Annotated in this window: 43 protein-coding genes and 4 pseudogenes; 11 read left to right on the top strand and 36 right to left on the bottom strand. The window is 38.7% G+C overall.

Annotated elements, in window-relative coordinates; translation table 11 throughout:
- Positions 1–253, top strand: a 253-nt coding sequence (locus tag ACPC58_RS06970) for an IS3 family transposase (RefSeq protein ID WP_434065613.1), incomplete at its 5' end; no start/stop codon positions are given.
- 50 nt (positions 254–303) lie between these two features.
- Here ACPC58_RS06970 and ACPC58_RS06965 read toward each other — a convergent pair.
- The gene (locus ACPC58_RS06965) at positions 304–645 is read right to left on the bottom strand and encodes a metal-sulfur cluster assembly factor (protein ID WP_434065612.1); all 342 of its coding nucleotides are present in this window, start codon (positions 643–645) and stop codon (positions 304–306) included.
- Between the two features lie 90 nt (positions 646–735).
- Complete coding sequence (locus ACPC58_RS06960) at positions 736–1,185, bottom strand: pyridoxamine 5'-phosphate oxidase family protein (RefSeq protein ID WP_434065611.1); 450 nt, start codon at positions 1,183–1,185, stop codon at positions 736–738.
- Positions 1,186–1,582: 397 nt separating this feature from the next.
- Between ACPC58_RS06960 and ACPC58_RS06955 the strand changes: the two genes are divergently transcribed.
- Positions 1,583–1,744, top strand: coding sequence for a hypothetical protein (locus ACPC58_RS06955; RefSeq protein WP_434065610.1), 162 nt, complete (start codon positions 1,583–1,585; stop codon positions 1,742–1,744).
- A gap of 157 nt (positions 1,745–1,901) precedes the next feature.
- Here the strand turns inward: ACPC58_RS06955 and ACPC58_RS06950 are convergent.
- Positions 1,902–2,333 (bottom strand): annotated as a pseudogene (locus tag ACPC58_RS06950) (ATP-binding protein); the annotation flags it as partial.
- A gap of 58 nt (positions 2,334–2,391) precedes the next feature.
- Here ACPC58_RS06950 and ACPC58_RS06945 point away from each other — a divergent pair.
- Positions 2,392–2,523 (top strand): annotated as a pseudogene (locus ACPC58_RS06945) (site-specific integrase); the annotation flags it as partial.
- A 106-nt stretch (positions 2,524–2,629) separates the two neighbouring features.
- Here ACPC58_RS06945 and rpsI read toward each other — a convergent pair.
- The 7 genes from rpsI to ACPC58_RS06910 all read right to left on the bottom strand — a co-directional run bounded on the left by rpsI (position 2,630) and on the right by ACPC58_RS06910 (position 7,509).
- Positions 2,630–3,022: a 30S ribosomal protein S9 gene (gene rpsI, locus ACPC58_RS06940; protein ID WP_172036793.1), complete on the bottom strand. Its 393-nt coding sequence runs from the start codon at positions 3,020–3,022 to the stop codon at positions 2,630–2,632.
- A 19-nt stretch (positions 3,023–3,041) separates the two neighbouring features.
- Positions 3,042–3,488: a 50S ribosomal protein L13 gene (gene rplM / locus ACPC58_RS06935; RefSeq protein ID WP_024391353.1), complete on the bottom strand. Its 447-nt coding sequence runs from the start codon at positions 3,486–3,488 to the stop codon at positions 3,042–3,044.
- 230 nt (positions 3,489–3,718) lie between these two features.
- Complete coding sequence (locus ACPC58_RS06930) at positions 3,719–4,216, bottom strand: GNAT family N-acetyltransferase (RefSeq protein ID WP_434065614.1); 498 nt, start codon at positions 4,214–4,216, stop codon at positions 3,719–3,721.
- A gap of 199 nt (positions 4,217–4,415) precedes the next feature.
- The gene (locus ACPC58_RS06925; RefSeq protein ID WP_434065609.1) at positions 4,416–5,279 is read right to left on the bottom strand and encodes a DegV family protein; all 864 of its coding nucleotides are present in this window, start codon (positions 5,277–5,279) and stop codon (positions 4,416–4,418) included.
- Positions 5,276–5,797: an NYN domain-containing protein gene (locus ACPC58_RS06920; RefSeq protein WP_277837458.1), complete on the bottom strand. Its 522-nt coding sequence runs from the start codon at positions 5,795–5,797 to the stop codon at positions 5,276–5,278. Before ACPC58_RS06920 ends, ACPC58_RS06925 begins: the two co-directional genes overlap by 4 nt.
- Positions 5,798–6,526 carry a 23S rRNA (guanosine(2251)-2'-O)-methyltransferase RlmB gene (gene rlmB / locus ACPC58_RS06915; RefSeq protein WP_217374236.1) on the bottom strand — a complete coding sequence of 243 codons (729 nt, stop codon included), beginning with the start codon at positions 6,524–6,526 and terminating at the stop codon, positions 5,798–5,800.
- A 132-nt stretch (positions 6,527–6,658) separates the two neighbouring features.
- Positions 6,659–7,509 (bottom strand): IS630 family transposase gene (locus ACPC58_RS06910; RefSeq protein WP_434065608.1). Its coding sequence is split into 2 segments (ribosomal slippage): positions 6,659–7,206 and positions 7,206–7,509, totalling 852 coding nucleotides; the frame shifts between segments, so codons are not numbered across the junction.
- Between the two features lie 49 nt (positions 7,510–7,558).
- Between ACPC58_RS06910 and ACPC58_RS06905 the strand changes: the two genes are divergently transcribed.
- A complete protein-coding gene (locus tag ACPC58_RS06905) occupies positions 7,559–7,948 on the top strand; it encodes a DUF1761 domain-containing protein (RefSeq protein ID WP_434065607.1) in 390 nt (129 codons plus the stop codon).
- 22 nt (positions 7,949–7,970) lie between these two features.
- Here the strand turns inward: ACPC58_RS06905 and ACPC58_RS06900 are convergent, their stop codons facing one another.
- On the bottom strand, positions 7,971–9,962 hold the full coding sequence (locus tag ACPC58_RS06900) for a KUP/HAK/KT family potassium transporter (protein WP_434065606.1): 1,992 nt from the start codon (positions 9,960–9,962) through the stop codon (positions 7,971–7,973).
- A 154-nt stretch (positions 9,963–10,116) separates the two neighbouring features.
- On the opposite strand from ACPC58_RS06900, the gene ACPC58_RS06895 reads away from it, so the two are divergent.
- A complete protein-coding gene (locus ACPC58_RS06895; RefSeq protein WP_434065605.1) occupies positions 10,117–11,076 on the top strand; it encodes an aromatic acid exporter family protein in 960 nt (319 codons plus the stop codon).
- A gap of 257 nt (positions 11,077–11,333) precedes the next feature.
- On the top strand, positions 11,334–11,921 hold the full coding sequence (locus tag ACPC58_RS06890) for a cadmium resistance transporter (protein WP_172036802.1): 588 nt from the start codon (positions 11,334–11,336) through the stop codon (positions 11,919–11,921).
- Between the two features lie 60 nt (positions 11,922–11,981).
- Here ACPC58_RS06890 and ACPC58_RS06885 read toward each other — a convergent pair whose 3' ends face one another.
- The 7 genes from ACPC58_RS06885 to ACPC58_RS06855 all read right to left on the bottom strand — a co-directional run bounded on the left by ACPC58_RS06885 (position 11,982) and on the right by ACPC58_RS06855 (position 18,020).
- Entirely contained in the window at positions 11,982–13,112 is a 1,131-nt protein-coding gene (locus tag ACPC58_RS06885; protein ID WP_434065604.1) for an ABC transporter ATP-binding protein, read from the bottom strand.
- Positions 13,113–13,221: 109 nt separating this feature from the next.
- Entirely contained in the window at positions 13,222–14,076 is an 855-nt protein-coding gene (locus ACPC58_RS06880) for a helix-turn-helix domain-containing protein (protein WP_434065603.1), read from the bottom strand.
- A gap of 302 nt (positions 14,077–14,378) precedes the next feature.
- Positions 14,379–14,567 carry a 50S ribosomal protein L28 gene (gene rpmB, locus ACPC58_RS06875; protein WP_001140948.1) on the bottom strand — a complete coding sequence of 63 codons (189 nt, stop codon included), beginning with the start codon at positions 14,565–14,567 and terminating at the stop codon, positions 14,379–14,381.
- Positions 14,568–14,769: 202 nt separating this feature from the next.
- Positions 14,770–15,408 (bottom strand): tRNA (guanosine(46)-N7)-methyltransferase TrmB, encoded by a 639-nt coding sequence (gene trmB, locus ACPC58_RS06870; protein WP_434065602.1) that lies wholly within the window; start codon positions 15,406–15,408, stop codon positions 14,770–14,772.
- On the bottom strand, positions 15,405–16,199 hold the full coding sequence (gene ccrZ / locus ACPC58_RS06865; RefSeq protein WP_434065601.1) for a cell cycle regulator CcrZ: 795 nt from the start codon (positions 16,197–16,199) through the stop codon (positions 15,405–15,407). Before ccrZ ends, trmB begins: the two co-directional genes overlap by 4 nt.
- A 49-nt stretch (positions 16,200–16,248) precedes the next feature.
- Complete coding sequence (locus ACPC58_RS06860) at positions 16,249–17,289, bottom strand: ABC transporter permease (protein WP_434065600.1); 1,041 nt, start codon at positions 17,287–17,289, stop codon at positions 16,249–16,251.
- A complete protein-coding gene (locus ACPC58_RS06855) occupies positions 17,286–18,020 on the bottom strand; it encodes an ABC transporter ATP-binding protein (protein WP_434065599.1) in 735 nt (244 codons plus the stop codon). The genes ACPC58_RS06860 and ACPC58_RS06855 overlap by 4 nt, the downstream gene beginning before the upstream one ends.
- A 62-nt stretch (positions 18,021–18,082) precedes the next feature.
- Here ACPC58_RS06855 and ACPC58_RS06850 point away from each other — a divergent pair, with 62 nt between their 5' ends.
- Positions 18,083–18,496, top strand: coding sequence for an HIT family protein (locus ACPC58_RS06850; RefSeq protein ID WP_434065598.1), 414 nt, complete (start codon positions 18,083–18,085; stop codon positions 18,494–18,496).
- A 1-nt stretch (position 18,497) separates the two neighbouring features.
- A complete protein-coding gene (locus tag ACPC58_RS06845; RefSeq protein ID WP_434065597.1) occupies positions 18,498–18,800 on the top strand; it encodes a chemotaxis protein in 303 nt (100 codons plus the stop codon).
- A 141-nt stretch (positions 18,801–18,941) separates the two neighbouring features.
- On the opposite strand, the gene brpA is transcribed toward ACPC58_RS06845, so the two are convergent.
- The 8 genes from brpA to ACPC58_RS06805 all read right to left on the bottom strand — a co-directional run bounded on the left by brpA (position 18,942) and on the right by ACPC58_RS06805 (position 28,510).
- Positions 18,942–20,117, bottom strand: a complete 1,176-nt coding sequence (gene brpA, locus ACPC58_RS06840; RefSeq protein WP_434065596.1) for a biofilm formation/cell division transcriptional regulator BrpA — start codon at positions 20,115–20,117, stop codon at positions 18,942–18,944.
- Complete coding sequence (locus ACPC58_RS06835) at positions 20,114–20,641, bottom strand: N-acetyltransferase family protein (protein WP_434065595.1); 528 nt, start codon at positions 20,639–20,641, stop codon at positions 20,114–20,116. The genes brpA and ACPC58_RS06835 overlap by 4 nt, the downstream gene beginning before the upstream one ends.
- Complete coding sequence (tsaE, locus tag ACPC58_RS06830) at positions 20,634–21,074, bottom strand: tRNA (adenosine(37)-N6)-threonylcarbamoyltransferase complex ATPase subunit type 1 TsaE (RefSeq protein ID WP_217375192.1); 441 nt, start codon at positions 21,072–21,074, stop codon at positions 20,634–20,636. Before tsaE ends, ACPC58_RS06835 begins: the two co-directional genes overlap by 8 nt.
- Before the next feature lie 105 nt (positions 21,075–21,179).
- Entirely contained in the window at positions 21,180–22,844 is a 1,665-nt protein-coding gene (locus tag ACPC58_RS06825) for a DAK2 domain-containing protein (RefSeq protein WP_277837474.1), read from the bottom strand.
- Positions 22,845–22,846: 2 nt separating this feature from the next.
- Positions 22,847–23,212, bottom strand: a complete 366-nt coding sequence (locus tag ACPC58_RS06820; protein ID WP_024392607.1) for an Asp23/Gls24 family envelope stress response protein — start codon at positions 23,210–23,212, stop codon at positions 22,847–22,849.
- Positions 23,213–23,557: 345 nt separating this feature from the next.
- Positions 23,558–26,209 (bottom strand): bifunctional acetaldehyde-CoA/alcohol dehydrogenase, encoded by a 2,652-nt coding sequence (gene adhE, locus ACPC58_RS06815; protein WP_434065594.1) that lies wholly within the window; start codon positions 26,207–26,209, stop codon positions 23,558–23,560.
- 203 nt (positions 26,210–26,412) lie between these two features.
- Positions 26,413–27,696 (bottom strand): histidine--tRNA ligase, encoded by a 1,284-nt coding sequence (gene hisS / locus ACPC58_RS06810; RefSeq protein WP_130555351.1) that lies wholly within the window; start codon positions 27,694–27,696, stop codon positions 26,413–26,415.
- Positions 27,697–27,808: 112 nt separating this feature from the next.
- Positions 27,809–28,510, bottom strand: a complete 702-nt coding sequence (locus tag ACPC58_RS06805) for a hypothetical protein (protein ID WP_434065593.1) — start codon at positions 28,508–28,510, stop codon at positions 27,809–27,811.
- 365 nt (positions 28,511–28,875) lie between these two features.
- Between ACPC58_RS06805 and ACPC58_RS06800 the strand changes: the two are divergent.
- The 3 genes and pseudogenes from ACPC58_RS06800 to rpmG all read left to right on the top strand — a co-directional run bounded on the left by ACPC58_RS06800 (position 28,876) and on the right by rpmG (position 30,352).
- A pseudogene (locus ACPC58_RS06800) lies at positions 28,876–29,815 on the top strand (IS30 family transposase).
- A gap of 189 nt (positions 29,816–30,004) precedes the next feature.
- Complete coding sequence (gene rpmF / locus ACPC58_RS06795; protein WP_002937589.1) at positions 30,005–30,187, top strand: 50S ribosomal protein L32; 183 nt, start codon at positions 30,005–30,007, stop codon at positions 30,185–30,187.
- Positions 30,188–30,202: 15 nt separating this feature from the next.
- Positions 30,203–30,352 carry a 50S ribosomal protein L33 gene (gene rpmG / locus ACPC58_RS06790; protein ID WP_002262412.1) on the top strand — a complete coding sequence of 50 codons (150 nt, stop codon included), beginning with the start codon at positions 30,203–30,205 and terminating at the stop codon, positions 30,350–30,352.
- Positions 30,353–30,575: 223 nt separating this feature from the next.
- On the opposite strand, the pseudogene ACPC58_RS06785 reads toward rpmG, so the two are convergent.
- The 10 genes and pseudogenes from ACPC58_RS06785 to ACPC58_RS06740 form a co-directional block, all read right to left on the bottom strand.
- Positions 30,576–31,172 (bottom strand): annotated as a pseudogene (locus ACPC58_RS06785) (protein kinase domain-containing protein); the annotation flags it as partial.
- Positions 31,173–31,855: 683 nt separating this feature from the next.
- Positions 31,856–32,269 (bottom strand): arsenate reductase ArsC, encoded by a 414-nt coding sequence (locus ACPC58_RS06780; RefSeq protein WP_172036821.1) that lies wholly within the window; start codon positions 32,267–32,269, stop codon positions 31,856–31,858.
- On the bottom strand, positions 32,262–32,534 hold the full coding sequence (locus tag ACPC58_RS06775) for a thioredoxin family protein (RefSeq protein WP_172036822.1): 273 nt from the start codon (positions 32,532–32,534) through the stop codon (positions 32,262–32,264). Before ACPC58_RS06775 ends, ACPC58_RS06780 begins: the two co-directional genes overlap by 8 nt.
- A gap of 12 nt (positions 32,535–32,546) precedes the next feature.
- On the bottom strand, positions 32,547–33,542 hold the full coding sequence (locus ACPC58_RS06770; RefSeq protein ID WP_274504949.1) for a permease: 996 nt from the start codon (positions 33,540–33,542) through the stop codon (positions 32,547–32,549).
- A gap of 59 nt (positions 33,543–33,601) precedes the next feature.
- On the bottom strand, positions 33,602–33,922 hold the full coding sequence (locus tag ACPC58_RS06765) for an ArsR/SmtB family transcription factor (RefSeq protein WP_024392595.1): 321 nt from the start codon (positions 33,920–33,922) through the stop codon (positions 33,602–33,604).
- Positions 33,923–34,218: 296 nt separating this feature from the next.
- Positions 34,219–35,931 (bottom strand): ABC transporter permease/substrate binding protein, encoded by a 1,713-nt coding sequence (locus ACPC58_RS06760; protein ID WP_434065592.1) that lies wholly within the window; start codon positions 35,929–35,931, stop codon positions 34,219–34,221.
- A gap of 9 nt (positions 35,932–35,940) precedes the next feature.
- Positions 35,941–37,134, bottom strand: a complete 1,194-nt coding sequence (locus ACPC58_RS06755; protein WP_434065591.1) for a quaternary amine ABC transporter ATP-binding protein — start codon at positions 37,132–37,134, stop codon at positions 35,941–35,943.
- Positions 37,135–37,408: 274 nt separating this feature from the next.
- Positions 37,409–39,874: an FAD-dependent oxidoreductase gene (locus ACPC58_RS06750; RefSeq protein ID WP_434065590.1), complete on the bottom strand. Its 2,466-nt coding sequence runs from the start codon at positions 39,872–39,874 to the stop codon at positions 37,409–37,411.
- A 147-nt stretch (positions 39,875–40,021) separates the two neighbouring features.
- Positions 40,022–40,633, bottom strand: coding sequence for an NUDIX hydrolase (locus tag ACPC58_RS06745; RefSeq protein ID WP_171989565.1), 612 nt, complete (start codon positions 40,631–40,633; stop codon positions 40,022–40,024).
- Between the two features lie 112 nt (positions 40,634–40,745).
- Positions 40,746–42,165: helicase HerA-like domain-containing protein (locus tag ACPC58_RS06740; RefSeq protein WP_434065589.1), on the bottom strand; the 1,420-nt coding region annotated here is incomplete at its 5' end.

Here is a 42,165-nt window from a genome sequence, read left to right as displayed (position 1 = left end):
TCGTTTTCTTGCCAGTAAAGGCATACGTCCGTCCATGTCTCGCAAGGGAACTAGCACGGATAATGGCATGATGGAGTCCTTCTTTGGCATTTTGAAAACAGAAATGTTTTACGGATTTGAGAAGAATTTCAAGTCACTGGACCAACTAGAGCAAGCTATCACTGATTATATTTTTTACTACAACAATAAACGCATTAAAGCAAAACTAAAAGGACTTAGTCCTGTTCAGTACAGAACTAAATCCTTTCACTAATATTTTTTGTCTAACTTTTTGGGGTCAGTACAAATAAAACTGCAACTCTTTTATTTTGGGCTTATCCCCAGAGTAATTCGACCTAAGCGACTAATTCTTGTCATTTTCCAAGCGGGAGACCAAACAATCTCGACTTGAGCATCTTCTATTCCGTCAATAGTCTTTAAAGCTGCTACTAGCTCACCAGGCATCGTATCTGCACATGAGCAACCTGCATCAGTAAAGGTCATCACTACTTTACAAAACCCGGTTTCATCTAGATGAATTTCATAGACAAGTCCTAAATTGTATATATCCAACTCAATCTCGGGATCGTAAATGGTTTCCAACACCTCCACCAATTGATCTGACAAAACAAGGGCTCGCTCATTGACTTGAATATCTTCTCTCATTTATCCAAACACTCCTAAAACATTTATAAAAAGTATTGTATCATAATTATTTGAAATATACTTGTCTTATCAAATGTTTTCATCTAGTTTTCAAAGTGCACGAACCTCTGAATGCTCGCCTTGACCAATAGAAAAGATATACTTATGACCTTGAGTCAAGCTATGATAGAAGCCATGACCAGCATTAATCTGAAATACTTGCATTGTATCACTAGACTCATCTTTATAGATATGTTGATAATAAGGATTATCCGCAAAAACTGTCTTTAGATAGTCGTTCTCCACAGGTCTGGCAGTCCCTTCTACACGCACTACCTGGATAAGGTACCCTTCCTCAGAAATAGCCGTCATCGCAACTCTTTGATCCCCCATCAATTGATCATAGAAATGCGTTTCTGGGCTTGTCATAAAGAAAATCCCTTCTTCGTTTGCTGCAGTGATATGAGCATGACGAGCATGTGGATTTCCATACTCATCCAGAGTAGCAAAAACCCCAACCTTCATATCTTCCAAAATATGCATAATATCTTTTAGTTCCATGGTATCACCCCTTGAAAACACCTATTTTCTAAAGTATATCAAAAACAAGCGAAAATGTTAAGTGGAATATTGATAGAAATGGTGAAAGTGTTTCATGAACAACTCCCTACTGACAGAACCATTTAAGAAGGTAGCTTCCTATGAGTATAAAGATAAAAAGGGAGGGCTAAATGAACCTTTGTGTCAATAAGGTATAAACTTGCTTATACCTAGCACTTCGAATAATACATTGAGTAACTAGATAAAAAACTTCTGTAATTAATATTTGTAAAATAGCCAGATTTCACAAACTGAGATGGATAGATAACTTTCTAAAAAGTTAGTCAAAAAAGTTAGTCACTTGTATTATTTGTACTTATCAGAAAAACTATATTTAACAAAATGGGAGACGTATCCAATGAATTCTCCACTAAATATCAGTATTACAGAAGTTAGTAAAGAAGGATTGAGTATAGAAACTAGCATTCTCAAAGATGGGGCAACAATTAACTTTGACAAAGAATTGGAAAAAGCCAAGAATAAATACGAAGAATTATTGAAAGAATTGATAGATATTTGAAATCCCTATCTAAACAAATTTGACATATTAACAACTAATTTTTGAAATGAAGTCTATAATAAAAAAAGTGGTTATCGACCTGATTGTTAATAGACACTTTTCTATATTCTACTGTATTCTACTGTATTCTTATTACTAATAAGTATCCTGACTGCAATCATTTATCAACTAAAAGATAATATTGATTGCGGTCGTTTTTACTTGAACCAAACCAAGTAATGATTTCTAAATCACGAAGTTTATGTAACATTTTAACAACAAATGATCGACTCCGGCCTGTAAGCTCAATGGCTTTTGCCGTTGTCATTCTCTCGCCTGAATTATACATATAGTGGACAATCAGTTGCTCATCTGCTGTTAATTCACCAAAATCAGAGAACTGTTTTTCCAAGCTGTCTCTTGTACGGAGATGTCGGCTGACAATGTTGTTCTCAAGCGTCAGGACAACCTTATTCCCAGGTTCTGAGAATTTAGGTTCATGAAGAAAGGCAGATTCCATCTCCGAGTAGATACGTTTAACACCTTCATTCATCTCACGTACCCAACCCAACTCTGTCAAGATTCGGGCAATGCGAGGGTTTCGTGAAAAGCAGTCAAAGCATTTTCATTGACCATTTGCCAAAAATTTAAAATCAATCTCTTTGATGATGAGCTTAGAAGCCATTTCAGAAGCTCTGACACATAGTGACCAATCCATCACTAAGGTCTATATCAATACCAAAAACACACTTAAACAAACTGCTGGAGAAACAGCATTTCGAATTATCAAAAAACGTTGAGGGAAATTTCAGGGAAATTTTCAGGGAAACTTTTGATTTTTGAACAAAAAAAGACACCCAAGAGAGAACTCTTGAATGTCTTGAAACGTTGATATATCGCGGATAATTAACGTTTTGAGAATTGTGAAGCTTTACGAGCTTTCTTAAGACCTGGTTTCTTACGTTCAACCATACGAGCGTCACGTGTAAGAAGGCCTGCGCGTTTCAATGAATCGCGGAAGTCTGGGTCTACTTGAAGCAATGCACGCGCGATACCGTGACGGATCGCACCTGATTGACCACCGTAACCACCACCGTTCACGTTAACGAAAACGTCGTATGAACCTTGTGTTGAAGTTACTGCGAATGGTTGGTTAATAACCAAACGAAGGTCAGCGAATGGGATGTACTCTTCTACATCTTTTTTGTTTACTGTGATTTTACCAGTACCTGGGACCAAACGTACGCGTGCAACCGCGTTTTTACGACGACCAGTACCTGTGTATTGTGCTTGTGCCATTTAGATTACGTCCTTTCCCTTAGATAAGACCTGAAATATCAAGTACTTCTGGTTGTTGTGCAGCGTGAGTGTGCTCGCTACCCACAAACACTTTCAATTTCATGCCTTGGGCACGACCAAGTGTGTTATGTGGAAGCATACCTTTAACTGATTTTTCAATCAAACGAACAGCGTTTTTAGAACGCAATTCACCAGCTGTGATTGATTTCAAACCACCTGGGTGCAATGAGTGAGTGTAGTACACTTTATCAGTTGCTTTTTTACCAGTCAATTTCACTTTCTCAGCGTTGATGACGATAACAAAGTCACCAGTATCAGTGTGAGGTGTGAAAGTTGGTTTGTTTTTACCACGAAGAACGCTAGCAACTACTGCTGAAAGGCGTCCAAGAGGTACATCAGTAGCGTCTACTACATACCATTTACGTTCAACTTGGCCTGGTTTAGCCATAAATGTTGTTTTGTTCATGATTTCTCCTATACGAATCGTTTTTGTTTACTAAGCGGATGTTCCGTTCCGCGGGTATTTGGAAGGTTCCGGGGCCTTTCAAATGGGGTAAACAATACCGTCTACCATTCTATCAAATATGGTGGTTCTCGTCAAGTTATTTTACTTTACTTTTTTTATTTTTTTACAAATAGCAGAGCTTTGAATCATGTGAGCGATTGCAAATGAATTTTCCAAAGCAAACAGTCGTTCTACTCCCCTAATTGACCTGGAAGTACCAATTTTTCCTTAGCTGAAAAAATTTGATCAAATACTTGCAATTCAGCTTCGTTCACCTCATAACCTGCAGGGTCTGTAAACCACCAGTCTCGATCGTCCAAAGCTTCTGGCCGAAATAACTTAACCAAGAAATGATCGGCTTCTGGGTCCGCCTGATAGCGAACACCAACCTCCTTACCTTTGACAAAACCAAATCGACTGTAGTAATCAGGAAAGCCTGTAATGGCCACCAAGACTGCTCCGCTATTTTCCGCCAAAGCCAGCGAATGTTCTAACAGACACTGACCGCAACCGCGGCCCCGATGCTCTGGCGAGATGCTTAAGGGACCAAAGGTCAGACTAGGCAGGCGAATGCCGTCTGCCGTGATCTCCGACGCCACATAGAGGATATGCCCCACCAATTGACCGTCGGCTTCCGCGACAAGATTGAGGTCTTTTATGACGTGTTTTTTGTTCCATAATTGATGCACAATCAGGTGCTCAGTAGCGCGCCTGGGTGATAAACGTTCCAAAAGGCCTCACGCGTCAGTTCTTCAACCGCCCGATGCTCCTTTTCTTCTTCTCTTCTGATGATTAGTGACATCTTAATTCCTTTTGATTATCCTATTCTGCAATAGGTCACTGCCACACAAAAAGGAATACATCTTTGCAAGAAATTTCCCTTAGAATCTATGCTCTCGTTTTTGTCCCAATTGATAAAATCGCTAAGACTCCTGTCCCTGTATGAGTGGCAATAACTGGTCCTAATTCTGTCAATAGAACATCAGAAACACGGTCGTCTTCCAATAAACTAGATTTGACGCCCTCTGCCGCCTCAATGTCACCCGTATAAGCAACCATAATTGTAGAATGATCCAAGTTATCCAAGGTCAGGTTCAACATTTCCTTGATTCCTTTTTTACGACCACGGATTTTAGCTATTGATTCTAGTTTTCCATCAGCATTGAGCGAAATAAGGGGCTTGATATTCACTAAACCACCGATTAAACCTGCAGCTTTGGACAGACGGCCACCGCGCACTAAGTGTTGTAAATCATCAACTAAGAGATAGGTCTGCAAGCGTGGCACCAAATCTTCTACGATTGCCATGGTCTCCACCAATGTTTTACCCGCAGCATGCGCCTCAACGGCCTTCATAACCAGATAGCCTTCACCAATGGTCGCCGCCTTCGTATCAATAATGGAAATCACTGCTTCCGGGTATTGATCCAAGACCATGTCGCGTGCAATGACTGCACTCTGATAGGTCCCTGAAAGAGCTGTTGAGAAAGCGAGATAAAACACCTCTTGACCTTCCTTGGCTGCCACTTCAAAAACTTCTTCAAACTGACCGACATTTACTTGACTGGTCATCGGCTGGCTACCACTTTCCATCTTCTCTAGCAATGTAGCACTAGTAAGGCGATTGTCCCCTACAGTCTCATAAGTTTGACCATCTAAATTGATGGTTAAACCTAGTACATCAACCCCATGTTCTTCCACCCATCCTTTTGGCAAATCCGAGGTAGAATCGGTTACTATTTTAAAACTCACTCAGTCATATCCTCCAGCATTTCTTTTAAGGCTTTAAACTGCTGATCTGACCAGGGATTCAGACGTGGGGTGTACAATTCAACTTGATCCACAAATTTATCCAAATCCTTTTTGATTACATTTGTCCGTTCTTCTAGCTCACGCGCAGATACTCGTAAGGCTCCCTGTGAAAAAACAACCCATTGCTCATTCAAATCACTCGTTGCTACCGAAACCTGTTTGCGAGGATTACTATTTAACTCTGCACTCAAGCGTTCAATATAGCTATCTGCCGTTTCTTCCTCTTCAGTAAACACAACTTGAACATTAAATTCATCATAATGCTGACGACTTCCGGGAACATGATGAGCATCAAAAACGCAAATGATGTCTATATTCTCAAATGAAGCATAGTGGGAAAGAATGCGAAGCAAGGTAGTCCTTGCGGCATCTAAATGACCTTTTTTGAAATCTTGTTTAGTTGATCTCCAAAAAGCAATCATATTATAACCATCAACAAGCAGAATCTTTTCTTTCATCTATAGTTTCTTCCGAAATACTTCGTACATCAGCACAGCAGCTGCTACGCTGGCGTTGAGGGATTGGACATGGCCCTTCATAGGAATCGTAACCATCTCATCCACCTGCTTTTTGATATTACTGGAAATCCCTTTACCTTCGTTGCCAATAATAAGTACTAGCTTGCCAGCTGTATTCCACTTGTGACTTGGGGTTCCGTTCATATCAGTACCAAATACCCAGAAACCAGCCTCCTTAAGCTTATCAAGGGTTTGGCTAAGATTAGTCACTCGGGCGATTGGGACATGAGCCACCGCACCTGTTGAGGTCTTTGCCACAACGGGCGTCACGCCAACTGCTCGGTGCTTGGGAATGATGATGCCCGCTACCTGAGTCGCATCTGCGGTCCGCAAAATCGAGCCCAAGTTGTGAGGATCTGTCAGACCATCCAAGATGAGAATGAGAGGATTATCTTCTGCTTCCGCTTTTTCCAAAATCACCGATAGGTCCGCATAGGCAAACTCAGAGACTCGTAGGACAAAGCCTTGGTGAACGGCACCTTCCGTCATGTCAGACAGGCTCTTCTTCGGCGTCCAAGAAATCGACACCTTCTTCTCTGCTGCCAGTGCCTTGATTTTTTCTACATTTTTTCCGCGCAAATCATCCTGAATGTAGAGCTTGTTACCAGTGTTGGCCTCCAAACTCTCCACTACAGCATGTACGCCATATACGATATCATTTTGTTCCATAAGAGTATTATAGCATAGGTTTTCTAAAAAAGGAGTTTCTCTTTGTAATAGCCGATAACCCTTGACTCATTCTTAAAACCATGTTATTCTTCATCATGTTATTCGTCCGTACAATCGGAAGAAAAGGAGATATTATCTATTGAAACAAGAGCAGGACAGAAGTGCCTCAAGAAAAGTATCACAATTTGGCAATACTTTTCTGAGGTGTTTTTTAATTTGAGCCCATGTTTTCTCAATGGGATTATACTCAGGTGAGTAAGGAGGAAGTGGTAAAAGTCTATCACCCTGCTCCTTGCATAACTCTTTTAGCTTATTCATCCTATGAAACCTTGCATTATCCATAATGATAACAGATGGTTTATCTAAAGTGGGTAGTAAGAATGTTTTAAACCAAGCTTCGAAAAAGTCACTAGTCATGGTTTCTTTGTAGGTCATTGGGGCTATAATCTCACCGTTTATTAGACCTGCAACTAAAGATATCCGCTGGAATCTTCTTCCAGAGATTTGACCTGTGATTAACTGACCTTTCAAAGATCGACCATATTCTCGATGAAAATATGTCTCAAACCCTGTTTCGTCAATATAAACATGTGTCAGGTGACTTAAGTTATTAAATTCTTTAAGAAACTGATTTACTTTCTCAGGGTCTTGTTCATAGTAGGTACAGCTCTTTTTTTTCGAGTATATCCCATAGCTTTGAGAGCGTAATGAATAGCTGTTGGATGACAGCCAAATTCAGAAGCTATTTCAGTCAAAAAAGCATCTGGATGAGCTTCAAGATAGTTCTTTAATTTTTCTCTATCAACTTTTCTCGGTTTGGTTCCCTTAACTTGGTGATGAAGCTCGCCTGTACTCTCCATTAATTTTAGCCATTGATAGATGGTGTTGCGGGAAATATCGAAAACAACAGATGCTTCAGTAATACTGCCGGTTTTCTCACAGTATGCGAGAACTTTTTTACGAAAATCAAATGAATATGCCATAAGTATATTATACCACAAATGTACTGTTTTTGTTTCATTTTATTATATTATGACACTACTATTTGGAATTCTGGCAGGCCTGATTACTTTTGCCATTGGCGGCTTATGGTACGACTTGATTTTCCGCGATGCCTGGATTGAAGCCTCTGGCATTGATATGGCAAAGGTTGAAGCTGACCGTCAAGCTGGTAAAAACGGTCAAAAAGAAATGATGATTTCTTTAGCAATTGAAGTTGTTACAGCCGTTGTTGCAATTTTCTTTATCAAAACTCTTGATGTTTCACCACTACATGCGGCTGGTGGCATGGGGGTAATTGCTGTACTTGCTTCATTAAAAAACTATGTTTTTGAGCAACGTCCAATCAAGCTTATCCTTATCAATGAAAGCTACAAATTGGTCTGCTACTTGGTAGTAGGAATTATTGCTTTATTTGCATAAATTAAAAAGTTCTCTGAAAATTTCAGAGAACTTTTTGCTTTCTTTCTTCAATCGGCAACGGTCGAACATCTGACAAAATAATGGGAATCCGCTCTACAGTTACTTCTGAGAATTGTAAACCAAACCAGCGGGCAGGAGAAGCTGTATAACGTTTAATGAATGCTCTCATCCCCAGAATAAATCGATCAAATGTATTCAATTCAGATGAATTGGCCATGGTCTCTTCTATGATAACAAAACGAAAATCTCCAATTTCTTTCTCATCTTGTAAACTATATACCTGTTTCTGTTTGAGTATTCTTCCCTGTTTCATTAAGTCACCCACAATGGTTCTTAAGTATCGAGAGACGTCCTGTCTCATTCTAAACCCTAAATAAAGATCTACCTTAATCAAGAAGTTTGTATCCAGGGTGTCAACTGAGTACTCTTTTGTGTAGGGTTGGTCTGTTACATGAACACGCACAAACCAGTATTGATTAGCCCGCTTTGGTTTTTTCTCCAAAATTGAGTAGAGAATCGAGTGATCGATGAAATGTCCCTGTAGATGCCTACTGAGATAAACCAAATTACTTGCATAAAGGGGGATACTTTTGTCTTGAGATAAGGCTTGTAATTGCCCCATATACTTAGACAATGGGAGCAATTTTGTATAATGAGATAATATTTGATTGCTTTTATGCCAAACAAACATGACAAATAAAATGAATAGAGAGATAATAACAACCACATAACCACCATGGACAAATTTAATGACCGATGATAAGAAGAACATTCCCTCTATCAATAAAAAGAATGCCAGACCCAGATAGGCTTGCCAGGGTTTGATGCCCGATTGTATCACAAACTCAGTCAATAGAATAGAAGTCATTAACATGGTCACAGTAATCGCCAAACCATAAGCTGCTTCCATTTTTTCTGCACTCTTAAAATAGAGAACAATTGTGGAGGTCGTCATCCAAAGAAGCCAATTTAACCTTGGAATATATAACTGACCTAAACTAGCACCAGGATAAGTAATACGTAATCTAGGGAACAATTTTAAGCGCATTGCTTCTGAAACGAGTGTAAAAGAGCCTGAAATGAGCGCTTGTGATGCAATGATTGCAGCAAGAGTTGCTAAAATCACAGCAATCATGCTTAATCCTTGGGGAACACTCGCGAAAAATGGGTTTAAAGTAATTGCCTCTGTTTGATGTGACAAAATCCATGCACCTTGTCCGAAGTAAGATAGCAAAATGGATACTTTTACAAATGGCCAACTAACATAAATATTTCCCCTACCAACATGCCCCAAATCTGAATAAAGCGCCTCCGCACCGGTAGTAGCAAGAAATACCGAACCCAGTATGAAAATACCTTCCTTATTTTCAGGACTCATCAATAAGGAAATCGCATAAAGAGGATTGAATGCCTTAAAAACTTCTGGATAAGTGATAGTATTTGTTAAACCGACAAGTCCTAAAAATAAGAACCAGATAAACATGACTGGACCAAATACATTACCAACAAAGCCTGTTCCAAATCGTTGAATACTAAACAATACTGTCAAAATCGCTAAACTCGTTGCAATAACGATTGATTCATCTTGATAAAAGGTTTCCAACAACGGAACACTTCGTAAACCTTCTATAGCAGAAGTGACTGTTACAGCTGGCGTCAACGCCCCATCTGCTAGCAAAGTTGAGCCACCAATCATAGCAGGAATGATGAGCCATTTGGCTCTTTTTCTAACAAGGGTATATAAGGAAAAAATCCCCCCCTCATGATCATTATCCGCCTTCAACGCAATCAATACATACTTAATTGTCGTAATTATAGTTAAAGTCCAAATAATTAAGGAGATAGAACCCAGAATAAATTCCTTATTAACAGCCCCAATTCCTCCTTGGCCTCTAACAAGAGCTTGCATGGTATAAAGTGGACTTGTACCAATATCTCCATAAACCACCCCGAGAGCAATAAGAAAACCAGCCTTACTACCACGTTCAAAGCTTAAACTATCTTTCTCAGTCATTTTTCACTTCTCCTTACATCACCACAGTATAGCACCGATAGAACAAAATAGCAACATCTCATTTTAAAAATGAAAACTTTTTAATAACTCGAATTTTTTCACTAACGTTTTACTTTATGTTACAATATTTTTATCAATTAGAAAGAAGTCGAATATGCCTCTCTTACACAGAACAATAAAACTTATTCTAGCAACTGTTCTGTCAATTTATCTGGCAGATTGGCTGGGATTATCATACGCAACTTCTGCCGGAATTATTGCAATTTTAAGTATTTTGGATACTCGAAAATCCAGTTATAAAATGGCTCTTAATCGCTTCTATTCCACTCTACTTGCCTTATCTATCGCAACGATAACTTTTTACTTGCTAGGTTTCGGGATTTGGACTTTAGGTGTCTACTTAGTCTTCTATGTTCCTCTTGCTTACCATTTTCGGTGGGAGGCAGGAATCGCACCCGCTACAGTCCTGGTCACTCACTTAATGCTTGAGGAAAACCTATCCATTTCCCTCTTGAGCAATGAGATGGGCTTGTTTCTGATTGGAGCCTTGACAGCCTTAATTTCAAATCTCTATATGCCTTCTCAAGAACGCATGATTGAGGAATATCACGAAAGAGTTGAAGACAAGTTGAAACAGATTCTCCTACGCTTTGAACAGTTTTTAATCGAAGGGGACGGTAGGAATGATGCAACCCTCATCAACGAACTCGATCACATGCTGGACGATGCACTAAAGATTGTCTATTTAGAACGCCACAACCAAGTCTTTCAACAAACAAATTATCAAGTCCATTATTTTGAAATGCGGGCTGCACAAAACAAAATATTACGGACCATGGCAACCAATATCAATAAGTGTTTACTGGAAACCCGAGAGAACATCATCCTAGCCAGCCTCTTTGAGCGAACAGCCCAACAACTCAGCGAAGAGAATTCAGCAAAAGAATTGTTATTGGATATTGAATTATTCCATGCAACCTTCAGAGAGCGACCTCTACCTCAAACTCGAGAAGAGTTTGAAACCAGAGCTACCCTTTTCCAACTCCTGCACGATATGGAGCATTTTATCCAACTCAAAGTCGATTTTTACCAAGCTTATTCAGAAAATAAATGACCTAATCATTGAAAGATCTACTATGTTTTACTTTTACTTATCAAAATTAATGTGCCTCTGTGTTTAGAACCTAGATTGACCATTTAACACCTCAATCTAAGACTTGTTTTCACCTACTCATATTTTTACAAAATACAGTCAGTAATTTCTCAATAAGTTGCCTTTATTGCGATTAAATAGCTATTGCATAAAAGCACTTTACGTGTGAATACAGATTTTAAAGTAAATTCAGCCAACAATTTTAAATCGGAGGAACCATGATATTATTTATATCTGCAATTATTCTTAGTATTTCAACAAGTATTGACTACTTGCTTCTTTTAATACTCCTCTTTTCAAAAGTTAAAAATAGAGGTGATAAACAACACATCTATCTGGGGCAATTACTTGCATCTTTTATCTTGATAGTGTCTAGCTTTATCATCAGTCAATTCGCCAATTTACTACCTTCTGAGTGGATGATTGGCTTACTTGGAATCTTCCCGATTTTTTTGGGAGTTCGCATTCTATTTGAATCTGAAGAAGACGTTCAAATCTCAGACAAAACAATAGGAGTCCTATCAGTTTTACTCCTTTCATTAGCATCTGGCGCTGATAATTTAGGAATTTTCTCGCCCTATTTCACAACCTTAACAATGCCAGAATTTATCGTAACAGCTGTCATCATTTTGTTGGGGACAACCGTTATTTGCTTCATCGCAGATGCTTTTGGCAGCCTCTCTCCTATCTCTGAATTTCTTGAAAAATACGAGCGTATCATTCTACCATTAGTGTTTGTTCTCTTAGGAGTCTATATTTTGATCGAATTCGGCACGCTAAATTATTTACTCGCATTTTTTCATTAAGTGGTCTTATTTAAAAAATACCCCGTCAGTGACGGGGTATTTTGATGCCATCAATCATGCTTAAACGATTGTTTGGTCTGTTTCATCACTAAAGAAATGTGCTTTATTGAGGTTGAAAGCAAGACGAACTTTTTCACCTGGTTTGTGGTAATCACGCGCATCTACACGAGATACAAATTCTGTATTTCCAACTTTAGAATACAACATTGTTTCTGCACCAAGAAGTTCAGATACTACAACTTCAGCTTCTACGATAGATGATGGATAAGTATCTAATTCCAATTGAGAAGCTTTAATGTCTTCTGGGCGGATACCCAATGTAAATGACTTACCATTGTAGCCTTTTTCTTCCAAGTGTTTGCGACGACCTTCTGGAAGACCTAGTTTGAAACCATCTCCGATAAGGACACCATCTTGAAGAGTAATTGTAAAGAAGTTCATAGCAGGACTACCGATGAAGCTAGCAACAAACTTGTTAACTGGATGGTTGTAAAGTTCTTCAGGGCTACCGATTTGTTCAATACGACCGATTGTACCTGTACCTGCTTCGTTCTTCGTAGCAGACATGATTACGATACGGTCTGCCAATGTCATCGCTTCTGTTTGGTCGTGCGTTACGTAAATAGTTGTTGCACCAATGCGGCGGTGAATTTTAGCAATCTCAGTTCGCATGGATACACGAAGTTTCGCGTCCAAGTTTGACAATGGTTCGTCCATCAAGAATACTTTAGCATCACGGACGATAGCACGACCCATGGCAACACGTTGACGTTGACCGCCAGAAAGGTCTGCAGGCTTGCGTTGCAAGAATTCAGTCAAGCCAAGGATTTGCGCTGCTTCTTCAACACGTTTTTTGATTTCATCCTTGCTGTATTTACGCAATTTAAGACCAAAAGCCATGTTGTCAAATACAGTCATATGTGGATAAAGCGCATAGTTTTGGAATACCATAGCGATGTCACGGTCTTTTGGAGCAACGTCGTTCATCAATACGCCGTCGATGTATATTTCACCTTTTGTGATATCTTCCAAACCAGCAATCATACGAAGAGTAGTTGATTTACCACAGCCTGAAGGACCTACAAAAACGATGAACTCTTTATCTTTTATATCTAAGTTAAAGTTTTCAACTGAGTAGTGTTCGCTATTTGGATATTTTTTATAAATGTTTTTTAAATTAAGATGAACCATGTTCAAGCCTCACTTTCTTTGATAGCTTTATTGTAAATGAAAGCGTTTTTAAAATCTAGGTCAAGTTGCACAAAAAGAAAAAAATCTTTTGTACAACTTGCACAAAAGATTAAATACTCATTCCCAAGATAGCCTGATGGCAAATAGCTAAATCATTTAAATCTTTCAATTGAAGACCTGTCATCTCCTGCCATTTATCAAGCCGATATTGCAAAGTGTTTCGGTGTAGATAGAGTTTCTGAGCTGCTTTTGTTAACACTGCCCCTTCTTCCCAAAGAGCCTCAATGATCGCTTCCATCTGTTGGTTTGAAATCAACTGCCTCAATCCTGATTGTAGCTGAAGGTAAGACTGTCCGCTCCACAAATACAGATAGCTAAATGTCAAGAGGAAGGATTGTTGATGACCAGCACACCACTTTCTAAACAAATCTTGCTCAGCTTGAATTAACAGTGGCCACTGTGACTCTAGCCATTCAGGCCACAACTGACCAAGAAAAATAGTCATACGAAGTCCAAAATCAAACTCCATAGTGGCGAGCGTATCCCCTAAAATTTCTCGAACATCCAACAAGGTTGATTGGTCTAAAATAAAAATATGATGGTTGGACTCCGGAGAATAGCTTGCTTGAAGATTTGGTAATAGTTGCTTCATCATATCCAACCAAGCCGTTTGCCCCTCCTGATCAATTGATGACCAAATATGTACATGAAGAACTTGCAATAGGCTAAAGTTTGTTGGTCGAATGCCGTCATTCTCAAAATAGGATTGCCAAGGAGAACGAGCGTATGTGTTTGCTTGATTCTGCAATAGCTCAATCAACAGTTTCTCCCTTTCAGTCAATGTCATCCTATCAAAAGAAAAATAGCCCATTCCTGGCACATCAATGGTAATATCATCTCCATTTTCGTTTCTTTCGTTCCATCTCCCCTGTGGGAAAAAGGCTAATACACTGTCTCTATCCATTGCACTTCCTCTCTATTGTTTTGGATAAGGATTGCTCCCCATACTTTCCATCACCATTCCAACTCTTTAAAAATCAAAATGCACCATTGCCAAGCGTCTTTGATGAATGGAATCGGCAAACAACCCTACCATTAACCATTAAAAAAAAACGATTGGCAACAAGCCATTATTTCTACTTTCGATTTTCATTGAATATAACTCTATTATCCTTCAAAAGCAACACAACGTCAAGATTCAACCTATATCTCCTTATGTCAAAACATGATAAACGAAATAAAAAAAAGCCTTACGGCTCTTTAACATTATACACGTTCAACTTTACCTGATTTAAGTGCACGAGCTGATGCCCAAACTTTTTTAGGTTTACCATCAATCAAAACAGTAACTTTTTGAAGATTTGGTTTAACTGCGCGTTTAGTTTGGTTCATTGCGTGTGAACGGTTGTTACCAGATACAGTCTTACGACCAGTAAAATAACATACTTTAGCCATTGTATATTCCTCCTCATTTGATCAAATATTACGGATGTGCTAGCACCACATACCATATTAGTCTACCAAAAAATAGAGTAGTTGGCAAGGATTTTTTTTAATATTTTACCCTGGCTACTGGCAACATTGACTTTTTATCAGCTAGTACTTTATTGAAAATCAATAAGACTTCTAGATTTAAAGACAACTCTAAAACAACAGATTATTGAAATATAGCTTCAACTCGGTAAATGACCTTACCTTTATTTGAGAATTTTTCCTCATACTCAGTCATAATATTGCCTTCTAGGCCGTCCGCATGTAAGTCTAACCAAACCTGCTTCAATACCATACCGTACTGTGAAAAACTAGCTAAGCTATATTCAAACAGTCCACGGTTATCCGTTTTAAAATGAATTTCCCCGCGTTCCGGTAGGATTTCTTTATAGGTGTCCAAAAATGTCTTATAGGTCAAGCGACGTTTCTCGTGACGTTTTTTCGGCCATGGATCCGAGAAATTTAAGTACAATCTATCAATCTCTGCTGGCGCAAAATAATTTGTCAAACTTGAACCGTCTACTTGCAATAACTTTATATTCGGTAAATCTGCTTCCAGAACTCGATCCAAGGCATAGCTTAGAACGGTCATCTGAATATCAATCCCAATATAGTTCACATTTGGATTTTGTGCAGCCATTTCTGTCACAAAACGACCTTTTCCAGACCCGACTTCAATATGAATAGGGTTATGATTCCCAAAAATTTCTGCCCACTTCCCCTTACATTCTTCCGGATTGGAAATAACAAACTGAGGATTGGTTGCTAAGAGCTCACTAGCTCCCTTTCGATTTCTAACTCTCATATATCTTTCTTGAAACTCTGACGAAATTGACGCAGAGCATATATTTCTTTGTTTGCCGCCGGCACGTTGTAACTTTCAACATGCTTCACAATTTGGTTTAAATACCCAAGCTGACCATACCAATATATCTTACTGAGTACGGTTTGATTGTATTTGTACCCATATGCTTTAAGCCATTCTTTCCACTCATGACGCGGAATATAATGCGTTAACAGATAAGCCACATCTAACATACGGTCCGTCAAACAAGCTGTTTCCCAGTCAGTCAAGTATACTAATCCACTCGTTGTTTCTACCCAGTTTGTATGATGTAAGTCACCATGGACAAAAGTAGCTACTTCTTGACGGAAATTAGGCAAATGATTTAACAAATCTTGACAAATCGATTGCAAATATGTGTTTTGTGCCAATCGAGCTGGCGCTTCTTTTCGCCAACGATGTACCAAATCCTGTGGCTCCATATAAGTATAATTCATCTGAAGAGCCTGATTCAACAAAATACGAGAATAGTGCATGCGCACCAGAATCTGACGCACCTGTTTACTTCCCATATCTTGACGTTCTAACGTCCTACCATTCAGCCACTCCTGCTCAACCCTATGCCCCATACCTGCCTCACGATTTGCTGATAAAATCGGTGGGGTAATTTGTTCCCGTGCCAAAACTGAAACAATAGGAGGCATTTCATACTTCACAAACACTGGCGTTCCGTCTGACCGTTGGCCTTTGAACGCCTTGCCACTATTCCCTGCAATAGACTGTAATTGTAGCCCACTGGTATCAAACTGCATGCCATTCCTCCTTGAAAAATTCCTTACTATTTTACTAGTTTTCAGCTATTTAGTCAATCAATTTTTTTAATTTGGCTGGTAAATATCCCTCGTGCAAAAAAATCCCAACCAACAGCAATAGCACCACCATTATACTCTCTTTAGAAAATAGCAGAGCTAAACTCACTTCGATTCCTAAAAATCCGTAAAGTACAATACGCAGAACCTTTTGGAAACCACGCCTTTTTTCATCTTTTCCCAACGGATATAACTGAGTCAAATATTGATAATCATAATGCCTGAAGAGCCCTAGCAACTGAAACAAGAGTAAATAATGAAAAATGAGGACCAAGCCAATTGACAACCATGATTCATCAATCGCAACCAATGATAAGATGGCTAACAAAAACAAGCGCAATGCTAAGGCTAAGTAATCCCCTGCCCTCATAAAAGCACGTAGGTACAGATAAAACCACGTTTGTTGATCATGCACAAGGCGCAATATCCCATTTAGATAGGTTCTCGGTTTAACAGGTACACTAATTCCTTTCACCGTGGTAAACAGGGCAAAGAAACGTAAAATTGACTGTTTTCTCTTCTGTTCATCCTGAATGGCTTTGGACCAATCCAACACTCCCTGCGACTGATATTGTGCCATTTGGTGCTTGACTAGAATGTATTTTAGCACCAACAGCAAAAGGATATAGCAAACAATCATCCAAACAGCTAAACCCAGTATTAAGTAAATAGGAACCAATAACATTTGTACCAGCACCTGAATTCCAGACCAGAGGATATAAGTCCGTCTAGCTGCTACATGGATAATTTGTAGAACTTCTTTTTCCTTTGGTAAAAGGAAAATCTCATCTGCCTCTTCCAAATAAGTGGCAATTTTCCCAGAAAATAACACCAACAAACTGACCACTAAAAGCAGCAAGTAGATTGGCAGGGAGTTTTCAGGAAAATTCAGTAGTAATTGCCGATATTGCAAGCTTAAAAAGCCGATAAATACCATCAGCACTAACACAAAATGGTCATTCAATACATAGCGCAAATACTTGGAACATTTAGTTAGGAAGTCCCTTCTGCGTTGTTGAAACATTGCCTTCATCTGGCCACTCCTTCTTGTGTCAACGCCAGATAAATTTCGTTGAGACTTGCACCTTTCATGTTAAAGGCATGTTGCAATTCCTCTAAATTCCCTGTTGCACGAACCTGACCTTGATGTAAGATAACAAAAGAATCACACATTTTCTCGGCCGAGTCAAGAACATGAGTAGACATCAGAATTGAAGTTCCTTTAGCTTTCTCCTCTTCTAATAGGTTTACTAAGTCCGAAATCGCTACAGGATCCAGCCCTAAAAACGGCTCGTCAACAATCAACAAACTCGGTTCCACCATGAAAGCACAGATAATCATAACTTTCTGTTTCATTCCCTTAGAAAAATGAACAGGGAACCAGTCCAATTTTTCATCCAACCGAAAAACCGTTAACAACCCCTGAACTCGACTCCAGGCTTGATCCCAAGTCAAATCATAGGCTAAAGCTACTACCTCTAAATGTTCCTTAAGCGTCAATTCCTCATACAAGCTAGGTGTTTCAGGGATAAATCCAATTTTCTTCCGATAATTATCTGCATCCTGTACAAGACTTTTCCCATCAATTAAAATTTCTCCCTGATAAGGAGTCAAAAGGCCAATAATTTCCTTTATCGTCGTTGATTTCCCTGCACCATTCAATCCAATTAAGCCAACTAACTGACCGCTCTCAACAGTGAAAGATACATCTTTCACTACGGGAATATTGATGTAGCCTCCTGTTATATTTTTTACTTCTAACATACATTTCTTCCTATAATTTGATATAATTATTATATCAAAAATTCTAAAAAGAGGTTGTCATTATGTCAGATTGTATTTTTTGTAAAATTATTGCTGGAGAAATCCCAGCTTCTAAAGTCTATGAAGATGATCATATCCTTGCCTTTTTAGATATCACCCAAGTCACCAAAGGACACACTTTAGTTGTTCCTAAGAAACATTACCGCAATATGCTTGATATGGACGCAGAAGCAGCAGCTACACTCTTTTCAGTGATTCCTACTATCTCCAGTCATTTGAAGGAGAGACTCGGTGCTAAAGGCCTAAATATTGTCAATAATAACGAAGAAGTGGCTGGTCAGACTGTCTTTCATACCCATATCCATCTCTTACCACGATACGATAAAAAAGACGGACTGGAAATCCATTTCAAGACCAACGAACCTGATTTCCCAGCACTAGCCCAGCTAGCGCAAAGCCTATATTTAGGAGAATAAGATGAAACTTAGCAATATTATAGTGGCTGTAGGTGCTGCCAGTGCAACATTTCTTGCTATTACCAACCGAGAAAAAATTTCAAAAGAAGTCAAGGAAGTACAACAACTCTTGACTGATATTCAGACCAGCAAATCGAATATCCAACATCAACTAGCCATTATCCAAAGTTTTCAAAAACCTTTGCAAGAATTAACAGCTGATCTCCAGTATAAAACACGCATCTACCAACAAAGTATAGCAGGCAACTTACAAGAGATTCAAACCATCCAAGAAAAATACGCTTCAAAACACCCCCAAAAATAATAGAAAGCTGGGTAAAAAGTTTTAATACCCAAAAATAGCTTTGAATCAACGTTTTTGATAACGTAATTCAAAGCTATTTTCGTTATGCAAATTTAAATGATAGTGAGTTTTGCCCGATTTCTTTAACGATATTATTTGAGCTTATTCCCCTTGTGAACTATAGGTATCTGTAGCAGTGGTTTCTGAATTCATCTCTGCTGTCGTATCATATGTGGTCGAATCTTCAGTTGACGTTTGGGCCCAGGGACTTGCTTCAAGCACCAATTCATTTGTATATGCATTATATACATTAACTGGACTTGGAAGGTACATCATACTTTCATTCACTTGAACATTTGTCACTAAATCAGTAGCAGTTGGTTGCCCGGTCGATGCTTTCAAAACATTTTGCATTTCCAACAGATGCTCACTAGTAGGCAATTGATAGCTGAGTTCGTTAATCATCTGTTCCTCACCCTGCAATTGATACGGTTCCAAATTAGATAAAGCATCTTTATACCCCAATAGAGAAGGGATAGTTGAGGTGTTAATTTCAATATTTGTCCGCATATTATTTGAAATAGCTGTCAGAATTTTTTTGTATTGTGTTAATCCATCTAAATTTAACAACTTCTTTACGATAGCGGTAATCACTTCTCGTTGCCGTCTTTGCCGACCTATATCACCTTCAGGGTCATCATAACGCATTCGGGAATAAACCAATGCTTGATTACCATTTACTAATGATTTTCCTTCCGGAACAACTGCAGTATAAGCTGGTTCATGTTCCGAAATTGAGATTGGGAATCCCAAAGTATTATTTACCTCAATCCCCCCAAGTGCGTCAACCAATTCAACTAGCCCATCCATATTAATCTCAACATAGCGATCAATGGTAATATCCATCATTTTTTCAATCGTCGCAATTGCCATCGGAGCTTGTCCATAGCTATAGGAATGATTTAGTTTTTCAATTGTCCCACTGGATGTCCCATCTGGCTCTGCAATTTCAACCATGATATCTCTCGTCAGACTCATCATAGTAGTTGTTTTCGTCGTGGGATTTAAGGTAACAAGTATCATCGAGTCACTTCGACCACCGTCCCACTGACCCCCGCGAGAAGCCTGGTCCATATCAACCCCCATCAACAAGATGGTTAATGGTTCTGTCGCATCAATTGGTTGAATCGAATCATCATTATCATCCAAAGATTTAAATGTTTTTGAGATTTCCCCGAGCGAAAAGCCCAATAAACTATTGCCGTAAACTCCAGCGGCTACCACTGTCAACAAGAAAATCGACAAGGACATCAAGACTATTTTTTTCCAAATTTTCATAGATCACCAATCAACATACCCATATAATAGAGATCTAGCCATTCACCTTGATCAGTTCTAGCTCCTCTATATTGAGTTCCTTCTATTTGAAATCCTAATTTTTTATAAAGATGTACTGCAGCTTGATTGCGAACTTGGACTGTCAACTCTAATCGGCTCAGCAAACCAATTTCCCGTACCCAATGCAAAACTTCTTCTAAGAGTATAGTGCCAATTCCATAACCCCAATATTCTTTCTTAACTGCAATAAAGATATTTCCAATATGGCTAATTCGAAATTGTTTAGAAGACTTAACAGTTATTGCACCGACAACCTCATTCTCTAGTTTTGCCAGCAAATGGATTTCCCTAGGATTTTCAATCCCAGCCGCAAAAATCGTTTTCATCTGCTCTTGATGATATGCAAAACCAGTTTCGTCCATGACCAAGAAATCTGTTTCTGAGGCTACTTGCTGCATAAAATGGATAAACGCCTGCGCATCACTGGGATCTGCTTCACAAAATCCAATCTCTTTTCTACGCATTTGGAATCTCCGCAAGTAAAGTTTGGCTTTGTCTTCCAAAGGATTCAAAAGAAAGAGAGCGACCTTCTTCAACCTTTTCAATATAGATTCTTAGATAATCATCGAACAAAGATAAATCCAATAACTCTCCCCATTCGATGACAGTAATTCCGTCACCAAAAAGAAAATCATCCAAATCAATAGAGTCAGGATCATCTCCAATTCGATAAACATCTAAATGAAATAATGGTAGACGTCCTTCATATTCGCGTACAATCGTATAGGTTGGACTTTTAATCATTTGCTCAATGCCAAGACCCTTCGCAATACCTTTTACCAATGTTGTTTTTCCAGCACCAAGATTTCCAGATAACAGTATCACTTGCCCCGCTTGACAAACACTACCGAGGTTTTCACCAATTGAAATCAATTCATTTTCATTTCGACTTAACATACATTCCATTATACCATAGGCCAATTTGTTTGTCATAAGCAGACCAGAAAATCCCAAACGAAAGCGAAAAAATCGTGAGTATGATCACATACTCACGATACATTTTTATTCAACACTGAACAGATATGGGTAGACTGGCTGATCTCCTTGGTGGATTTCAACTTCAACGTCTTCAAATTGTTCTTCTAATTTTTCAGCTACGGCTTGAGCTAATTCTTTGTCACCTTCTTCGCCAATATAGATAATAACAATTTCACTATCTTCATCAAGCATTCTTTCAAATGTTGATTCAAGGGTCTCCATCATATCTGGATTAGATACAACAATTTTTCCATCAACCATACCAAGATTATCATTTTCATGAATTTCAAGGCCATCAATTGTTGTATCACGAACAGCTGTCGTAATGCTACCACTTTTCACATCAGCTAGTGAGGCTGTCATTGCTTGTGCGTTACTGTCCAAATCACGACTAGGATCAAATGCCAACAAACTTGTAAAACCTTGTGGAAGGGTCTTAGTTTCTACTACTTTTACAGCAACTTCCGTCGCTTCAGCCGCAGACTGAGCTGCCATTAAAATATTTTTGTTGTTCGGTAGTAAAATTACATTACGCGCATTGACCAAATCAATAGCTTTCAAAAAGTCTTCTGTGGACGGGTTCATGGTTTGACCTCCAGAAATCACATAGTCAACACCTTGTGATTTGAAAATCTCAGTTAACCCTTCCCCAGCTGCTACAGCAATAATAGCATATTCTTTTTGCTCAGCTGGTTTTTGTAAAGAACCCTCTTTCTCAACTTGCGCTTCATGTTGCTCACGCATATTATCCACTTTAACTTTAACCAAGCTACCATATTGAAGACCAGCCTGCATTACCAAACCAGGATCTTCCGTGTGAACGTGTACTTTTACAATGTCATCATCGTTGACAACTAGGAGAGAATCCCCCAGATCATTGAGATAATTACGGAATTCTTCATAGTCAAATTCTTTAACATAAGTAGGACCTTGGCGTAGAGCTACCATGATTTCTGTACAATAACCATAAGTAATATCTTCCGTTGCAACGTGACCAGCTACAGACTTGTGGTGTTCTGCATTTATCATCTCTGACATAACTGCTGGAGTCGCCTCAAATTCTTCAGAAGCAATGTACTCACCTGTAAGAGCTGACAAGAAACCTTCATAAATATATACAAGTCCTTGACCGCCTGAATCGACAACTCCAACCTCTTTCAAGACTGGAAGCATATCAGGTGTTTTCTTTAGGGCGCGATTAGCACCATCCAGTGTTGCACGCATAACTTCGATTGCATCATCTGTTTCTTCAGCTTTTTTGAGCGCTGCAGTTGCGGCACCACGAGATACAGTAAGAATAGTACCCTCAACAGGTTTCATAACGGCTTTATAAGCTACCTCTACACCATGTTGAAAAGCCTGTGCTAAATCCTTACCATCCAATTCAACCTTACCCTTAACAGATTGACCGAAACCACGGAATAACTGAGATGTAATAACACCAGAGTTCCCGCGCGCTCCCATTAGCAATCCTTTGGACAAAATTTGTGCAGCTTCACCTACTGTAGAAGCAGGCTTATCCGCAACTTCCTTAGCACCATTTGCAATGGTCATCCCCATATTGGTACCTGTATCCCCATCTGGTACAGGGAATACGTTTAGTGAGTTGACATATTCAGCTTGTTTATTCAGACGAGTTGATGCAGCCTGCACCATTCCTTGAAATAAACTAGTAGTAATTTTAGACACAATTATTCTCCTACGACTTTAATATTTTGGATAAAAACATTAACGGCATCAACAGAGATACCCAATTGACTCTCCAAGTTAAACTTCACGCGTTCTTGGATATTGCGAGATACTTCACTTATTTTTACACCATAACTCATCACAGTATAAACATCGACTGCAATACGACCATCTTCTAAAGTCTTGATAACTACACCTTTGGAATAGTTTTCTTTTCTCAAAAGAGCCTGAAAATTGTCCTTAATCGCAGATTTACTAGCCATCCCAACAACACCAAAAATTTCAGTCGTAGCACCGCCGACAACTGTGGCAATCACGTCATCAGTCAATTCTATTTGGCCGTCTTTTGTATTGATCTTTACAGTCATATTCCTTACCTCAAATAGTTTTATCACTCCATTTTACCATATTTTCAGTATTCTGTAAAAAACAAGCTTGTGACATCTGATATCTTCTTGTGTTCTGAAGTATAATTCTTCTATATATGAAAGAATGAGTAGCAACCCCCATGCTTTCTAACAGTCTATCTTTTTCATCTGCACTTTTGATGTATATTTCTCTCAACTTTTACAAAATTGAGTTCTTTTTCAAAAAAATTGAGGTAGCTAAGAATCAACTTAGCAACCTCAATCCTATCAGCCAGTTTTAGTTGGCAAATCTAATTATCTCCGAGAAGGTACTTTCAAAAATTATTGCACGAATAAGGAAAGATATTATTTAATCCGACCCGGACGTTCTTTGTAACCGTAGTAAGCGTCATTCATGATTTCTTCCATATCTGCTACCATTGGCAAGCGTGGGTTAGCAGGTGAACATTGGTCTTCATATGCTAGAAGAGCCAATTCATGAGTGTATTTCTTCCATTCTTGTTCGTCAATACCTTGATCTTTAAAGTTCATCTTGATACCAACTTTTTCACCCAATTCGTAAACTGCTTTAGCATAAGCTGCAACAGCTTCTTCTGGAGTAGAATGTGGCAAACCTAACATACGAGCGATGTCTTGGAATTTTTCATCCGCTTTCCAGTAGTTGTACTTAGGCCATGTAGTTGTCTTAGACGGACGAGTACCATTGTAACGGATAACGTATGGCAACAAGATTGCGTTTGTACGTCCATGAACTGTGTGGAAGCGACCACCAATCTTATGGGCCATAGAGTGGCTCATACCCAAGAAGGCATTTGCAAAAGCCATACCAGCCATTGTAGAAGCATTGTGGATTTTTTCACGTGCTTCTGGATCACCAGTCAAGACAGATTTTTCAAGGTATTGGAATACCAACTTAATAGTTTGAAGGGCAATACCATCAGTGTAGTCGTTCGCAAAGTTAGAAGTATATGCTTCTGTCGCATGAGTCAATACGTCCATACCAGTATCAGCTGCGATGAAGGCTGGAACTGACTCTACCAATGCTGGGTCTACGATTGCAATTGTTGGTGTCAATGAGTAGTCAGCAAGTGGGTATTTGCGGTTATTTTTCTTATCAGAAATAACGGCAAACGGCGTTACTTCTGAACCTGTACCAGATGTAGTTGGGATACCGATGTATTTAGCTTTTTGACCCAATGATGGGAATTTGAAGGCACGTTTACGGATATCCATGAATTTTTGAACAAGGTCACGGAAGTCGATTTCTGGTTGTTCATAGAAGAGCCACATTACTTTAGCAGCATCCATTGGTGAACCACCACCGAGCGCAATAATTGTATCCGGTTGGAATGCACGCATTACTTCAGCGCCGCGTTCAACTGTTGTAATATCTGGATCTGGTTCAACATCTGAAAAGACTTGAATAGTCACTTGATTTGAACGAGCATTCAACTGATCGATGACACGTTGAACAAAACCAAGACGTTCGATTGATTTGTCTGTTACGATCATAACACGTTCAAGGCCTTCTGCTGTTTGAAGGTATTGAATAGAGTTACGTTCGAAGTAAATTTTTGAAGGAACTTTAAACCATTGCATATTATTTCTACGTTTCCCTACTTTCTTGATGTTAAGAAGGTTGATAGCAGATACGTTATCACCAACTGAGTTACGTCCATATGAACCACATCCGAGTGTTAATGATGGAATAAATGCATTATAAACGTCACCGATACCACCGAAAGTAGAAGGTGAGTTCCAGATAATACGCATTGCTTTCATTTCAGTCCCGAAACGTTTTGCAAGTTCTTCATCTTTAGTATGGATTGCAGCAGAGTGTCCAAGACCGTTGAACTCTACCATTTGACGAGCTTTTTTAATGCCATCTTCTACGTCTTCAGCTTTCAATACAGCAATTACTGGAGAAAGTTTTTCACGTGTAAGAGGCTCATTTGTTCCTACTTCAGCACATTCAGCAGCCAAGATGTTTGTTCCTTCTGGAACTTTGAAGCCTGCTTGTTCCGCAATCCATGCAGCAGGTTTACCAACGATATCAGCATTCAATTTACCTTCTGCACAGTTTTTGCTATTTGCTTTTACACCGAAGCAGTACTCTTCAAGGAGTGCTTTTTCTTCTTTGTTAACAAAGTAAGTTTTGTATGACTTAAATTCTTCAACGAATTCATCATAAATTTCTTTATCGATGATGACTGCTTGCTCAGAAGCACATACCATACCGTTGTCAAATGATTTAGACATAACGATATCGTGAGCTGCTTGACGAATATCTGCAGATTTTTCGATATATGCTGGAACGTTACCTGCACCAACACCAAGAGCTGGTTTGCCACATGAATACGCTGCACGTACCATTGCGTTACCACCTGTTGCCAAGATAGTTGAGATGCCATCGTGGTTCATGAGGGCATTTGTAGCAGCAATAGATGGCTCAGTAATCCATTGGATACAGTTTTCAGGGGCACCTGCTTTTACAGCAGCTTCATAAACGATACGTGCTGCATGTGCAGAAGATTCTTGTGCAGATGGGTGGAAACCAAATACGATTGGGTTACGAGTTTTAAGTGCGATAAGTGATTTGAAAATAGCTGTTGAAGTTGGGTTAGTTGTTGGAGTAACACCACAGATAACACCGACAGGTTCTGCAATTTTTGTCAAACCAGTAATAGGATCATCTTCGATAATACCAACTGTTTTTACACCGCGCATGTGATTTACAACGTGTTCACACGCAAACAAGTTTTTTGTAGCTTTGTCTTCAAAGACACCGCGACCTGTTTCTTCTACAGCGTGTGCTGCTAAGATACCGTGAGCATCAAGCGCTGCTACAGATGCTTTCGCAACGATGTAGTCAACTTGTTCTTGGTTCAATTTGCGAAACTCATCCAAGGCTACCAAACCTTTTTGAACAAGTTCGTCAACATGTTTTTGAGCTGCCACCAATTTTTCTTCAGGTGATACTACTTTTTGTTCAGCCATTTTAGTCCTCCATTTACAAAACAGATGTTTGTTACTTTTTTCACATGTTTATAATACAACAATTTTTTGATTTTGTAAAGCGTTTTTGTTAATTTTTTCACAATTTTTTCGAAAAATACGAATAGAGCGCTTTCATTTTTCGTTTTTGATAAACCATCTTCTTACAAAGATGGCTCATCAATACACTATCATAGGATACAACACTAATTTTCACTTAGTTTTTCTAAAATACTAGCAAATTCTGTTTTAACTATTTCAAGACTTGTTTCAACCTCTTTTCGAGTCTGGTTATTTTTCACCACGACTTGACCTGATTCGATTTCGCTACCACCTAAGGTAATGATTGTCTTGGCTCCAAATACATCTGCTGACTTAAACTGGGCTTTGAGCTTGCGGTCAAGGTAGTCTCGCTCTGCTCGGAACCCTTGCTTGCGGATGGCTTGAACCAACTCAAGCGCTCCGCCATTGGCCTCCTGACCCAAAACAGCTATGTAAACATCTATTTGGGTATCAATCGGAAGCTCAATACTTTGCTTTTCAAGTACGAGAATCAGACGTTCAATCCCCATGCCAAAGCCGAAGGCTGGTGTTTCTGGACCACCAAAATAGCTAACCAATCCATCATAACGACCGCCAGCACAGATGGTCAAGTCACTGCCACCTACTTCGGTCATGAATTCAAAAATAGTATGGTTATAGTAGTCTAGACCACGTACCATATTCGTGTCGATTTCATATGAAATGCCAAGTTTGTCTAGCATAGACTTGACTGCTTCAAAGTGAGCTGTACTTTCCTGATCCAGATAGTCCAAGATGGATGGTGCATTTTCTACAGCAACCTTGTCTTCTTTTTCTTTTGAGTCTAACACGCGGAGAGGATTTTCTTCCAAACGGCGCTGGCTATCTTTAGACAGTTGATCCTTGAGCGGTGTCAGATAGTCAATCAGGGCTTGGCGATAGGCTGCGCGACTTTCTGGATTCCCCAAACTATTGAGATGCAAACGAACATCTTTAATCCCCAACTCTTCAAAGAAATGATAAGCCATGGCAATAATTTCTACATCTGTTGCTGGATTATTTGAGCCGAAGCACTCTACACCAATCTGATGGAACTGACGCAAACGACCTGCCTGCGGACGCTCATATCGGAACATGGGCCCCATATAGTAAAATTTTGCCGGTTTTTGCACTTCTGGGGCAAAGAGTTTATTTTCTACGTATGAACGAACAACTGGCGCTGTGCCTTCTGGACGAAGAGTAATATGACGTTCTCCCTTATCGTAAAAATCGTACATTTCCTTGGTCACAATATCTGTGGTATCGCCAACAGAGCGACTGATTACTTCGTAATGTTCAAAGATAGGTGTGCGAATTTCCGAAAAATTATACTGTTTAAAAATAGAACGCGCGAAATTTTCTACATATTGCCATTTGGCAGAGTCCTGTGGAAGTAAATCTTGCGTCCCTTTTGGTTTTTGTAGTTTCATGGGCTTTCTCATTTCTCTAAATATTGCCCCTTATTTTATCATATTTTGGGCTTTTTTGGAAATGGCAGAGCAAACAAAAAGCCGTGCCTACTGACACGACCTTGTTTAAAACCTATTTCTTGTCTACAATCTGGAAATTCAAGTCGGCCACTTCGATTTCAACCTCAAGTTTTTCTTCTGAATTGAGATTGAGGAGGTTTTCTAAGGCTGTTTCAGCAAAGGCCGCTACTTTTTCTTGGCGTTCCGCGTCATTCAATACTTTCTCACTTGTCTTGTAAATGGCTTCTTGGGATTTTTCATTTAGAAATTCCTGGGCCTTTAGTCCAGAAGTGAAGACATCGACCGCCTTGTCCAGCAGACCATTGCTATTGTTGCTGATTTTAATTTCTCCATGTTGCTGAGAATCAACTTCGACAAGAACAGGTTTCTTGAAGGTTAAATTATTATTTTGAATCTGGACATCTGACTGACTAATCCCTTCCAAGACCAACTTGAACTCCGTCTGCACAGGAATATCAACAGACATTTCACGTCCTACAAAGAGCTTGGTAATCGGTTCTGTCCAGTCTGGCCATTCTTGCAGATTATTATTATCAAAAGTATGGTTGGCAGTTGTATCCACCTCGGCACCTGCCACAACCAGCTTGCTTTCCGCTTCAAACTTCTTAATGACAAACTCATATTGAACCTTGTGGGTCCCTTGGAACCATGCTAGAATACTATTTCTAAACCAGAAGATCCCTATACCTAAAACTAGCAACAAGACCAAGAGGCTAGCCAACTTTTTCGCAAAAAACTTCCCAACTGTTTTCATACAGTTCTCCTTCATATTGAATAATTGGAACTCGTCCTATAACTATTATATAAATGCCGTCAAGTGAATTTTGTTTCTTTTTGAATATTATAGCAAACTTTCTTTAGTAAAAGTTCTATAATGAAGTTAGCTACCTCGCCTTGCTCAAAAACATTTGTTTCGCTATCTTTGAGTAAGTCGGTAACTTCATTTGATAACAGGCTTGAAGCTGTTAGGCTAAGTGGCAAAGGCTAATAGTAGCCTTGGTTTAGCTACCAAAACAGGTTCAAGGGTTCCTGTTGTCAAAGGAAATCGATGTTAAGGTAAAAGAAAATATCTCTGTGCTATACTTGTTGTTCACCACAAACACAAGGAAGGGCACAGAGATGCAAAAACATTATACACCAAAAGGCAAACATTTGACAATGGATAACCGTCGCCTGATTGAACGATGAAAAAATGAAAATATGTCCAATCGTGAAATTGCTGGTTTACTTGGAAAGGCTCCTCAGACCATTAATAACGAGATCAATCGTGGTACAACCTTACTACAAGTGCGAAAAGGGCTGTACAAAAAAGTCTATTCTGCTGACTATGCACAAACTGTTTGCCACACCGATCGAAAGAGGTCGGTGAAAAAATTAATTCTAACCAAAGAAATCAAAGAGTAGATTTTACACTATACTAAGCAAAAGTTTTCTCCCGAAATGATGGTGAAGAAGAAACAGCTGGCTGTTGGGAGTTCAACTATTTACTGTTCGGTTCATCATGGTCATTTAGGATTGAAAAAAGCGGATATGCTTTATCCTAGAAAAAAGAAAGCAATCAAAAAGCAAGCTAGTCCTAACTTTAAACCAACAGGCAAATCTATCGAATAACGTCCTGACGTTATCAATCTTCGCTTGGAAAATGGGTATTATGAAATTGATACGGTTCTATTAACTAAGGTGAAAAATCATGCCTGTTAGTCTTAACCGACCGTCGGAGTAGACACCAAATCATCCATTTGATACCTAACAAAACCACTGAATCAGTCAATCAGGCACTGGAGGGAATCTTGAGGGAACATCATATTCTGTTAATGGTACAGAATTTTGTCGTCTGGCTGAAGTGTTTCCTGAGGAGTATATCTACTATGCGCATCCCTACTCTTCATGGTAGAGGGGAACGATTGAAAATCACAATCGATTGATTCGGAGATGGCTACCAAAAGGAACCAAGAAAACGACCTCGAGAGAAGTCACTTTTATCGAAAATTGGATGAACTATTACCCTAAAAAATGCTTGGACTACAAGTCGCCGAGTGAATTTCTTATGTGTGGCTAATTTCAACTTGAAATTTGGGAAACTTTCTTTAGGTGGGAATTTAGGTGAATAAAATTTTTAAAAATATCTGTCAAGTAACTTTACTTTACAAAGAAGTTTTGATATACTGTTAAAGTTGACGAAAGTCATACTATAACTTTTAAATTTGAAGAGGGCTTTGCTCTCGTATTTTAATGGAGGAAAATAGAAATGGCAGTACCTGCACGTCGCACTTCAAAAGCGAAGAAAAACAAACGTCGTACTCACTATAAAGTAGCAGCTCCAACTGTGAAATTTGATGAAACTACTGGAGATTACTCACGTTCACACCGTGTATCTTTGAAAGGATACTACAAAGGACGTAAAATCGCTAAGGCTGCTTCAGCTGAATAATAGAAGGGAGATACCATGCGCGTAAATATTACACTTGAACACAAAGAATCTGGTGAACGCTTGTACCTTACTTCAAAAAACAAACGTAACACTCCAGACCGTCTTCAATTGAAAAAATACTCACCAAAATTGCGTAAACACGTGATTTTTACTGAAGTAAAATAAGACAATATACAGAAAGCCCTTGAAAACAACGTTTCAAAGGCTTTTATCTTTTGATTTTAGCAAAATAACTGAATTTTAACTGATTATAATAAATCAAATAATTATTTCTGCTAAATCTATCATAGCCTGTTCAATCTTATGTAGAACATGCAGATAATGAAAGGAACACTTCGAATGAGGTGTTCCTTTTTATTATTGCTCTTTCAGCATGAAATATCCTCAGTTAAAATTTCCATTCTTCTTGTATTTCTAAGAACGCATTTTTCAACTCTCCAATTGTTTTATATCTATAATTATGATTCGCGTGCAATCCCTTTTCCATAAATTCCTTTAATTTGGGGAAATCGAATCTATTCATATTCTTAAATCTTCCAGTCAACACAAAGTAAATTAATTTTGAGAGGGCATAGTATTCGTATTGCTTGCTGTAATTTTTAAATCCTTCTGTACTTAAACCAGATGCATCATCAAAATAGCCACGAACTTCTGTTTTTAATGATGTTAATTGACTATCAACTGTTTTAACTAATCCAAAGTCAGCAATTTTTACGACAACCTCTTCTAGATATTTTTTGAGTAAAACATTTTTAGGGCTAATGTCTTTATGTAAAAGCCCAATTCTGTCAAACACATCAAAAGCCCTAATTATTTGTAAACAGATTTTTCTACGTGCAATAAAGCTTAGTTTCTGATTATTCTTCAAAATATAATCACACAACGAAAAATCTGCGAACTCTATATAGTATTCATTTTTGTTTTTATCTAGGCGATAAACTTCTAATACATACGGAGAATTTATAGATTTCATAACTTCATACTCTTTATAAAATCTCTCCTATTCTTTAGCGTCCAAATCTGTCTTAGCTCTTTTCACAGCAAAATATTTATCATAAAAATCATCAAAGCATTTAAAGATCTGAGTATACGAACCTTCACCAATAGGGAACAATTTAAAACTGGATTCAACAGTCCACTTTTTTTATTAATAATATCTCCAATAAAAAATATTGTAGTTCGTATTTAACTTCAACTTGTCCCATATCTGTTGGTATAGAACTTCCTCTATATTCCATAAGAAATTCTTTGCAATTATCAAATATTTCACCGTAATCTCTATCAATAATAAAACCACTATTTTTTAATTCCGAAACATTTAATAATCTATTTACAATATCAATACAAGTAACGAATTTGAATATTCTGCAACCGAAAACTCTATTACACTTCCAGACCTTGTAAAGAAGGATACAGGAGATGAGGTTACGTTAACAAAAGAGTAGAAAAAGATGAGTGACGGAACTCATCTTTATTTGCTTTCTGAAATTTAACTGATAAGAGTTTTAGATTGATTTGTGCATAAGGGTGTTTAGATAAGGTAGAATTTAAGGTCATTAAGAGATATAACTTTGTTAGTAAAGAAGATTGATTCAAGGGGCATTCAATACATTAGTACATTAGTAATGCTAATGATCACTACTTCTACTTTACACAACAAATTTCTAATCACTTATCAATATCACTTAAAACCTTTGACTTTGAAAGTTCAAACAATTTTTCTTCTATTAGTGCCATAACACTTAAGAATTCACTGTCAGCTTTTCCAGTCGGATCATCTAAACCCCAATCTTCTCTATGATGACAAGGTAGATATGGACAGTCCACGTTACACCCCATTGTTATAACAATATCAATGGGTGGTAGTTCATCAAGTAACTTAGAATATTGTGTCCTTTCCATATCGATATGATGCTTTTCTTTTACTAGTCGGACTGCATCTTGATTGATTTGTGGTTTTGTTTCCGTTCCTGCCGAATAAGCTTCAAAATAGTCCGAATAATATTTTTTGGCCAAGGCTTCGGCCATTTGACTTCTACAAGAATTATGAACACAAATAAAGGCTACTTTAGGCTTAGGCATCAACAATCTCCTCCTGAATAATCTCTTTAACTTCATTCACAGAGAGGACTTTTCCTGAAGCAACAACTTTTTCATTTAATACCAAAGCAGGAGTAGACATAACACCATATGCAGCAATCTTAGAAAAATCCCTTTCATGTTCGATTGTGACATCTATCCCTTCATCAATACAGGCCTGTTGAACATGTTCCTCTAATAAATTACATTTCTTGCACCCAGAACCTAGAACCTTAAACACAATCTGGTTTGATAAAACTTGTGACATCTATATTTCCTCCTAAAGAATAATTGTTTGCAATAAATTAAATAAATAACCTGCTAGGATAATTCCAAAAGTGCAGATCGCAATGAATACTGCTAAAAGTTGTGGCTTTATAGCTCTCTTTAACATGATTAGGGAAGGTAGGCTGAGAGTTGTAACCGCCATCATAAAGGCTAATACCGTTCCCAATTGTGCTCCCTTTTCCAACAAGGCTTCTGCTACAGGAATTGACCCAAAAATATCTGCATACATAGGTATTCCAATAAAGGTTGCTATGATAACCCCGAATGGATTCCTATTTCCCAGAGTGCTAGTCACCCAATTCTCCGGTATCCAGTTATGAATAAAAGCCCCTATTCCTACCCCTATTACAATATAAGGAAAAACTTTTTTAAATGTTTCAGAAACTTGTTCCTTAGCAAAATTAACCCTATCTCGAAATATTAAATTCTCCTCTTCTAAAAAAGGCACATGGGCATTTTTCACAAAATCTTCAACATATTTTTCCATACCTAGTTTCTCAATAAAAGTTCCACCCAAAACTGCAATTACTAAGCCAAATAGCACGTAAATAAAAGCAACCTTACTCCCAAAAATACTCATCAGAAGAATCAAACTACCAAGGTCAACCATCGGAGAGGAAATTAAAAACGAGAAAGTCACACCAATGGGTAGTCCCGCACTGGTAAAACCCATAAACAAAGGAATGGAAGAACAAGAACAAAATGGAGTAACAGTCCCCAATAGAGCTGATACAATATTGGCAGAAATACCATCAAACCGACTTAGAATCTTACGACTTCTTTCAGGTGGGAAATAACTTTGAATATAGGATATAGAAAAAATTAAGACACATAGTAAAATGGTGATTTTGATAACATCGTAAAAGAAAAACTGAAAAGCTCCTCCAAGTCGAGTCGTCATATCAATCCCAATCAGCGACAATAACTTTCCAACACCTTCATTTAACCATTTCATTCCAAGAATTTGTTCTTGAATAAACCTCCACATGATCATACTCCTTTTTATATCAAAAATCATTGATATGTTTTGTTAAATCAAAAGCCATTCTATGATGACTTCCGATTACAATGACATTGTCCTATAGTTTCAACCTCAAAATTCGTTAGTTGACCAAGACGACTCAGGGCATAATTACGTCCTTGATAACTCAGGCTATAGTGTCTCCATTTCCCTTCTTGACGACTAACAACAATCCCTGACTGACATAAAATTTTCATATGATAAGATAGGGCCGACTGAGCAATCCCCAATTTCTCAATAAGTACACAAGCACAGGTTTCACCTTTTTTTAAATAATCTAGGATTAACAAGCGTTTCTCATCTGCCAGAGCTTTAAACAATTGAGCATCCGTTGAAAAATCTTTAATATTACTCACCTCATATCAAAATATTTTGATTTATCTTTTCAGTAAGTATAAAACAATTTCAAATTATTGTCAATTAATTATAGCACTTTTATTGAGTCATATAAAAATGCATATAGTTAATTTCAAACTATGTGCATTTTTAAAAATAAAATTTATTAAGGAACGGGTACTGTTTAGATGTTTTCCAAGCATATTAATTGAAATAGGATTTTCATCAAACAACAGCTTTTCTTAAAATAAGACGATTGCGCCATTTGTCATTCCTCGCTGTTACCCTCAAGTAAAAATAAATGAATTTAATCCAACCATTCTTTTACCTTATCAGGATTTAATTCTATCCAATCTCTTGCAGATTGACGAGGAGTCTTGCCTTCTGAAATTGCCAACATGACAGTCTGCATATCTTCTGGTTCCCAATTGAACTGATCAATAATGTTGTAAGCATCTGCCTGATCCTCTTTCAGACCTTGTCTGACAATGGTATGGATTTCTTCCGCATCACCAAATACACCCATAGGATCTTCTAAAAATTTCAAATCGTACTTAGCAAACATCCAGTGAGGCATCCAAGCCGTAACCACGATATCATCTTCATTTTTCAATGCTTGTTCCAAAGAGGTAACCATAGCACCTGTTGAAGAGGCGGTCAATGACCACGTGGATAAGTTCGCATATTCATTGACTGCGGAGTCAGCAACTGCCATAATTCCAGCCCCAGGTTCAATTCCGATAATCGTTTGGTTGGCCTGTGAGGTCAATTCCTCAATTGTCGAGATGTCCATATAGCTTGGCACAGCTAAGCCAAGACTGGTACCAAACAAATTTGGGCCCAAATCTACCAGTTGATCTTTATACTGTTCATATTGTGCTTGGTGGGTTGTCGGCAACCATGCAGAGACAGAAGCATCCGCATTTCCTTCTGCTATTGATTTCCAAGCTACTGCATTATCCAATGGGATGAGGTTGACATCATATCCTTGAGATGTTAATACCTCTGCTAAAACATTTGTAGAAGCCACCTCGGAGTCCCACTCCACATAGGCAAGGGTGATTTCTTTTTTATCAGATGTGGTGGCCTTTAGGAAGGATTGAGTAATACCAGTCATCAAAAATGAGATTAGCAAGATTGGAGCAAGGAACTTTGCAAATGTTGAGTGCTTAGCAGCTTTCCGTTTCGGCTGGTTTAAAAACTGAGTAAAGCGATCAATAATGATAGCTAATACAACTAGCGCTAGACCTGAAACAAAACCTGCACCAATCTCTGCATGTTGTAGAGCAGATAAAACTCCATTTCCTAAACCCGGAGCACCAATCATCGAAGCAGTAACGACCATAGAAAGAGCGAGCATGATTGTTTGGTTCACTCCCGCAAAAATAGTATTTTTTGCTAAGGGTAGCTCTACTTTAAACAAGCGTTGTCGATCGGTTGATCCAAATGATTCTGATGCTTCTATCAATTCTTCTGGAATCTCACGAATTCCCAAATTTGTAAATCGAACAGTTGGCGGCAAGGCAAAAATGACGGAAGCAAAGACCCCTGGAACCATTCCAATCCCAAAGAATGCAACAGCAGGGATTAGATAAACGAATGCTGGCATGGTCTGCATAAAGTCCAACAACGGGCTAATGATTGATTTGGCACGATTGCTCTTAGCCATCCAAACACCCAAGGGGATACCTAATAGAACAGAGATTAGACTTGCAACAAGCACCAAAGTGAATGTATATAGCATTTCTTCCCATAATCCCTGATTATAGATGAACAGCAACCCCAACATCGTCAAAGCGGTGAAACCTTTTTTTCTAGAAACATAGTAAGCAAGGGCAGGAATCACAATCAGTAAAAGTAAGGGAGGAATTACATTCAAAGTATCTGAAACGAAGTTCATCATCGTGTCACCACTTACTTGAATGATTTTAAAAAGTCCTGCTAAATGCTCGGTCAGCCAGTCAATTCCTTTGTCTACCAAATCTTTAATCGGTAAGCTATTTTGTAATATATTATCCACACTGATCTCCTATTCTTCTATTTCAATTCCTTGTTTAGTGAGAGCTTCGATGACACGACCTTTAATTAACACCCCTATCAAACGACCGTTTTCAACAACTGCAATAGGTGCTGCCGAATCATAAATTAGAGGTAAAATATCCTCTAGCAAGGTATCTTTTGAGACTGTACGAATATCCGTATCAATATAGTCAATCAAACTATGCTGTTTTGCATTTGCCTTAAATGCCGCATCTGCCGAAATGACTCCTAGTAATTTTCTTTGGCGATTGACAGCAAGAAGCATACTCACTTCTTCTGTGTCCATCCGTCTCAAGGCAACTTTTGGGCCATCAATATCTATATTTGTCGTAATCGGCTTAATCATAATATTTTGAGCTGTTAACACTTTTGAACGATCGACATCTTCGATAAACTCACTGACAAATTCATTAGCAGGATTGGTTAAAATTTCTTCACCCGTCCCTATTTGCATAATCTTACCATCCTTCATGAGAGCAATTCTGTCCCCAATACGTAAGGCTTCGTTTAAATCATGTGTGATGAAGATGATAGTCTTCTGAACTTTTTCCTGTAGGTCCAATAATTCATCCTGCATTTCTTTCCGAATGAGTGGATCCAAGGCCGAAAATGCCTCATCCATCAATAATATATCGGGGTTATTGGCCAAAGCTCTTGCAAGACCTACTCGTTGCTGCATCCCACCGGATAATTGATCAGGGTATTGATCTTTGAAAGGTAAGAGTGAGGAATTCTCTAGTGCTTGTTCGGCCAATTTCTGTCGATCAGCCTTATCCACACCCCTAATTTCTAACCCATACTCCGTATTTTCAAGAATAGTTTTATGCGGGAAAAGTCCAAATTTTTGAAAAACCATATTAACGGAATGACGACGAACTTGCCTTAATTCATCTTGATTCATTTTTGCAATATCATGTCCTTCAATGTAAATACTACCATATGTTGGTTCAATCAAACGGTTAATCAGGCGAATGAGGGTCGATTTTCCGCTACCAGATAAACCCATAATAACGAATATTTCACCTTGTTTCACCTCGAAACTTGCATCATAAACACCTACTGTACAACCGGTTTTCTCCAAAATATCTGTTTTGGCTTTTCCTTGTTTAACCATTTCCAATGCCTGTTTCTGTTTTTTTCCAAAAATTTTCGTAACATTCTTTATTTCTAATATTGATTCCATTTTTTCTCCCTCCAAAGTGAACATATATAATTTTAACATATATTGTCACTTTGAATGTTAAAAGCTGGTATCATTATTACAAGTGTTTATCAGTAAGGTTACAAACAATAATGAATTTTGTGTCACTGGCAATTTTATATACAGTTCTATTTATTTTTTTAACTAACTCTATCCACCTCTAAACTTTTCAAATTGGGGTCTTACTCATAGTATACATTCAGGATTGTTTAATACACGTACAATAAAAAATCGAATGTTTCCATCCGATTTTTTTCTAAATAAATAATTGCATATTTGCCTGTTCACTGTCCCCGATAAAGGTTGCTACACCTCCATACTCAACAAAATCAAATAATTCTTCTTTTTCTATCCCCATTAAATCCATACTCATCGTACAAGCCACAAATTTAACACCCAATTGATGTGCCTGCTCAATCATATCAGGAAGAGAATCAACATTTTTTTGCTTCATAATGTATTTGATCATCAATGCTCCCATTCCTCCCATATTCATCCGAGAAAGTGGTAAGTTATTCGCTTTGGAAGGTAACATGATATCAAATAACTTGGCCAAGCCTGACTTTTTCACCTTTTGTTTCTTAAGAATAGATAGGCCCCAGAAGGTGAAGAAAATCGTTACCTTTTTCCCGTATGCAGCTGCACCAGAAGCAATAATCATTGAGGCTAAAGCTTTATCCAAGTCACCACTGAAAACAACCATCGTTGCACCATCTTTTGTCTCCTTTAAAACTCCCTCTTGCCCTAATGACGGTAGATTTTTCATCTCGCTCTCAGAAATAGAAGACTTCCCTTTCACAATTGTCGCAAGAACCTTTCCATCTTCAATCTTGTTTGATAGTAGAGTATTTCCAGTATTTTGACACCAAGCTGCAAGGTCTGCACCAAAGCCAAAATCACTTGCTTCAATCTCCATTTTTTGACCAATAGACATCTTATCTATTTTTTCTTTCACTTTTAAAATTGGTCCCGGACATTGTAAGCCACAGGCATCTAGATGTATGATTTCTGAAGGCTCTTTAAGGTCTTCACTTTTATGTCTTGTCTGGTTGAAAGATAGATAATCTAGTGGTTTTATGCGATAATGAGCAGTTTTATAAGTTTTATAGCCACCATCAAGATTTTTTACATCAAATCCTGCTTGACTTAATATGCGTGCAGCATTGTAGCCACGATGTCCTACTTGACAGTAAACATATATTGGTTGATTTTTGGGAAGTTCTCCCAACCGTTGGCGCAATTGATTTAGAGGTATGTGGTGACTAGACTCTATTGTACCAGTTGCTAGTTCAAATTCTTCTCGAACGTCCAATAAAAAGGCATTATTACTTATCAATTCATCAACTTGTGACCATTGGAAAGTAGCTACTTTCCCTGAGAGGATGTTATCAGCAGTATACCCCAGCATGTTGACTGGATCTTTGGCTGATGAATAGGGTGGAGCATAAGATAATTCAATACTAGCTAGTTGGTCTGCACGTGCTCCAAAACGCATGGCAGTCGCGATCACATCTATCCGTTTTTCTACACCCTCTGTCCCAATTGCTTGGGCTCCTAATATTTTCCCATCTATTCCAAACAAGAGTTTTAGGGCAATTGGAGATGCTCCCGGATAATAACCTGCATGTGAATTTGGATGAATATGGATCGTTTCATATTCAATACCTGCTTGTTTTAATAATCTCTCACTATTTCCTGTGCTAGCTACAGTTAATTCAAACACTTTAGCAACAGCTGTTCCCTGTGTACCGAAATATCCTGCATCACTACCGTTGATGATATCAGCAACCAATCTTCCTTGACGATTGGCTGGCCATGCAAGTGGGATATGGGTCGGCTGACCACTAACCAAATCAATGACTTCAATTGCATCACCAATGGCATAGATATCAGGTTGACTCGTCTGCAATTGTTGATTAACCTTGATGCCCCCTTTATAGCCCAATTCAAGCCCAGCAACCTTAGCCAACGTATTTTCAGGTAGGACTCCGATTGATAAAATAGTCATATCTGTTTGAAGGGTTTTGCCACTGGTTAGAAGTAACTCTCTTCCATTTTGTCGAAACTCCTTTAGGCCATCATTTAAAATCAAATTAACACCATGGATGTTCATCTGTGAATGAATGAGTTGTGCCATTTCTATATCAATTGTCGGCATAACTTGGGGGGCCATCTCAATCAACTGAACCTGAATTCCTAATTCCACTAAATTTTCCATCATTTCAAGTCCGATAAACCCACCACCAACAACGGTTGCTGTTGCAATCTGGTTTTCTGCGATATATGCCTTTATTTGGTCCATGTCAGGAATATTTCGTAAACTAAAAACATTTTGCGCTTCTTCCAAACCATCGATTGAAGGAACGATGGCTTTTGCACCAGTCGAAATGATGAGTTTATCGTAGGACTCAACATAGCTTTCACCTGTTTGATGATTTAGCACCGTTACACTTTTACTCTGCGGATTGATTTCTAGCACTTCTGAAAAGTTCCTAACATCCAATCCATATTGTTGATTCATCCCATCAACTGTCTGAAGCAATAAATTTTCGCGTTCCTTAATAACTCCGCCAACATGATAGGGAAGTCCACAGTTCGCGAAAGAAATATACTCTCCCTTTTCAAATAGAACAATCTTGTCCTCTTCATTTAAACGACGCAACCTCGTTGCAGCTGTTGCACCACCCGCAACTCCACCAATAATAACAATTTTTTTAGACATGAGGTACTCCTAAATATTCTTTTTTATCATTATATACCCTGCGGGGTATGTTGTCAATGTTCTATTATGTCTTTTTCACCAGTTTAACTCCCCTGCACTTAGGAACTTGCTATCTATCCGTACAGAAAAATAAAAACTCCGCCAACTTTACGGCGAAGTTTGTTGATTAATAATTTCAGTGAATCTGTGGGTAAATTGAGCTGTCATTCCCCATATATTTTCAGGAAGTTGTTCATAGAATGGAATAGAGCGCTTTTGATAACTAAATGGGTAACTAATTCCTCCTCTTAATCGTTCAAAAGGAAAATCACATTCTGGAACGACTTTAGAATCCAATTGATAATAGACAGGTTGGATTGTCAGCAGGGTGGATAATGGCACCGTAAATATCCGAGCAACCTCTTCGTTAGGGACGATAGTCATCCAATCCAGATTTAACCGTCCTACAAAGCAATGAATGGTCGAGCGCTCAAAGACCAAATAATCGATTTCTCCAAGTATATCAATTTGTTCTGGTTGAATATTTAGTTCCTCCACAGCCTCCCGAACAGCTGCTTGCTGTGGTGTTTCTCCTTCCTCAACTCCTCCACCAGGAAATGAGACTTCTCCAGGCTGAGAGATTGATTCACTGCGAACTTGATATAGAATCTGCCATTGATTCTCTGACCAAACCAATGGTAGGAGGACTGAAAAACATCGTTTTTCGCCTAAAGGTTGAGGAATATAATTTGCCAATAGTTCTTCCAATTGATTCGGCATCGCTTACTCCTTTTTGTACTAACTAGTGATTTATTTCTATCATAACGAATTTACAGTTAGAATGCAAGAAGTTTGTCTCTAAGTATGAAATAAAAAAAGAAGGAGATGACTCTCACTTCCCTTTTAACATGCCCATAATACCACGTGTCACCACGCGCCCAACTTCCCGACCAACCTGACTCATCAAGTTTTTGGTAAAGCGATCCATTACAGAATCGGTTTTTCGTCTGGTTGGTTGATTGGCTCTTTGAGCAGCTTTAGCCGCTTCTTTCTGTGCTTTTTCTTCCAATTTTGCCTTTTCCTGAGCTTCTTTTTCCGCCCGTTTTTCCTCCTCGGCCTGCTCTGCTTTTTTGATGAGTTCAGCTTCTTTAGCCTCTGTCATGGCTAAAATCTGCTCATGGGCAGATTCACGGTTGACCGCGTCAGCATATTTTTCCATCAAAGGAGAATTATTAATGACTGACAAAAGGGCGCTTGGCTCCACCGTTCCAAGCATACTCTTTGGAGGGTAAATCAATACTCGATCCGCAAAGCTTGGTGTCCCGTCAGCTTGCAGAGTAGACACAACCGCTTCACCTACCTGCAATTCCTGAATGACCTTAGCCAAATCCTTCCCACCTTCTTGACGGAAGGTTTCGGCAACAGTCGCGACTGTCTTGAGCTCTTTTGGTGTAAAGGCGCGAAGACCATGTTGGATGCGGTTGCCCAACTGAGCTGCCACGCTATCAGGAATATCCGTCGGATTCTGCGTTACAAAGAAGACACCAACACCTTTTGAACGAATCAAACGAACAATCAATTCAATCTTTTCAAGAAGAACTTTTGGAGCGTCCTTGAAGAGAACATGAGCCTCGTCAAAGAAGAAGACCATCTTAGGCTTGTCCAAATCGCCCACCTCAGGTAGGACTTCATAGAGTTCTGATAAAAGGCTGAGAAGGACTGTCGAATAAAGAGTTGGTTGATTGAATAACTCAGTAGCTTGAAGGACGTTGATAACACCACGGCCATCTTCTGCTGTACGCATCAAATCAGCAATGCCAAGACTGGGCTCACCGAAGAAAATCTTACCACCTTGTTGCTCCAAAACAACCAAGCTACGCAAGATGGCACCAACCGAACGAGCTGGAATATTTCCATAATATTGGCTCAGCTCTGCTGCATTTTCGGCTACAAAATTGAGCATAGCACGCAGGTCCATTAAGTCAACCAAGAGAAGTCCATGCTCGTCTGCCACTCTAAAAACGATGTTCAAGATGGACTCCTGAGTATCATTCAAGCCCAGCAAGCGCGTCAACAAGACAGGCCCTAGCTCTGAAATAGTCATGCGGACAGGAGTCCCATTTTGCCCCAAGACATCCCACAACTCAACTGGATAAGCAACTGGACTATAATCTGAATAGTGGGTCTTCTCCAGACGACTAGGATCAATCTCCTTGGTATTGGCCGCAATGAAACTAGGCTCTATAATTTCTGTAGTGGGTAAATCCACTGTAGAGATTATGGAGCCTTTTTTAGTGTAGAAAAAAAGTCCC

The sequence above is a fragment of the Streptococcus sp. VTCC 12905 genome (assembly GCF_049893385.1).
GTDB lineage: Bacteria > Bacillota > Bacilli > Lactobacillales > Streptococcaceae > Streptococcus > Streptococcus suis_AA.
Note: the sequence above shows the minus strand (reverse complement) of the source record. Positions and strands in the feature narration are given on the sequence as shown.

Coding starts and splice junctions, on each gene's coding strand:
- ACPC58_RS06905 (WP_434065607.1), top strand. CDS start 7,559: ATGACACTACTATTTGGAATTCTGGCAGGCCTGATTACTTTTGCCATT.
- rpmF (WP_002937589.1), top strand. CDS start 30,005: ATGGCAGTACCTGCACGTCGCACTTCAAAAGCGAAGAAAAACAAACGT.
- rlmB (WP_217374236.1), bottom strand. CDS start 6,526: ATGGAACAAAATGATATCGTATATGGCGTACATGCTGTAGTGGAGAGT.
- tsaE (WP_217375192.1), bottom strand. CDS start 21,074: ATGTTAAGTCGAAATGAAAATGAATTGATTTCAATTGGTGAAAACCTC.
- rpmG (WP_002262412.1), top strand. CDS start 30,203: ATGCGCGTAAATATTACACTTGAACACAAAGAATCTGGTGAACGCTTG.
- ACPC58_RS06745 (WP_171989565.1), bottom strand. CDS start 40,633: ATGCCGAATCAATTGGAAGAACTATTGGCAAATTATATTCCTCAACCT.
- ACPC58_RS06890 (WP_172036802.1), top strand. CDS start 11,334: ATGATATTATTTATATCTGCAATTATTCTTAGTATTTCAACAAGTATT.
- adhE (WP_434065594.1), bottom strand. CDS start 26,209: ATGGCTGAACAAAAAGTAGTATCACCTGAAGAAAAATTGGTGGCAGCT.
- ccrZ (WP_434065601.1), bottom strand. CDS start 16,199: ATGCAGTTTGATACCAGTGGGCTACAATTACAGTCTATTGCAGGGAAT.
- ACPC58_RS06900 (WP_434065606.1), bottom strand. CDS start 9,962: ATGACTGAGAAAGATAGTTTAAGCTTTGAACGTGGTAGTAAGGCTGGT.
- ACPC58_RS06960 (WP_434065611.1), bottom strand. CDS start 1,185: ATGGAACTAAAAGATATTATGCATATTTTGGAAGATATGAAGGTTGGG.
- ACPC58_RS06845 (WP_434065597.1), top strand. CDS start 18,498: ATGAAACTTAGCAATATTATAGTGGCTGTAGGTGCTGCCAGTGCAACA.
- hisS (WP_130555351.1), bottom strand. CDS start 27,696: ATGAAACTACAAAAACCAAAAGGGACGCAAGATTTACTTCCACAGGAC.
- ACPC58_RS06885 (WP_434065604.1), bottom strand. CDS start 13,112: ATGGTTCATCTTAATTTAAAAAACATTTATAAAAAATATCCAAATAGC.
- rpsI (WP_172036793.1), bottom strand. CDS start 3,022: ATGGCACAAGCACAATACACAGGTACTGGTCGTCGTAAAAACGCGGTT.
- ACPC58_RS06750 (WP_434065590.1), bottom strand. CDS start 39,874: ATGTCTAAAAAAATTGTTATTATTGGTGGAGTTGCGGGTGGTGCAACA.
- rplM (WP_024391353.1), bottom strand. CDS start 3,488: ATGAACAAAACAACATTTATGGCTAAACCAGGCCAAGTTGAACGTAAA.
- ACPC58_RS06835 (WP_434065595.1), bottom strand. CDS start 20,641: ATGCGTAGAAAAGAGATTGGATTTTGTGAAGCAGATCCCAGTGATGCG.
- trmB (WP_434065602.1), bottom strand. CDS start 15,408: ATGAGAGTTAGAAATCGAAAGGGAGCTAGTGAGCTCTTAGCAACCAAT.
- ACPC58_RS06755 (WP_434065591.1), bottom strand. CDS start 37,134: ATGGAATCAATATTAGAAATAAAGAATGTTACGAAAATTTTTGGAAAA.
- ACPC58_RS06920 (WP_277837458.1), bottom strand. CDS start 5,797: ATGAAAGAAAAGATTCTGCTTGTTGATGGTTATAATATGATTGCTTTT.
- ACPC58_RS06770 (WP_274504949.1), bottom strand. CDS start 33,542: ATGTGGAGGTTTATTCAAGAACAAATTCTTGGAATGAAATGGTTAAAT.
- ACPC58_RS06895 (WP_434065605.1), top strand. CDS start 10,117: ATGCCTCTCTTACACAGAACAATAAAACTTATTCTAGCAACTGTTCTG.
- ACPC58_RS06775 (WP_172036822.1), bottom strand. CDS start 32,534: ATGTCACAAGTTTTATCAAACCAGATTGTGTTTAAGGTTCTAGGTTCT.
- ACPC58_RS06850 (WP_434065598.1), top strand. CDS start 18,083: ATGTCAGATTGTATTTTTTGTAAAATTATTGCTGGAGAAATCCCAGCT.
- ACPC58_RS06880 (WP_434065603.1), bottom strand. CDS start 14,076: ATGGATAGAGACAGTGTATTAGCCTTTTTCCCACAGGGGAGATGGAAC.
- ACPC58_RS06805 (WP_434065593.1), bottom strand. CDS start 28,510: ATGAAAACAGTTGGGAAGTTTTTTGCGAAAAAGTTGGCTAGCCTCTTG.
- rpmB (WP_001140948.1), bottom strand. CDS start 14,567: ATGGCTAAAGTATGTTATTTTACTGGTCGTAAGACTGTATCTGGTAAC.
- ACPC58_RS06860 (WP_434065600.1), bottom strand. CDS start 17,289: ATGAAGGCAATGTTTCAACAACGCAGAAGGGACTTCCTAACTAAATGT.
- ACPC58_RS06965 (WP_434065612.1), bottom strand. CDS start 645: ATGAGAGAAGATATTCAAGTCAATGAGCGAGCCCTTGTTTTGTCAGAT.
- ACPC58_RS06855 (WP_434065599.1), bottom strand. CDS start 18,020: ATGTTAGAAGTAAAAAATATAACAGGAGGCTACATCAATATTCCCGTA.
- ACPC58_RS06955 (WP_434065610.1), top strand. CDS start 1,583: ATGAATTCTCCACTAAATATCAGTATTACAGAAGTTAGTAAAGAAGGA.
- ACPC58_RS06820 (WP_024392607.1), bottom strand. CDS start 23,212: ATGACTGTAAAGATCAATACAAAAGACGGCCAAATAGAATTGACTGAT.
- brpA (WP_434065596.1), bottom strand. CDS start 20,117: ATGAAAATTTGGAAAAAAATAGTCTTGATGTCCTTGTCGATTTTCTTG.
- ACPC58_RS06780 (WP_172036821.1), bottom strand. CDS start 32,269: ATGCCTAAGCCTAAAGTAGCCTTTATTTGTGTTCATAATTCTTGTAGA.